Origin of the sequence: Rhodococcus sp. AH-ZY2, from assembly GCF_030916465.1 — a bacterium.
GTDB classification, from domain to species: Bacteria; Actinomycetota; Actinomycetes; order Mycobacteriales; family Mycobacteriaceae; genus Rhodococcus; species Rhodococcus ruber.
The window spans coordinates 2,685,314-2,742,984 of sequence record NZ_CP126458.1; the positions used below are offsets into that span (position 1 = coordinate 2,685,314).

General features: G+C 70.2%; 52 protein-coding genes, 1 tRNA gene and 1 other RNA gene (1 of these 54 cut by a window edge). 27 read left to right on the forward strand and 27 right to left on the reverse strand.

The genetic code is table 11. The features are described from left to right. Nucleotides 1-88 precede the first annotated feature (88 nt). The 4 genes from QNA09_RS13320 (at nt 89) to QNA09_RS13335 (ending at nt 3,682) form a co-directional block, all read left to right on the forward strand. Entirely contained in the window at nt 89-979 is an 891-nt protein-coding gene (locus QNA09_RS13320) for a TIGR01777 family oxidoreductase (protein WP_017680362.1), read from the forward strand. 46 nt (nt 980-1,025) lie between these two features. After that, nucleotides 1,026-1,808: a lipoyl(octanoyl) transferase LipB gene (gene lipB / locus QNA09_RS13325; RefSeq protein ID WP_017680361.1), complete on the forward strand. Its 783-nt coding sequence runs from the start codon at nt 1,026-1,028 to the stop codon at nt 1,806-1,808. Between the two features lie 66 nt (nt 1,809-1,874). Continuing rightward, nucleotides 1,875-2,885, forward strand: a complete 1,011-nt coding sequence (lipA, locus tag QNA09_RS13330; protein ID WP_026137664.1) for a lipoyl synthase — start codon at nt 1,875-1,877, stop codon at nt 2,883-2,885. Nucleotides 2,886-2,941: 56 nt separating this feature from the next. Beyond that, nucleotides 2,942-3,682: a DUF4191 domain-containing protein gene (locus QNA09_RS13335; protein ID WP_010594325.1), complete on the forward strand. Its 741-nt coding sequence runs from the start codon at nt 2,942-2,944 to the stop codon at nt 3,680-3,682. A 72-nt stretch (nt 3,683-3,754) separates the two neighbouring features. On the opposite strand, the gene QNA09_RS13340 is transcribed toward QNA09_RS13335, so the two are convergent. Then, entirely contained in the window at nt 3,755-4,231 is a 477-nt protein-coding gene (locus tag QNA09_RS13340) for an RDD family protein (RefSeq protein ID WP_026137663.1), read from the reverse strand. Nucleotides 4,232-4,443: 212 nt separating this feature from the next. On the opposite strand from QNA09_RS13340, the gene glnA reads away from it, so the two are divergent. Then, the gene (gene glnA / locus QNA09_RS13345; RefSeq protein ID WP_010594323.1) at nt 4,444-5,880 is read left to right on the forward strand and encodes a type I glutamate--ammonia ligase; all 1,437 of its coding nucleotides are present in this window, start codon (nt 4,444-4,446) and stop codon (nt 5,878-5,880) included. A gap of 104 nt (nt 5,881-5,984) precedes the next feature. On the opposite strand, the gene QNA09_RS13350 is transcribed toward glnA, so the two are convergent. Both QNA09_RS13350 and QNA09_RS13355 read right to left on the reverse strand, forming a co-directional pair. Then, on the reverse strand, nt 5,985-7,130 hold the full coding sequence (locus tag QNA09_RS13350) for a hypothetical protein (protein WP_017680359.1): 1,146 nt from the start codon (nt 7,128-7,130) through the stop codon (nt 5,985-5,987). Nucleotides 7,131-7,142: 12 nt separating this feature from the next. Then, complete coding sequence (locus QNA09_RS13355) at nt 7,143-8,069, reverse strand: metal-dependent hydrolase (RefSeq protein ID WP_040275252.1); 927 nt, start codon at nt 8,067-8,069, stop codon at nt 7,143-7,145. Between the two features lie 243 nt (nt 8,070-8,312). On the opposite strand from QNA09_RS13355, the gene QNA09_RS13360 reads away from it, so the two are divergent. After that, nucleotides 8,313-8,927: a TetR/AcrR family transcriptional regulator gene (locus tag QNA09_RS13360; RefSeq protein WP_040275251.1), complete on the forward strand. Its 615-nt coding sequence runs from the start codon at nt 8,313-8,315 to the stop codon at nt 8,925-8,927. A gap of 123 nt (nt 8,928-9,050) precedes the next feature. Here the strand turns inward: QNA09_RS13360 and QNA09_RS13365 are convergent, their stop codons facing one another. Continuing rightward, the gene (locus tag QNA09_RS13365) at nt 9,051-10,592 is read right to left on the reverse strand and encodes an amino acid permease (protein WP_010594319.1); all 1,542 of its coding nucleotides are present in this window, start codon (nt 10,590-10,592) and stop codon (nt 9,051-9,053) included. 216 nt (nt 10,593-10,808) lie between these two features. Here QNA09_RS13365 and QNA09_RS13370 point away from each other — a divergent pair, with 216 nt between their 5' ends. Beyond that, nucleotides 10,809-11,318, forward strand: a complete 510-nt coding sequence (locus QNA09_RS13370) for an Lrp/AsnC family transcriptional regulator (RefSeq protein WP_010594318.1) — start codon at nt 10,809-10,811, stop codon at nt 11,316-11,318. Nucleotides 11,319-11,464: 146 nt separating this feature from the next. Here QNA09_RS13370 and QNA09_RS13375 read toward each other — a convergent pair whose 3' ends face one another. Continuing rightward, complete coding sequence (locus QNA09_RS13375; RefSeq protein WP_010594317.1) at nt 11,465-12,538, reverse strand: Glu/Leu/Phe/Val dehydrogenase dimerization domain-containing protein; 1,074 nt, start codon at nt 12,536-12,538, stop codon at nt 11,465-11,467. Nucleotides 12,539-12,655: 117 nt separating this feature from the next. Then, the gene (locus QNA09_RS13380; RefSeq protein ID WP_119699853.1) at nt 12,656-16,117 is read right to left on the reverse strand and encodes an indolepyruvate ferredoxin oxidoreductase family protein; all 3,462 of its coding nucleotides are present in this window, start codon (nt 16,115-16,117) and stop codon (nt 12,656-12,658) included. A gap of 579 nt (nt 16,118-16,696) precedes the next feature. On the opposite strand from QNA09_RS13380, the gene QNA09_RS13385 reads away from it, so the two are divergent. Then, on the forward strand, nt 16,697-17,017 hold the full coding sequence (locus tag QNA09_RS13385) for a PASTA domain-containing protein (RefSeq protein ID WP_010594315.1): 321 nt from the start codon (nt 16,697-16,699) through the stop codon (nt 17,015-17,017). A 19-nt stretch (nt 17,018-17,036) separates the two neighbouring features. Here QNA09_RS13385 and thiM read toward each other — a convergent pair whose 3' ends face one another. From thiM to QNA09_RS13405, 4 genes are all read right to left on the reverse strand, one after another. Continuing rightward, nucleotides 17,037-17,879, reverse strand: coding sequence for a hydroxyethylthiazole kinase (thiM, locus tag QNA09_RS13390; RefSeq protein ID WP_026137662.1), 843 nt, complete (start codon nt 17,877-17,879; stop codon nt 17,037-17,039). Nucleotides 17,880-17,934: 55 nt separating this feature from the next. Further along, nucleotides 17,935-20,946, reverse strand: coding sequence for a bifunctional [glutamine synthetase] adenylyltransferase/[glutamine synthetase]-adenylyl-L-tyrosine phosphorylase (locus tag QNA09_RS13395; protein WP_040275228.1), 3,012 nt, complete (start codon nt 20,944-20,946; stop codon nt 17,935-17,937). A 118-nt stretch (nt 20,947-21,064) separates the two neighbouring features. Beyond that, entirely contained in the window at nt 21,065-22,402 is a 1,338-nt protein-coding gene (locus QNA09_RS13400; protein WP_010594312.1) for a glutamine synthetase family protein, read from the reverse strand. An 84-nt stretch (nt 22,403-22,486) separates the two neighbouring features. Further along, nucleotides 22,487-24,019 carry an alpha/beta hydrolase gene (locus tag QNA09_RS13405; protein WP_040275225.1) on the reverse strand — a complete coding sequence of 511 codons (1,533 nt, stop codon included), beginning with the start codon at nt 24,017-24,019 and terminating at the stop codon, nt 22,487-22,489. Between the two features lie 284 nt (nt 24,020-24,303). Between QNA09_RS13405 and panB the strand changes: the two genes are divergently transcribed. The 3 genes from panB to pip all read left to right on the forward strand — a co-directional run bounded on the left by panB (nt 24,304) and on the right by pip (nt 26,637). After that, nucleotides 24,304-25,152, forward strand: a complete 849-nt coding sequence (panB, locus tag QNA09_RS13410) for a 3-methyl-2-oxobutanoate hydroxymethyltransferase (RefSeq protein ID WP_010594310.1) — start codon at nt 24,304-24,306, stop codon at nt 25,150-25,152. A 91-nt stretch (nt 25,153-25,243) separates the two neighbouring features. Then, entirely contained in the window at nt 25,244-25,678 is a 435-nt protein-coding gene (locus QNA09_RS13415; protein ID WP_017680353.1) for a hypothetical protein, read from the forward strand. Next, complete coding sequence (gene pip, locus QNA09_RS13420) at nt 25,678-26,637, forward strand: prolyl aminopeptidase (RefSeq protein ID WP_040275210.1); 960 nt, start codon at nt 25,678-25,680, stop codon at nt 26,635-26,637. The genes QNA09_RS13415 and pip overlap by 1 nt, the downstream gene beginning before the upstream one ends. Nucleotides 26,638-26,640: 3 nt before the next feature. Here the strand turns inward: pip and QNA09_RS13425 are convergent, their stop codons facing one another. From QNA09_RS13425 to rnpB, 4 genes are all read right to left on the reverse strand, one after another. Continuing rightward, complete coding sequence (locus QNA09_RS13425) at nt 26,641-27,252, reverse strand: CHAP domain-containing protein (protein ID WP_064066126.1); 612 nt, start codon at nt 27,250-27,252, stop codon at nt 26,641-26,643. Then, on the reverse strand, nt 27,236-28,645 hold the full coding sequence (locus QNA09_RS13430) for an RNB domain-containing ribonuclease (protein WP_040275205.1): 1,410 nt from the start codon (nt 28,643-28,645) through the stop codon (nt 27,236-27,238). Before QNA09_RS13430 ends, QNA09_RS13425 begins: the two co-directional genes overlap by 17 nt. A gap of 16 nt (nt 28,646-28,661) precedes the next feature. After that, a complete protein-coding gene (locus QNA09_RS13435; RefSeq protein WP_006947711.1) occupies nt 28,662-28,841 on the reverse strand; it encodes a hypothetical protein in 180 nt (59 codons plus the stop codon). A gap of 212 nt (nt 28,842-29,053) precedes the next feature. Then, an RNA gene (gene rnpB / locus QNA09_RS13440) (RNase P RNA component class A) lies at nt 29,054-29,466 on the reverse strand. A gap of 56 nt (nt 29,467-29,522) precedes the next feature. On the opposite strand from rnpB, the gene QNA09_RS13445 reads away from it, so the two are divergent. Continuing rightward, the gene (locus QNA09_RS13445) at nt 29,523-30,047 is read left to right on the forward strand and encodes a DUF1697 domain-containing protein (RefSeq protein WP_026137661.1); all 525 of its coding nucleotides are present in this window, start codon (nt 29,523-29,525) and stop codon (nt 30,045-30,047) included. A gap of 43 nt (nt 30,048-30,090) precedes the next feature. Here the strand turns inward: QNA09_RS13445 and QNA09_RS13450 are convergent, their stop codons facing one another. From QNA09_RS13450 to QNA09_RS13465, 4 genes are all read right to left on the reverse strand, one after another. Next, nucleotides 30,091-30,288 (reverse strand): hypothetical protein, encoded by a 198-nt coding sequence (locus QNA09_RS13450; RefSeq protein WP_010594303.1) that lies wholly within the window; start codon nt 30,286-30,288, stop codon nt 30,091-30,093. 196 nt (nt 30,289-30,484) lie between these two features. Beyond that, nucleotides 30,485-31,618 (reverse strand): bifunctional RNase H/acid phosphatase, encoded by a 1,134-nt coding sequence (locus tag QNA09_RS13455; RefSeq protein WP_208643846.1) that lies wholly within the window; start codon nt 31,616-31,618, stop codon nt 30,485-30,487. Continuing rightward, entirely contained in the window at nt 31,576-32,313 is a 738-nt protein-coding gene (locus QNA09_RS13460) for a zinc ribbon domain-containing protein (RefSeq protein WP_010594301.1), read from the reverse strand. The genes QNA09_RS13455 and QNA09_RS13460 overlap by 43 nt, the downstream gene beginning before the upstream one ends. 84 nt (nt 32,314-32,397) lie before the next feature. Then, nucleotides 32,398-33,531: a Nif3-like dinuclear metal center hexameric protein gene (locus QNA09_RS13465; protein WP_010594300.1), complete on the reverse strand. Its 1,134-nt coding sequence runs from the start codon at nt 33,529-33,531 to the stop codon at nt 32,398-32,400. Nucleotides 33,532-33,647: 116 nt separating this feature from the next. On the opposite strand from QNA09_RS13465, the gene QNA09_RS13470 reads away from it, so the two are divergent. From QNA09_RS13470 to QNA09_RS13490, 5 genes are all read left to right on the forward strand, one after another. Then, nucleotides 33,648-34,349, forward strand: a complete 702-nt coding sequence (locus QNA09_RS13470; RefSeq protein ID WP_064066121.1) for an HAD hydrolase-like protein — start codon at nt 33,648-33,650, stop codon at nt 34,347-34,349. Beyond that, entirely contained in the window at nt 34,339-34,806 is a 468-nt protein-coding gene (locus tag QNA09_RS13475) for a low molecular weight protein-tyrosine-phosphatase (protein ID WP_017680349.1), read from the forward strand. Before QNA09_RS13470 ends, QNA09_RS13475 begins: the two co-directional genes overlap by 11 nt. 28 nt (nt 34,807-34,834) lie before the next feature. Beyond that, complete coding sequence (locus QNA09_RS13480) at nt 34,835-35,674, forward strand: SURF1 family protein (RefSeq protein WP_017680348.1); 840 nt, start codon at nt 34,835-34,837, stop codon at nt 35,672-35,674. A 23-nt stretch (nt 35,675-35,697) separates the two neighbouring features. Continuing rightward, nucleotides 35,698-36,057 carry a DUF5655 domain-containing protein gene (locus QNA09_RS13485; protein ID WP_010594297.1) on the forward strand — a complete coding sequence of 120 codons (360 nt, stop codon included), beginning with the start codon at nt 35,698-35,700 and terminating at the stop codon, nt 36,055-36,057. A gap of 92 nt (nt 36,058-36,149) precedes the next feature. Next, nucleotides 36,150-36,290: a hypothetical protein gene (locus tag QNA09_RS13490; RefSeq protein WP_017680347.1), complete on the forward strand. Its 141-nt coding sequence runs from the start codon at nt 36,150-36,152 to the stop codon at nt 36,288-36,290. 183 nt (nt 36,291-36,473) lie between these two features. Here the strand turns inward: QNA09_RS13490 and QNA09_RS13495 are convergent, their stop codons facing one another. Then, entirely contained in the window at nt 36,474-38,312 is a 1,839-nt protein-coding gene (locus tag QNA09_RS13495) for a long-chain fatty acid--CoA ligase (RefSeq protein ID WP_119699855.1), read from the reverse strand. A gap of 60 nt (nt 38,313-38,372) precedes the next feature. Next, on the reverse strand, nt 38,373-39,593 hold the full coding sequence (locus QNA09_RS13500; RefSeq protein ID WP_371851030.1) for a lipase family protein: 1,221 nt from the start codon (nt 39,591-39,593) through the stop codon (nt 38,373-38,375). 176 nt (nt 39,594-39,769) lie between these two features. Between QNA09_RS13500 and QNA09_RS13505 the strand changes: the two genes are divergently transcribed. Further along, nucleotides 39,770-39,982 (forward strand): hypothetical protein, encoded by a 213-nt coding sequence (locus QNA09_RS13505; RefSeq protein ID WP_230831604.1) that lies wholly within the window; start codon nt 39,770-39,772, stop codon nt 39,980-39,982. 185 nt (nt 39,983-40,167) lie between these two features. Next, a complete protein-coding gene (locus tag QNA09_RS13510) occupies nt 40,168-41,601 on the forward strand; it encodes a DUF1254 domain-containing protein (protein ID WP_119699856.1) in 1,434 nt (477 codons plus the stop codon). Nucleotides 41,602-41,655: 54 nt separating this feature from the next. Here QNA09_RS13510 and QNA09_RS13515 read toward each other — a convergent pair whose 3' ends face one another. From QNA09_RS13515 to QNA09_RS13530, 4 genes are all read right to left on the reverse strand, one after another. Next, a complete protein-coding gene (locus QNA09_RS13515; RefSeq protein WP_017680343.1) occupies nt 41,656-43,365 on the reverse strand; it encodes a SulP family inorganic anion transporter in 1,710 nt (569 codons plus the stop codon). A gap of 163 nt (nt 43,366-43,528) precedes the next feature. After that, nucleotides 43,529-43,603 (reverse strand) — tRNA-Val (locus tag QNA09_RS13520). Nucleotides 43,604-43,637: 34 nt separating this feature from the next. Continuing rightward, nucleotides 43,638-44,102 (reverse strand): peroxiredoxin, encoded by a 465-nt coding sequence (locus QNA09_RS13525; RefSeq protein ID WP_010594292.1) that lies wholly within the window; start codon nt 44,100-44,102, stop codon nt 43,638-43,640. 47 nt (nt 44,103-44,149) lie between these two features. Continuing rightward, nucleotides 44,150-44,572, reverse strand: coding sequence for a DUF3052 domain-containing protein (locus QNA09_RS13530; protein WP_003937077.1), 423 nt, complete (start codon nt 44,570-44,572; stop codon nt 44,150-44,152). Nucleotides 44,573-44,928: 356 nt separating this feature from the next. Here QNA09_RS13530 and aceE point away from each other — a divergent pair, with 356 nt between their 5' ends. From aceE to QNA09_RS13560, 6 genes are all read left to right on the forward strand, one after another. Continuing rightward, complete coding sequence (gene aceE, locus QNA09_RS13535) at nt 44,929-47,781, forward strand: pyruvate dehydrogenase (acetyl-transferring), homodimeric type (RefSeq protein WP_017680342.1); 2,853 nt, start codon at nt 44,929-44,931, stop codon at nt 47,779-47,781. 49 nt (nt 47,782-47,830) lie between these two features. Then, nucleotides 47,831-49,144, forward strand: coding sequence for a CdaR family transcriptional regulator (locus QNA09_RS13540; RefSeq protein WP_225222858.1), 1,314 nt, complete (start codon nt 47,831-47,833; stop codon nt 49,142-49,144). Between the two features lie 128 nt (nt 49,145-49,272). After that, complete coding sequence (locus tag QNA09_RS13545) at nt 49,273-50,190, forward strand: ACP S-malonyltransferase (protein ID WP_017680341.1); 918 nt, start codon at nt 49,273-49,275, stop codon at nt 50,188-50,190. Between the two features lie 117 nt (nt 50,191-50,307). Continuing rightward, nucleotides 50,308-50,586, forward strand: coding sequence for a meromycolate extension acyl carrier protein AcpM (gene acpM / locus QNA09_RS13550; protein WP_003937073.1), 279 nt, complete (start codon nt 50,308-50,310; stop codon nt 50,584-50,586). Between the two features lie 8 nt (nt 50,587-50,594). Then, nucleotides 50,595-51,842 carry a KasA/KasB family beta-ketoacyl-ACP synthase gene (locus QNA09_RS13555; RefSeq protein ID WP_010594288.1) on the forward strand — a complete coding sequence of 416 codons (1,248 nt, stop codon included), beginning with the start codon at nt 50,595-50,597 and terminating at the stop codon, nt 51,840-51,842. A 99-nt stretch (nt 51,843-51,941) separates the two neighbouring features. Further along, nucleotides 51,942-53,375 carry an acyl-CoA carboxylase subunit beta gene (locus QNA09_RS13560; RefSeq protein WP_010594287.1) on the forward strand — a complete coding sequence of 478 codons (1,434 nt, stop codon included), beginning with the start codon at nt 51,942-51,944 and terminating at the stop codon, nt 53,373-53,375. A 70-nt stretch (nt 53,376-53,445) separates the two neighbouring features. On the opposite strand, the gene QNA09_RS13565 is transcribed toward QNA09_RS13560, so the two are convergent. The 3 genes from QNA09_RS13565 to QNA09_RS13575 all read right to left on the reverse strand — a co-directional run bounded on the left by QNA09_RS13565 (nt 53,446) and on the right by QNA09_RS13575 (nt 56,054). Continuing rightward, complete coding sequence (locus tag QNA09_RS13565; RefSeq protein WP_003937070.1) at nt 53,446-53,955, reverse strand: DUF3145 domain-containing protein; 510 nt, start codon at nt 53,953-53,955, stop codon at nt 53,446-53,448. Nucleotides 53,956-54,058: 103 nt separating this feature from the next. After that, nucleotides 54,059-54,889: a serine hydrolase gene (locus QNA09_RS13570; RefSeq protein ID WP_010594286.1), complete on the reverse strand. Its 831-nt coding sequence runs from the start codon at nt 54,887-54,889 to the stop codon at nt 54,059-54,061. Nucleotides 54,890-54,926: 37 nt separating this feature from the next. Continuing rightward, the gene (locus tag QNA09_RS13575; RefSeq protein ID WP_010594285.1) at nt 54,927-56,054 is read right to left on the reverse strand and encodes an NDMA-dependent alcohol dehydrogenase; all 1,128 of its coding nucleotides are present in this window, start codon (nt 56,052-56,054) and stop codon (nt 54,927-54,929) included. A 255-nt stretch (nt 56,055-56,309) separates the two neighbouring features. Between QNA09_RS13575 and QNA09_RS13580 the strand changes: the two genes are divergently transcribed. Both QNA09_RS13580 and QNA09_RS13585 read left to right on the forward strand, forming a co-directional pair. Then, nucleotides 56,310-56,513, forward strand: coding sequence for a hypothetical protein (locus tag QNA09_RS13580; protein WP_010594284.1), 204 nt, complete (start codon nt 56,310-56,312; stop codon nt 56,511-56,513). 275 nt (nt 56,514-56,788) lie between these two features. Further along, on the forward strand, nt 56,789-57,671 hold the 5' portion of the coding sequence (locus QNA09_RS13585) for an MBL fold metallo-hydrolase (RefSeq protein WP_010594283.1). The gene runs 722 nt beyond the window's last position; only the first 883 of its 1,605 coding nucleotides appear in the window; the start codon lies at nt 56,789-56,791; its stop codon lies off the right edge, out of view.

Sequence of the window (57,671 nt, forward strand, 5' to 3'; positions counted from 1 at the left end):
CACCGGACCGGGAAGCGGGGGCATCGTCACACCGACGAGGCCCCCGCTTCCGCGTCCCGGCCTCTGCGAATGCGGGACAATCACCGGCATGCGCATCCTCGTGGCGGGCTCGTCGGGGCTGATCGGAACGGCCTCGGTGGCATGGTTGCGAGCGCACGAGCACGAGGTGCGTCGCCTCGTCCGCCGTCCGCCGGCAGCGCCGGACGAATGGTTCTGGGACCCGCCGACGGGCCGGGTCGATCCCGCGGCGCTCGACCGCGTCGACGCCGTGGTGAATCTGTGCGGCTCGAGAATGGACGAGCGTCGCTGGTCCGGCGCGGTCAAGCAGGAACTGCGCGACAGCCGGATCGTCCCGACCGACGTCCTCGCCACCGCCGCCGCCTCCGCCGGGGTGCCGACGCTGGTCAATGCGGGCGCCGTCGGCGTCTACGGGAACACCGGCGAGGACGTGGTGGACGAACGCAGCCCCGCCGGGCGGGGGTTCGTCGCGGACCTGTGCCGCGACTGGGAGGCCGCCACCGCGCCCGCACGCGCCGCCGGGGTGCGCACGATCGTCCTCCGCATCGGGATCGTTCTCAGCCCGCACGGCGGCATCCTGCGCCGCCTCCATCCGCTCTTCCGGCTCGGCCTCGGTTCCCGGCTCGGTGACGGCCGGCAGTACATGTCGTGGGTGGCGCTCGAGGACGTGGTGGCGGCGCTGGGCTTCGTCCTCGGCCGCGGCGATATCGCCGGTCCGGTCGACGTCACCGGCCCCGCTCCCGTGACCAACGCCCGGTTCACGGAAGCGCTGGCGCATTCGGTGCACCGCCCGGCGCCGTGGACGACGCCCGGATTCGTGGTCGGCGCGGTCGTCGGGGAGATGGCGCACGCCCTGGTGCTCACCGGGCAGCGCGCGTTGCCGGCGGTCCTCGAGTCGGCGGGCTTCGAGTTCCGGTATCCGACGATCGGAGCCGCCCTGGCACACACGCTCGGAACCTGAAGCCACCTCTTCGCGACGGCTCTCCGACGGCGTAGGGTCGAGGACTATGAGCAGCGCATCTTCCTCCGCCCGTTTCGATTCCGAACCCGTCGCGGTGGCGCATCTGGGGCTGATCGGTTATCTGGAAGCGTGGGAGCGGCAACGGGAGATCGCCGCCGACCGGGCCGAGGGCCGCGGTGTCGACACCCTGCTGCTGCTCGAGCATCCGCCCGTGTACACCGCCGGCAAGCGCACCGACCCGGAGGACCGCCCCACGGACGGCACGCCGGTGATCGACGTCGACCGCGGCGGCAAGATCACCTGGCACGGACCCGGACAGCTGGTGGGCTACCCGATCATCCGGCTCGGCGAACCCATCGACGTCGTCGGCTACGTGCGACGTCTCGAGCAGGCACTGATCGAGGTCTGTACCGACCTCGGGCTCACGTGCGGCCGCGTGGAGGGCCGCTCGGGGGTGTGGCTGCCGGCCGAGCTGCGCGACGGGCACTGGCTGCCCGAGCGCAAGGTCGCCGCGATCGGGGTGCGGGTGCAGCGCGGGGTGACGATGCACGGGTTCTCCCTCAACTGCGACGCCACCCTGGACGCGTTCGACTCGATCGTGCCGTGCGGCATCCGCGACGCGGGCGTCACCTCGCTCACCGGTGAGCTCGGCCGGGACGTCACCGTCGCCGAGGTGATGCCGGCGGTGACGGCGGCGGTGATCGACGCGCTCGACGGCCGCCTGCCGGTGACGGACCACGACATCGAACGGGTGACGTTCGAACAGGCTGTCGGTGCCGAGCCGCCGCAGACCCCGCGCCCGGAGTTCACCACGGTGCGGTACGGCTGAGCGGCGCCTCCGGGGGCCCGCCCCGGGGTGAGCCCGGTCCGTACCGTCGGGCGTAGGATCGGGTCCGTGACTGTGGCCCCAGAAGGACGCAAGCTGCTGCGGATCGAGACCCGAAACGCACAGACGCCGATCGAACGTAAGCCGAACTGGATCAGGACCCGGGCGAAGATGGGCCCGGAGTACTCCGAGCTGAAGGGACTGGTGCGGCGCGAAGGCCTGCACACGGTCTGCGAGGAGGCCGGTTGTCCCAACATCTACGAATGCTGGGAGGATCGGGAGGCGACGTTCCTCATCGGTGGCGAGCAGTGCACCCGTCGATGCGATTTCTGTCAGATCGACACCGGTAAGCCCGCCGAGCTCGACCGCGACGAGCCGCGCCGGGTCGCCGAGTCCGTGCAGGCCATGGGCCTGCGGTACTCCACGATCACCGGTGTCGCCCGCGACGACCTGCCCGACGGCGGTGCGTGGCTCTACGCCGAGACCGTGCGGCAGATCCACGAGCTCAACCCGGGCACCGGCGTCGAGAATCTCATCCCCGACTTCAACGGCAAGCCGGAGCTGCTCACCGAGGTCTTCGAATCGCGTCCCGAGGTGCTCGCGCACAATGTCGAGACCGTGCCCCGGATCTTCAAGCGCATCCGCCCGGCGTTCCGCTACCAGCGGTCGCTGGACGTGATCACCGCGGCCCGCGAGTTCGGGCTGGTGACCAAGTCCAATCTGATCCTCGGCATGGGCGAGACGCCGGAGGAGGTCACCGAGGCGCTGCACGACCTGCACGCCGCCGGCTGCGACATCGTCACCATCACCCAGTACCTGCGCCCGTCGCCGCGGCACCATCCCGTCGAGCGCTGGGTCAAGCCCGAGGAGTTCGTGGCGCACTCGAAGACCGCCGAGGAGATCGGATTCGCCGGCGTGATGGCCGGGCCGCTGGTCCGGTCGTCGTACCGCGCGGGGCGCCTGTACGCGCAGGCGATGGCACACCACGGCCGCGAGCTGCCCGCCGCACAGGCGCACCTGGCCGAGGGGGGCACGGCGGCCCAGGAAGCCAGCTCCGTGCTGGCGCGTCTGACCTCGTAGCCGCACCGGACCCGCGGTGGCGAGAAGGACACCGCGGGGAAAGTATCCTGGGTGCTATGGCGAGAGGCAGCAAACCCGACAAGGAAGCGAAGGCCGCAGCGAAGGCCGCGCGCAAGCAGGCGTCGAAGGAGCGGCGAACCCAGCTCTGGCAGGCGTTCCAGCTGCAGCGCAAGGAAGACAAGCTGCTGCTGCCGTGGATGATCGGTGCGATCGTCGTCTCCACCCTGGTGTTCTTCCTGATCGGGCTGATCTTCGGTATCGAGTGGTTCCTTCTGCCGGTCGGCCTGCTCGTGGGCGTGCTGCTCGCGTTCGTCATCTTCGGTCGCCGGGTGCAGAAGACGGTGTACGGCAAGGCCGAGGGCCAGGCCGGTGCGGCGGCGTGGGCGCTGGACAACCTGCAGGGCTCCTGGCGCGTCACGCATGCGGTGGCCGGCACCACGCAACTCGACGCCGTGCACCGCGTCATCGGCCGCCCGGGCGTGATCCTGGTGGCCGAGGGAGCCCCGCAGCGCGTGAAAGCCCTTCTCGCACAGGAGAAGAAGCGAGTCGCGCGCCTCGTGGGCGACACGCCGATCTACGACATCGTGGTCGGCAACGACGAGGGTCAGGTCCCGCTGTCACAGCTGCAGAAGCACCTGTCGAAACTGCCGCGCAACATCGACACCAAGCGGATGGACGCGATCGAGGGCCGGCTGGCCGCCCTGAGCACGAAGAAGTCCGGCGCCGCGCTCCCGAAGGGTCCGATGCCCGCCGGTGCGAAGATGCGCAGCGTGCAGCGCACCATGCGCCGGCGCTGAGGTCCGTCCCGACGACGGGAGCCTGCACCTACCCGGTGCAGGCTCCCGTTCGACGTTTCGGGGACGGACGCGTCAGCGGGACCGCACGAGCGCCGTGCCGGTCGCCCGGTCCTGCAGGCCGCGGCCGTCGACGTCGGTGACGACGGCCGGCGCGATGAACACGAGCAGCAGCTGCCGCGCCAGGGCGCGAATCAGTCCCACCCGCACCGGCGCGTCGACCCGGGCGACCTGCAGGCCGACCAGATACTGGCCCGGCGTGAACGAGAACAGCGTCACCGTGAGCACCCCGACCACGAACCACACGAGCAGGGTGTAGGTGGACAGCTGGGGATTCTCGAAGGGCCGCTCCCCCACGATCGCGGTTGCGATGCCGACGGAGGTGAGCCAGTCGATCGCCAGCGCGCTCGCGCGCCGGCCGGTACCGGCGAGCGCACCGCGCCCGCTCGCGGGTAGTCCGAGCAGCTGCCCGCGGTAGTCCTGGGCCTTGTCCTGCCCCTTGGGGATCGCCGCAGCGGGTCCGGAGAGCCAGCTGCCGGTCATGCGTGCCATGGTGTCCAGGATAGGGTGCAACGGACGGACCGGCCCGACCCACGTGCCCGCCGGTGACTTCTACCACAAATGCAGTCCTCACGACACCGGAAGACGAGCTGTAACATCGGTGAAACATGGGATTGATGGTCGGGCAACACCAGCTCAATACGGTCTGTATCCGACGCAGACGCCCCATCCCCATGGCGCGCATTGACTGAAGGAGCACAAGCGTGGCGTTCACCTCGGCCGAAGAGGTCATCAAGTACATCGAGGACGAAAACGTCGAGTACGTCGATGTCCGGTTCAGCGACCTCCCCGGCATCCAGCAGCACTTCTCGATCCCCGCGGCTGCGTTCACCAAGGACGTGTTCGAGGACGGCCTGGCGTTCGACGGTTCCTCCGTCCGCGGCTTCCAGTCCATCCACGAGTCGGACATGATGCTGCTGCCGGACGTGACCACCGCGCGCATCGACCCCTTCCGCGCCGCCAAGACGCTCAACGTCAACTTCTTCGTCCACGACCCGTTCACTCGCGAGTCCTACAGCCGCGACCCGCGCAACGTCGCCCGTAAGGCCGAGGAGTACCTGGCCAGCACCGGCATCGCCGACACCGCGTTCTTCGGTGCCGAGGCCGAGTTCTACATCTTCGACTCGATCCGCTACGACTCGCAGATGAACGGCGCGTTCTACGAGATCGACTCGGTCTCCGGCGCGTGGAACACCGGCGTCGAGGCCAACGCCGACGGCTCGCCGAACCTCGGCTACAAGGTCCGCCCCAAGGGCGGCTACTTCCCCGTCGCGCCGTACGACCACTATGTGGACCTGCGCGACGAGATCTCCACCAACCTGCAGAACGCCGGCTTCGAACTCGAGCGCGGCCACCACGAGGTCGGTACCGCCGGTCAGGCCGAGATCAACTACAAGTTCAACACCCTGCTCGGCGCGGCCGACGACCTGCAGCTGTTCAAGTACATCGTCAAGAACACCGCGTGGAAGCACGGCAAGTCGGTGACCTTCATGCCGAAGCCGCTGTTCGGCGACAACGGCTCGGGCATGCACGTGCACCAGTCGCTGTGGAAGGAAGGCAAGCCGCTGTTCCACGACGAGGCCGGTTACGCGGGCCTGTCGGACCTGGCGCGCTGGTACATCGGCGGCATCCTGCACCACGCGCCGTCGCTGCTGGCGTTCACCAACCCCACGATCAACTCGTACCACCGCCTCGTGCCCGGCTACGAGGCCCCGATCAACCTGGTCTACAGCCAGCGCAACCGCTCCGCCGCGGTCCGCATCCCGATCACCGGCAACAACCCGAAGGCCAAGCGCCTCGAGTTCCGCGCGCCGGACGCCTCGGGCAACCCGTACCTGTCGTTCGCGGCGCAGATGCTCGCCGGTCTGGACGGCATCAAGAACAAGATCGAGCCGATGGCGCCGGTCGACAAGGACCTCTACGAGCTCCCGCCGGAGGAGGCCCGGAACATCCCGCAGGCCCCGACCAGCCTCGCGACCGTGATCGACAACCTCGAGCGCGACCACGAGTACCTCACCGAAGGCGGCGTGTTCACCTCCGACCTGATCGAGACCTGGATCTCGCTCAAGCGCGAGCAGGAGATCGCCCCGGTCAACCTGCGGCCGCACCCGTACGAGTTCCAGCTGTACTACGACTGCTGAGTCGATTCCGCACGTCGTTCGTCACGAGTCCACCCGCCTTGCGTTCCGCGAGGCGGGTGGACTCGTGTCTGCGGCCCCTCGTACCTGCGGGGTACGCGGATCCGCTATGCGGCAGGCGCCCGCGCGTGGGCGGGCGTGGTGTCGCTCGTGCCCTGCGGCACGGTCAGCGTGGCGGCCACGCACAGTGCCGCGACGACGAAGCACGCCAGCGCGTACCACAGGTTGCCCACCGGGTCGCCGGTGCTCGTCACGCCGTCGACGGCACGGAAGAACTCAGGCAGCGCGGTGACCCACAGGAACGCCATGACGACGAGATACACCACGCTGTAGACCTGGACGAATCGGTTCGTGTACGCGGGAACCGCCGGCTCGCCCCGTCGCAGGCACACCCAGCGGCGAACGAGCACCACGACCCCGACGACGGTGACGACGGCCAGTTCCACCGCGTAGACCACCGCCCGGACCGTGGTACTGCCCATGCCCAGGACGGTCGCCGGGAGCGGGAGAACGAACGTGCCCAGTGACGCCAGCAGGCCGATCACGACGGTGCGCCACACCAGCTCGAGACCGGAGAAGTGTCGGCCGCGGTCGACGTGGCGACCGACGAAGAACTGCACGCACAGCGCCAGCGACATCGGCCAGAGCGCGGCGAACACCACCACGCTCGGGAGCGGGACCGCATCGAACAGGGGTTGGTTGATCGGATTCGTCACCGCCCAGTGCCACCAGCGCAACTGGGGTCCGAGATGGTCGAAGATCTCGTAGAACGCGTGGTGCACGAATCCCACGCACACGGCCCCGACGAGAACTCCGTGGCGGCGGAACACCCCCAGCATTCTGACGATCTCGAACGCCAGCGTGGCCATCAGCGGGTAGATCGCGACGATGTAGAGCGGGAGCCGGCCCCACAGGAATTCCACGGTGAACACGTTGTGGGCGAACATCGTGTCCACGTGCTCCTCGATGCCGAAGGCAGCCGGGAAGTACAGCGGAGGTTCGATGACGAACAGGTAGGCGGTGGCACCGAACCAGAGCACCAGAGTGGTGGGGTCGCCGTGGCGGCGCAGGCGCACGACGGCGAGCACGAGCGCGAGCACCGCGCCGAGCACGATGGTGACCTCGAGAACGGGAAGGGTCCAGTTCTCCAGGGCCGAGGGGTTGCGGACCTCGACGAGGCCACCGGCCTCCTGGCACGAGAAGCCCAGGGACGCGGCGAGTTCGGCGAAGGTGGGTGAGCACAGGTCGGTCATCGAGGCGGCTCCCTACGAGGCGACCGCGTCGGCGGTGTACCAGCGCGTGACGTCGTAGCCGTCCTCGTAGCGCCGGAACCACACGTCCGCGAGTGCCGGCAACTTCTCGTGGGTCGGATCGTGCTTCGGCAACTGGCTGCGCACCACTCCCGCCAGCGCGACGAGTTGCTCGGCGAGCGGCAGATCGTCGAAGGCGCGTGGCATCGGGCCGTGGTCCTGCGCGCGCAGGAGGGGCAACCACCTGCGCAGGCGCTGGGCGCGCCGGTACGACGCGAACATCGACAGCGCGTCGATCCTGCGATCCTCCAACGGAACATGGTCGTTGAAGCCCTGGCAGGCGAGCCGGATGACGTGCAGCACATGACGGAAGACCGAGGGGGCCACGCGCATCCGGTAGATGTCGGAGCCGACGACGGAGTCGAAGACGACGAGCGCCGAACTCCGGTGTTCGACCTCCTCGACGAAGTGCCAGATGAACAGCGACGCCACCCGGTCGTCGCCGGGCCGGAACAGGGTGGCCTCGTTGTCGAGCATCAACTTGAACACCGGCGTGAAGGTTGCCTCGAGATCTGCGGTGTAGGCGAGCCGGTAGTTCAGCGACGTCTGTGCGGTGAGCCGGTCGAATTCCCCGATGACGGCGTCGAGGGTTTCCCGGAGCCCGGGGTACCGCACGATCAGGGCCTTGACATGCTGCCGGTGTGCCGTCGAGTGCTGGCCTTCCTGACGCATGAACGCGTCCGCCTCCGCGGCGACGTCGGGGTCGGTGATCAGCGGCTTGGCTTGGAGGATCATCTTCACGATCATCTTCTCGAAGCCGATCGCCAGGAACGAGACCGCGTTCGCCATGCTCGAGAAGGCCGGGTTCTCCTCGTTCCACAGGAACGGCACGTCGTCTTCCTCGAACGCGAAGTTCATTCTTCGGATCTGCAGGTCGGTCACGGGCGTTGCACCTCGTCTTGCGGGAATGGGCTGGTCCGGCGGCCCCGCGACGGCTCCGAAGCCCCGGCGCAGCGATCATACATATAACGCAGCCTACGTATGATGAGAACGTGTTACACGGTCGGTGGCGCGGGCGAGGTACCGCCCCCGTGCTACCGTCGGTCGTTCGAGCGGACGGTCGACAGGACCCCACCCGAGGGGGATTCGCCGGTCCCGATGCGGCCCGATCCGAGGAAGCGAGCAGTGGCACGACGACGCGGTTGGGGCGGCAGCCCCCCGGAGAACGACGACGAAGCGTCTCGCCGAATCGTTTCCGCCGCAGTCGATCTGATCGGCCGGACGGGTTCCGTCATCAGCCTGGCCGAGGTCGCGGAATCGCTGGGTGTCATCCGCCAGACGGTCTACCGCTACTTCCCCAGCGCGGATGCGCTGATGCGGGCCGCGGCTATCGCGTCGGTCGACGGATTCCTCGATCGCCTCGCCCGGCACATCGACGGCCTCGCGGACCCCGTGGACGCGATGACGGAAGGCGTCGTCTACACCCTCTCCGAGGTTCGGCGCACGCCACATCTGGGCCTCCTGCTCACCGGCACGTATTCGAACGTCCGTCCCGACGGCCTCACGTCCGACGAGGCGCAGGAATTCGGGATGACGATGATCGAGCGCTTCGACGTCGATTGGGCGCGCTACGGATACGACGAGGCGGCCCTGCGCGAGCTCGTCGAGTACGTGCTGCGCACGATGCAGTCCTTCTTCGTCTCCCCCGACGATCCCCCGCGGAGCGACGACGACCTGCGGCGATACCTCCGACGCTGGATGGGACCCGCGATCCTCGCACAGCGCGACCTCCCCCGCTGACGACCGCGACCAGGTGACGGGATCCGCCCGGCCGGGCGGGCCCCGGGGTGGCCGCCGGGGCGTCGACCCGTCGCACGGTCGCGGCCCCGCAGCGGTCGCCGCGGGGCCGGGTCCGGGGCCGCGCTACACCGGCTGGGGCTCGCGGGCGGCGTGCGAGGCCTCGGCCCGCCGGGCCGCCTCGGCCCGGAGTCGCTGCCCGAGCACCGACGTGCGGCGGCCGTAGACGGCGTAGACCACCACGCCCAGGGCCATCCAGGCCCCGAACCGCAGCCACGTCTCGACGGACAGGTTGAGCATCAGCCAGCCGCACGCGAGGACCGCAAGAATCGGCACCAGGGGCACGAGCGGAACCCGGAACCCACGCGGCAGGTCGGGGCGGGTGCGGCGGAGCACCATCACACCGATGCACACCAGCACGAAGGCGAACAGGGTGCCGATGTTGACCATCTCCTCGAGCACACCCATCGGGAACACCGCGGCGAGGACGGCGACGATGCTGCCGACCAGCAGGGTGATGCGTACCGGGGTGCCCTTGCGGCCCGTCGTGGCCAGCCGCCGCGGCATCAGCCCGTCCCGGGACATCGCGAACAGCACGCGAGTCTGGCCGAGCATCATCACCATCACGACGGTGGTGAGGCCGGCGAGGCCGCCGATGTTGATCGCCGTCTGCGCCCACGTGATGCCGTGAGCCTCGAACGCGGTGGCCAGGGTGGCACTGCCGTCGCCGACGAGTGCGCTGCCCGTCCGCAGGTCGGTGTACTTCACCATGCCGGTCAGCACCAGCGTCACGCCGACGTAGAGGACCGTGACGATGGCGAGCGAGGCGAAGATGCCGCGCGGCAGCGACTTCTGCGGGTTCTTCGTCTCCTCCGCGGTGGTGGCGACCACGTCGAAGCCGATGAAGGCGAAGAACACCAGGCTCGCGGCGGCGAGCAGGCCGTACCACCCGTAACTGCTGCCGTCGGCCCCGGTGAGCGCCGAGAACAGCGACTGGTGCACGCCGCTCGCGGTGCCCTGCGCGCCCTCCGCCGGCGGAATGTAGGGCGAGTAGTTGCTCTTGTCGATGTAGAAGACGCCGACCGCGATGACCAGCACGACGACGGCGACCTTGACGGCGGTGACGACGGCCGACACACGCGAGGACATCTTGGTGCCGACGGCGAGCACGACCGTGATCGCGCCGACGATGAGCAACGCGCCCCAGTCGACCGCGAGCGGCCCGAGGTGCATCGTGGTGTGTGCGGTGCCGCCGAGCATGCCGCCGAGATACAGCGACCAGCCCTTGGCGACGACGGCGGAGGCGAGCGCGAACTCGAGGATGAGGTCCCAGCCGATGATCCAGGCGGCGAACTCACCGAAGGTCGCGTACGAGAAGGTGTAGGCGCTTCCGGCGACGGGGACGGTCGACGCGAACTCCGCGTAGCACAGGGCCGCGAGGCCGCACGTGATCGCGGCGAGCACGAAGGCCAGCGAGATCGACGGGCCCGCGACGTTGCCCGCGGTGCGCGCGGTGAGGGTGAAGATGCCGGCGCCGATCACCACGGCGACGCCGAACACGGTCAGGTCCTTGGCGGTCAGCTGCCGCCGCAACCGCGAACCGGGTTCGTCGGTGTCCGCGATGGACTGTTCGACGGACTTGGTGCGCCAGATGCCGACTCCGGGCATGGTGTGCTCCTCGGGATGGGATGGGGGCCCGCCGGACCTCGTGGGCGACCGGGGGCACGGCCCTCATGGGCGACGCATTGTGGTGCCGCAGAGAGGGATTGCGTGAGCAATTCAGTGCAGCAATCATGGCACTGTCACTTTTCGTGTCAACATCTTCGGCAACAGCTACGCACGATGCTCAAATGTGACGCCCATCACAACTGAAAGGATGTCACCGTGCTCAGTTTCGATCGGCTCGACGCGGCTCTCCTCGCCGAGCTCACCCACAACCCGCGAGCCGGCATAGTCGATCTGGCAGCGAAGCTCGGCGTCGCCCGCAACACCGTCCAGTCGCGGATCCGGAAGCTCGAGGAGTCGGGCGCCGTGACGGGATATCGCCCGGTGGTCGATCTGCCGAAGCTCGGCCTGCCGCTGCAGGCGTTCATCGGCGCGGAACTCGTGCAGGCGCGGATGGGGCACGTCATCGCGGAGCTCGAACGATTCCCCGAAGTACTCGAGGTGCACGCGACGACGGGCCGGGAGGACTTGCTGATCCGGATGGCGGCACAGTCGCAGGAGGACCTGCTCCTGCAACTCGAACGCATCCACGCGATCGAGGGCGTCGCCCACACCACCACCACGCTGGCCCTGACGACGCCCGTGGCGTACCGGACGCAGCCCCTGCTCGAACATCTCACCCGCGACTCCGGGCACGGGCGCTCCGTGCCGACGAGCGACCGTCGCTGAGGGACGTCGCCGTTCGGCCCACCGGCGCTCGGGGACAACCGCTTCCGGGTCGCGCCCGCACCCGGTGCACGAGCGAGAGGGGAGGCACCGTGGTGCCTCCCCTGTTCGCCGTGCGACCGGCCGGGACGGTACGCCGCCCGCGTCCGTCAGGCCGCGTCGATGCGCTGCTCGGCGAGCCGGTTCGCCGCCGCGCCGGGCCCGATGCCCAGGGTTCGCGACATCGCGAAGATCTCGGCGGTGCGGTCGAAGATTGCGTCCACCCTGGACCGGACGACGCTCGGGTCGGAGCCGTCGACCTCACCGGCGACCTGGATCAGGCCGCCGGCGTTGGCGACATAGTCCGGCACCCAGGTGATGCCCCGGTCGCGGAGCAGATCCTCGACCTCGGGGCGGGCGAGCTGATTGTTCGCGGCACCGCACACCAGCCGCGCCCCGAGCGCGCTGCCGGTCGACGTGGTGAGCGTCCCACCGAGCGCACACGGTGCGTACACGTCCACCGGGGCGTCGACCACGCTGCTCGCGATGCGGACGGGGAAGTCGGCGGCCACCCGGGCCACGGCCCCGGGGTTCACGTCGGCGACCATCACGTCGGCCCCGTCGGCGACGAGCAGCCGCACCAGCTCGTAGCCCACCTTCCCGAGCCCCTCGACACCGACGGTGCGTCCGTCCAGAGATGCTGTGCCCCAGACATGTTCGGCGCCGGCCCGCATCGCACGGAACACTCCGAGCGCGGTGAGCGGCGAGCTGTCCCCGGATCCGCCGGCTGCGGTGGTGCGTCCGACCGCGTGCCGGGTGTGCCGGCCGACGACGTCCAGATCACCGGCGGCGGTGCCGACGTCGGCGGCCGTGACGTAGCGACCGCCGAGGGACTCGACGAACCGTCCGTACGCGGCGAGCAGCGCGTCGCTCTTGTCCGTGACCGGGTCACCGAGGATGACGGCCTTGCCGCCGCCGAGGTTCACCCCGGCGACCGCGGCCTTGTAGGTCATGCCCCACGACAGGCGCAGCACGTCCTCGAGCGCGGTGGCCTCGTCGGCGTAGGGGTAGAAACGGGTGCCGCCGAGGGCGGGGCCGAGCGCGGTGGAGTGGATCGCGACGATCGCGCGCAGGCCGGTGGCGGCGTCCTGACAGAAGACGACCTGTTCGTGCGGACGGTCGGACAGGCGACGGGAACGGTCGAAGACTCCGGCCGGCGCGTGGTCGAGAAGGGTGGCGGTCACGAGTGGATTCCTTTCGGACAGAGACGATTCGGTGACGTCAAAAGGCGGTGACGTCAGAAGACGGTGACGTCGGAAGGCGGTGACATCGGAAGACGGTGAAATCGGAAGGCGGTGGCATCAGAAGTCGGTGTCGATGCCCAGGCCGGCGAGGCGTGTGCGGTACTGCTCGACGGAGCGCAGCTTGACGTCCTCGTAGCCGCGGACCGCGTCCGCCAGCTCCGCGACCTGCACCGCACGGTCGTAGTTCTCGATGCCCAATTCGGCAGCGAGACGGTCGATCGTCGCGGTGTAGTGCGCGAGCAGGGCGCGTTCGACCCTGCGGACGTGGGCGTACCCGAACGGATCGAGCCGGGTGCCGCGCAGCCGGCGGCCCTTGGCCAGCACCCGCAGCGCCACGTGCGACTTCGGACCGAACCCGACCTTCTTCGTGCGACCGAGTGCGCGCAGCACGGGCGGGTGCAGCCGATAGGTCAGTTGCGCTCCGCCGGGCACCTGGGACTGCACCTCGTCGAGGAAGGCGGGGTCGACGAGCATCCGCGCGACCTCGTACTCGTCCTTGTAGGCGGTGAACTTGAACAGTCCGCGCGCGACGGCCGCGCTGAAGTCCGTGCGCGCGGTGACGCGGCGTTCGGCCTCCCACACCGCCTGCACCCGCTCGATGTACCGGGCGGCGAGACGGTCACCCTGGAAGTCGATCAGTGACGCGGCGCGCACCCGCACGAGTCGCAGCACCTCGCCGTCGAAGGTGGTGCCGGCCAGCAGGTGTTCCGGTACGACGGTGGCTCTCCGCTCGGGCCGCGCCGGTTCGGTCGCGGCCGCGAACGCGTCCGGGTCGGCGACCGCCACCCGCCCCCACCGGAACGCCGCGATGTTCGCCGCGACCGCCACGCCGTTGATCTCGATCGCTTCCTCGACGGCCGCGGCGGGGATCTGCAGTCCGCCGAGCTGGTGGGCGGCGCCGACGACGAGGAAGTTCGCGGCGGAGGTGTCACCGAAGAGCGCCTGCGCGGCGGCGAGGGCGTCGAACGAGACCAGCCGACGGGTCACCGCGCCCAGCCGCGCGAGCAGCTGCTGCTCGTCCGGGTGCCGGATCGACCTGTCGTACACCATGTCCCCGGTGGGGGTGCGGCTCGTCGAGGCGACCGCGACGGTCGAGTGCGGGTCGGCGTAGGCAAGGTTCTTCGCATCCGCCGCGGTCAGCAGGTCCAGCGCCAACAGGCACGACGCACCGCCGGTGGTCACCCGGTTCCCCGGTGCGAGGCCGTCGGCGGCGAACCGCAGGTGCGAGACCACCGGGCCCGCCTTCTGGCTCATGCCGATCTGGTCCAGGGACTCGACGTCGAAGCCCGCGCGCAGCGCGGCGGTCGCGAGCACCTGGTTGACGGTGACGATGCCGGTGCCGCCGATGCCGGCGAGGAAGACGTTGCGGGTGCCCTCCGGGGTGTCGACGTCGACGTCGGGCACGGCCGGCGGCGTCGGGACGCTGCGGCGCCGAGCCTTCCGGCCGGGCGACGCCTCGACCGTCACGAACGACGGGCAGTCCCCGTCGAGGCACGAGTAGTCGGTGTTGCAGGAGGTCTGGTCGATTCGGGTCTTCGACCCGAACTCGGTGTCGACCGGCTGCACCGACAGGCAGTTGCTCTTGACGCCGCAGTCGCCGCAGCCCTCGCACACCGCCTCGTTGATCACCACCCGGGTGGTGCGGGCGGGCAGGGTCCCGCGCTTGCGTTGCCGGCGCGCGTCGGCCGCGCAGTGCTGGTCGTAGATGAGCACGGTGACGCCGGGGACCTCGCGCAGCACGCGCTGTGCTTCGTCGAGCCGGTCGCGGTGCCAGACCTGCACGCCGCGGGCGAGGGAGCGCTTGCGGTGCCGCTTCGGGTCGTCGGAGCAGACGATGATCCTGCGCACGCCCTCGGTGGCGAGTTTGCGGGTGAGCGCAGGAACGGTCAGTGCGCCCTCGGCGTCCTGCGCGCCGGTCATGGCGACGACGTCGTTGTAGAGCAGCTTGAAGGTGATGTTCACCCCGGCCGCGACGCACGCCTGCACGGCGAGCTGACCGGAGTGGAAGTACGTTCCGTCGCCGAGATTCTGGAACATGTGGCCGATGTCGGTGAACGGTGCCTGCCCGATCCACTGCGCGCCCTCGCCACCCATCTGGGTCAGGCCGGTGACGGCGCTGTCGGCGCGGCCGGACATGGTGACGAGTGCGTGACAGCCGATGCCGCCGCCGCCGATCGAGCCGTCCGGCAGGGCCGTGGAGCGGTTGTGCGGGCAGCCGCTGCAGAAGTACGGGGCGCGCTTGGCAGACAGCACCTCCAGCGGCAACTGGGGCAACGGCGCAGGTCCGAGGTCGACGTGTCCGCGCAGCACCCGGCGCAGCGGACCGCGGATCCGTCCGGCGGTGAGCTCGCCGTCGACGGGCATCAGCGGCCGGCCGTCGGCGTCCTTCTTGCCGACGATGCGCGGCGGATGGTCGGTGCCGTAGAGGATCTCCCGGATCTGGGTTTCGACGAACGCGGTCTTGTCCTCGACGACGACGAGCTGGTCGAGACCGGAAGCGAATTCGCGTACCAGGTCGGGACCGATCGGGTACGGCATTCCGATGCGCAGCAGCCGGATGCCGGCGCGGTGCAGGTCGGCGTCGGTCACCCCGAGATCGAGCAGGGCCTGTCGCAGCGCGTCGAACGTGGTACCGGTGGCGGCGAGTCCGATCCGGGCGTGCGGGGGGTCGACCTCGACGACGTCCAGGCCGTTGGCCTTCCCGTACGCGTGCACCATCGCCCAGCGCGGCCCGTACAGGTCCGCCTCGGCGATCACGCTGTCGCCCGGGGCCGCCATCGGGCGCTGCCGGTACACGAACGGCCTTCCCTCCCATTCGATCTCGGGAACGGTGATGCGCAGGTCCGCAACCGAACCGTCGACGGACCACGCGCCGTCGGCGACGTCTGCGACGACCTTGAGAGCGACGAGGCAGCCGGACGCGCGCGACAGCGCGACTCCGTGCAGGCCCATCGTGACGATCTCGGCGGCGTTGCGCGGAAACAGGACCGGGATCCCGAGGGCGGCGAGGGACCGTTCGCTCACCGCGGGCACGGTCGACGACTTCGACGCCGGGTCGTCGCCGACCATCAGCAGGACACCGCCGTTCGGGTCCACGCCGTACATGTTCGCGTGCCGCAGCGCGTCGGTGGCCCGGTCCAGGCCGGGCCCCTTGCCGTACCAGACGCCGACCACGCCGTCGTGGGTGGGCGTGCCCGCCCCCAGCTGGCCCTGACTGCCCCATACGGAGGTTGCGGCGAGTTCCTCGTTGAATCCGGGCACGAAGGTGATGTCGTGCTCGGCGAGGACCTTCGGCATGCCGTGCAGCAGCTTGTCGAGCCCGCCGAGCGGGCTGCCGGGATACCCGGAGACGAATGTGGCCACGCGGCGGCCGTCGCGGATGTCGCGCACGTGCTGTTCGACGAGTTGGCGGGCGATCGCCTGGACACCGGTGAGGAGCACCGTGCCCGAGCCGGAGCGGTACCGGTCGTCCAGATCGTAGGGAGAACGCTCGATTTCGCGGACCACGGTTTCGGTCATCGCACTGTTCCTTTGCTGCGACAGGTGCTGCGCACGTCGCTCGAGTCACATCAACTGGTTCAGCAATGATCGACACAGCTGATTGAATCAGTCAACAGACAACTTTTCAGCGGATCATTCTGTTCAGTTGTGACGTGCGACACATCGGGCAGATGGTCACGGTGATCAGCCGTCGGCGCCTCGCCCGGCGCGCGCTCCCGCCGACCGATCCGGTACGGGCTCCGCCGTCCGGTTCCGACCGACGGACTGCGGGCCGCACGCAGCGGCCCGTTCCGGCAGGTCCGCCAGTTCTGCCGGATTTGTCAGAAGCCGGGAGTACCCTGAAGTGGCGCCGGCCGGTTCCGGGTCGGGGCGCCTTGGGGAACTGCTGATGAACGTCTGCGCACCCCGCCGTGCCGGGGCACCGTCGTCCACGGCCGGACCACGGTCCGCGCCGCGGGGGCGCTCGCCGCCCGGATCCACCGCCGGATCGCGCCGATAGACCACATCTGACGGACGCCGCCCCCGCCACCACCGGCGGCACGGATGTCCCCCACCGGATTCACTCCATCGCGACATCGTTCCCGAAAGGACGTTGTCATGCGCACCACCCTCCCGGCCGCGCTGTGCGCGGCCGCCGCCACCCTCCTTCTCGGTTCCGGCCTCGCCGCAGCGCAACCCGCGCCCGATGTCGTCGGCCTCAGCGAACAGCAGGCGATCGCCCTCCTGGACGCGGAAGGCATCCCCTACAGGATCACCAACCGCGCCGGGAATCTGTCCGGCGACTGCCGCGTCACCGAACAACGAGATCGCGGCTACCGCACCGAGGTCGACTACGTGTACGACCACGACGACGACGAGTTCGATCGCGTCGAACGACAGGTGTGGCTGGGCGTGGGTCTCGTCGTCGTCTGCCGCTGAGAGATCCGGAGTCGCCGAGCTACCTGCGCGGTTCGAAGATCTCGAGCTGCGCGCGGGCACGGAGCGTGTCGGCGTCCACGGTGTAGAGGGCGTCGAGATAGGCCACGGCGAACGTGCCGGGGCCCGCGGCGGCCGCCTCGGCGATCTCCGCGGCGACGGCGACGTGCACGTGGGCCGCGGCGAGCCCGATCAACGGCGTCGGTGCGACGGCGAGGTATGCGGCGACGAGACCGCCGAGGGCACAACCCGTGGCCGTCACCTGCTGCAGCATCGCACTGCCACCGCCGACCCGCACACCGATCACTGCCCCGCCGGCGTCCCGGCCGACGAGGTGATCGATTGCGCCCGAAGCCGATACGGCCTCGGCACGATCGAGCAGGGCCAGCGCCGCCGGGACCGCCGCCGCCGCGTCGGCGGAACTGTCGACGCCGCGGGTCCCGCCCCGCAGGCCCGCCAGGGCGATGATCTCGGAGGCGTTGCCGCGGATCGCCGTCGGCCGGTGCGCCAGCAGTTCGGCGGCGAGGTCGCTGCGCCACGGCAGACCCCCCACGCCCACCGGGTCGAGGACCCACGGGGTGCCGGCCTCGTGAGCGCTGCGGGCCGCGAGACGGAACGCCTCCGCGGTGGCATCGTCGGGGGTGCCGACGTTGATCAGGACGCCGTCGGCCGCCCGCGCGAATCCGCCGGCCTCGTGCACGTTGTCGATGTGCGCATTGCTCGCGCCCGCCGCCAGAAGCACGTTGGTCACGAAGTTCGCCGAGACCACGTTCGTCAGGGACTGCACCACCGGCGTCCGCGACCGCAGTTCCCCCAGCGCCCCGGCCACGGCGTCGACCGTCGGGACACGGCGCGAAGTCGTCACGAATCTCCCTTTCTCACATACGAATCGCGTGGGTGCGGCAGCTGGATCCGGGATCTCACGTCCCGAACACACGTTCCACGACTGCCCGCGCACGCCGGGTGACCCGCAGATAGTGGTCGAGAAACTCGGAGGCGTCACCCCCCGGCCAGCCGGCGACCTGCGCCACCGCCGAGAGCAGCTTCCCCGGACCGGGCAGCTGATCGGTCCGTTTGCCGCGCACCAGCACGAGCGCGTTGCGTGCGCGGGTGGCGGTGAGCCACGCGTCGCGCAGCAGTGCGACGTCCGCGCTGCTGAGCAGTTCGGCGGCACCGATCGCGTCGAGCGTCTCGAGCGTCGACGTGTTGTGCAGCGACTCGATGTTGTGAGCGTGCTGCAGCTGCAGCAGCTGCACGGTCCATTCGATGTCGGCCAGACCGCCGCGGCCCAGCTTGGTGTGCGTGGCGGGATCGGCGCCGCGCGGCAACCGTTCCGAGTCGACGCGAGCCTTCATCCGGCGGATCTCGCGCACCGCGTCGTCCGACACCCCGCCGGCCGGGTACCGGGTGGCGTCGATCATGTGCAGGAAGCGCAGCCCGAGGTCGGCGTCCCCGGCCACCGCGTCGGCCCGCAACAGTGCCTGCACCTCCCACGTCTGCGCCCACTGCGCGTAGTACGCCTGGTAGGACGCGAGGGTGCGCACCATCGGGCCGCTGCGCCCCTCGGGTCGCAGCCCGGTGTCGACCTCGAGCGGCGGATCCGTGCTCGGCGCACCGAGCAGGGCGCGCACCCGCTCGGCGACCTGGTTCGCCCACTTCACCGCGGCGGTCTCGTCGGCGCCGGCGGTCGGTTCGCACACGAACAGCACGTCGGCGTCGGATCCGTAGCCCAGCTCGCCACCGCCGAGGCGGCCCATGCCGATGACCGCGAGCCGTGCCGGAGCCGGCCCGTCCTCCAGCTCGGACGCCTTGATCACGGCGCTCAGGGCAGCCTCGAGCACGGCCGCCCACACGGCGGACAGCGCGCGGCACACCTGCGGTACGTCCAGCATTCCGAGAATGTCGGCGCTGGCGATACGGGCGAGTTCGGCCCGGCGCAACGACCGGGCCGCGTTGATGGCCTTGTCGGGGGTGCCGTAGCGGGCCGAGGAGGTGACGATGGCCTTGGCAACCTCCTCGGGCTGCGGTTCGAGGAGCCGGGGACCACCGGCGCCGTCCGCATAGAGCCGGACGACGTCCGGGGCCCGAACCAGCAGATTCGACACGTAGGCGGAGGAACCGAGCACGGTCATGAGCCGGTCCGCGACGGACGGCTCGTCGCGCAGCGTCCGCAGGAACCACACCCGGTCGACGAGCGCCTCCGACAGGCGGCGGTAGGCGAGCAGGCCGGCGTCGGGGTCGCTCGTCTCCCCCAGTGCCTCGAGCAGCTGGGGCAGCAGCAGCGCCTGGATGCGGGCCTTGCGCGAGGCGCCACCGGACAGCGCCGTCAGGTGGCCGAGGGCGTTCTCCGGTGCGCTGTAGCCGAGTGCGGCGAGCTGGCGGACCGCGGCGTCGGGCGACAGCCGCAGCGCCTCCTTGTCCACCCGGGCGACCGACTCGAGCAGCGGGCGGTAGAACAGCTTCGCGTGCAGTTTGCGTACCCGGGCCGCGTTGCGCTTGATCTCCGCCTCGAGCACGCCGAGCGCGTCGTGCCGGCCGTCGGGGCGCATGTGCGCGGCGCGAGCGAGCCAGCGCATCGCCTCCCGGTCCTCGGGGGGCGGCAGCGTGTGCGTGCGTTTGAGCCGTTGCAGCTGCAGCCGGTGCTCGAGCAACCGCAGGAACTCGTAGGAGGCCCGCAGGTTCGCGGCGTCGTCGCGCCCGACGTATCCCCCGTCGGCGAGGGCGGACAGCGCCTGCACCGTGTTCGGCACGCGGAGCGACTCGTCGGCGCGGCCGTGCACGAGCTGCAGCAGCTGGACCGCGAACTCGACGTCGCGCAGGCTGCCGCGGCCGAGCTTGAGTTCGCGCTCGCGCAGTTCGGCGGGCACGAGCTCCTCGACGCGCCGGCGCATCGCCTGCACCTCGGGCACGAACGCATCCCGCTCGGACGCCGTCCACACCATCGGACTGAGTGCCTCGACGTAGCGGCGACCGAGATCGAGGTCGCCGGTCATCGGCCGGGCCTTGAGCAGCGCCTGGAACTCCCAGGTCTTGGCCCAGCGCTGGTAGTACGCGACGTGCGAGTCCAGGGTGCGGACCAGTTCGCCGCGTTTGCCCTCGGGACGCAGCGCGGCGTCGACCTCGAAGAACGCCGAGGTGCCGATCCGCATCATCTCCCCGGCGATGCGGCTGGCGCGGGCATCGGACGGCTCGGCGACGAACACGACGTCGACGTCGCTGACATAGTTGAGCTCGCGGGCCCCGCACTTGCCCATCGCGATCACGGCCAGGTCGACGGGGCAGGGACCGTCCGTGACGACGTTGGCGACGGCCACCGCCAGGGCCGCCGTCAGGGCCGCATCGGCGAGATCCGCGAGCCGCTGGCCCACCTCGAGGTACGGCAGGACCGGTTCGTTCTCCACGACGGCGGCGAGATCGGCGGCCGCGAGCAGCGCCAACTGATCGCGGTAGCCGGTGCGCAGAGCCGCCACCGCGGCCGGACCGGTGATCTTCGCCCGGTAGATCAGACGGTTCTCGCCCGTCCCGGCCTCGGGCTCGGCGTCGACACAGCCGAGCATCCGCTCGGTGAGGGTTCGCCGGTCGGGCAGGTGCAGCGCCCCGGCGAGATCACGCCACCGCTCCGGGTGGGCGACGATGTGGTCGCCGAGGGCGGACGAGCCTCCGAACAGGCCGAACAGCCGCCCGCGCAGTCCCTTGTCGGTGCGCAGCGCGGCGACGAGTTCCGCCCAGCCATCCCCGAGCGCGTCGTGCAGGCGGGCCAGGGTCCGCAGCGCGAGGTCCGCGTCGGGTGCGCGCGAGAGCGCCCACAGCAGTTCGGTGCTCTCGGTGCCGGTCCAGCCGAGCTGCCGGAGCTCGTCCGGCGCGGTCGGAGCGAGCAGGCCGAGCCGCCCGGCGCTCGGTATCGCCGAGCGCGCCGCCGGCGGTCTCACCATGGTGGCGTCGTTCCGGCGCGGGACACTGCCGCCCGAGTGGGCACGGACCTCACCTCTTCGTCGTCGTCAACCGGCCGGTCCGCGGCGACTCCCCCGGGCGGCCGCGGCCGGCAAGGGGTTACAAGCCCAGATACTGATCCAGTTCGTACGGGGTGACCTGGCTGCGGTAGTTCTCCCACTCCGTCCACTTGTTGCGGAGGAAGAAGTTGAACACATGCTCCCCGAGTGCCTCGGCCACCAGTTCCGACTTCTCCATCTCCCGCAGGGCGATGTCGAGGTCGGTGGGCAGCTCGCGGTACCCCATCGCACGCCGTTCCGCGGAGGTCAGCGCCCACACGTCGTCCTCGGCCTCGGGCCCGAGCTCGTAGCCCTTCTCGATGCCGCGCAGGCCGGCGGCGAGCAGCACCGCGAACGTCAGGTACGGGTTGCAGGCCGAGTCGGGTGTGCGGATCTCGACCCGGCGCGACGACGCCTTGCTCGGCGTGTACATCGGCACCCGCACCAGGGCGGAACGGTTGGACGGGCCCCAGCACGCTGCGGTGGGCGCCTCGCCGCCGTGCACGATGCGCTTGTACGAGTTGACCCACTGGTTGGTCACGGCACTGATCTCGTTGGCGTGCTCGAGCACCCCGGCGATGAACGCCTTGCCGGTCGCCGAGAGCTGCAACGGATCGTCCGGATCGTGGAACGCGTTGTTCTCGCCCTCGAACAGGCTCATGTGGGTGTGCATGGCCGAGCCCGCGTGCTCGCGGAACGGCTTGGGCATGAACGTCGCGCGCACGCCCTCCGACATCGCGATCTCCTTGACCACGTAGCGGAAGGTCATCACGTTGTCGGCCATGGACAGCGCGTCGGCGTACCGCAGGTCGATCTCCTGCTGACCGGGTGCGGTCTCGTGGTGGCTGAACTCGACGGAGATGCCCATCGACTCGAGCGCGTCGATGGCGTGCCGGCGGAAGTTCGGGGCCGAGCGGTGCACCGACTGGTCGAAGTAGCCGCCGTCGTCGGCGGGCACCGGCAGCGCCCCCGGTTCACCGTTCTCGATGAGGAAGAACTCGATCTCGGGATGCACGTAGCAGCTGAATCCCAGGTCGGACGCCTTGTTGAGCTGGCGACGCAGCACGTGTCGCGGGTCGGCCCAGCTGGGGGTGCCGTCGGGCATGGTGATGTCGCAGAACATGCGGGCCGAGTACTGCTGACCCTTGCCGTCGGCCCACGGCAGCACCTGGAAGGTCGAGGCGTCCGGGCGGGCGACCATGTCGGCCTCGGAGATGCGGGAGAAACCCTCGATGGCCGAGCCGTCGAACCCGATGCCCTCCTCGAAGGCTCCTTCGAGTTCGGCCGGGGCGATCGCCACCGACTTGAGGGTTCCGACGACGTCGGTGAACCACAAGCGCACGAACCGAATGTCGCGCTCTTCGAGGGTGCGGAGCACGAACTCCTTCTGGCGATCCATACGGCCGAGACTAGGCACAGTGCGTTAAATCCGTGTTACATCCGCGGGTTGTGGTTCCGGCGTGTCGCTCACATCGTCGGGTGGTCAGCACCGCAGGTCCGCGGCGGGCGCCTGCCCGGTCACGAAATAGCCGGTCACCGGGCCGTCGACGCAGTCCTCGCCGTCCAGGACGACGGTGTGCTGGGTACCCGTGAAGGTGACGAGCGTGCCACCGAGTTGCCGGGCCAGGTCCACCCCCGCCTGGTACGGCGTCGCGGGGTCCCCGGTGGTGGAGACGACGAGCACGGTCGGCAGGCCCGGCACGTCCGGGGTGTGCGGCGCACCGGTGGGCGGCACCGGCCAGAAGGCACACAGATCCCGCGGCGCGGCGCCGCTCGCCCGCCCGTCGTCGAGGAACGGCGCCGCCTGCCGGTACAGCCGGTCGGCCTCGGCCGCGACGGCCGGGTCCGTCACCGGCGGATCGTCCACGCACCGGATTGCATTGAACGCGTCGGTGGCGTTGGTGTAGGTGCCGTCGTCGCCGCGTCCCTCGTACAGGTCCGCGAGCAGCAACAGCGTGTCGCCCCGGCCGTCGGTCAGCGCCGCGAGGCCCGCCCGCAGCGAACCCCACAGCCGCGGCGAGTACAGGCCCTGCTGCACCCCGGTGACCGCGTCCCGGTGGCTCAGGCCCCGCGGATCCGTGGTGTCCGCGGGCGCCGCGATCAACGGATCCACGAGAGCGCGGAACTTCTCCACCGCCGCAGCCGGGTCGGTGCCGAGCGCACAGTCGTCGTAGCGGGCGCAGTCCGCCGCGAACGCGTCGAATGCGGTCTGGAAGCCGGCCGCCTGCAGCAGGACCTCGTCGAGGGGATCCTGCTCGGGATCGAGCGCACCGTCGAGCACCATCGTCCGCACCCGGTCGGGGAAGGTTTCCGCATAGAGCGTGCCGATCCGGGTGCCGTACGAGAAGCCGAGGTAATTGAGTCTCTCGTCGCCGAGGACGGAACGGAGCACGTCCATGTCGCGCACCACTTCGCGGGTGCCCACGTGGGCGAGCAGGTCGGTGCCGGTGCGTTGCGCGCAGGCCTCGGCGTAGTCGCGGTGCCGCTGCTCCGTGCGCGCGATGCCCTCGGGACTCATGTCGCCGTCGTCGAACGCGCGGTCGGCGTCCGCCTCGGCGTCGGTGCGGCAGCGCACCGCGGGCTCGGAGGCGCCGATGCCGCGGGGATCGAAGCCGATCACGTCGAAACGGTCGGTCAGCTCGGTGCCGTCGGCGACGGTGGCCAGCCCGAGCCCGGACGCACCCGGCCCGCCGGGGTTGACGAGCAGCGAGCCGATCCGCTGCCCCGACGCGGGCGAACGCGAGATCGCCACGGTGATCGTCTCCCCGCCCGGGTCGTCGTAGTCCAGCGGCACCGTGATCCGCGCACACTGCACGCCGCGCGGCAGCGAGCCGGCGTCGGCGCCGTAGTCCCGGCAGGACTCCCACTGCACCTGCTGTCCGTAGAACTGCTCGAGGCCGGCCGGGGCGCCGAGCGGCGCCGTCCGCGGCGGCGCGGTCTCGGTCGTGGTGCTGCATCCGGCGGCGAGCAGCGCCACGGCGGTCACCGCGACGGCGCGGAGTGGAAGGGACGACACCCAGCGATGGTGCCACGGGAGCAACCGCGGCCGGGTCGGTGGTTCGGGACCGGTCCTGCGGCCGGGTCGGCGGTTCGGGACCGGTCCTGCGGCCGGGTCGGCGGTTCGGGACCGGTCCTGCGGCCGGGTCGGCGGTTCGGGACCGGTCCTGCGGCCGCGACCGGCGGATGTGACCAATCGCACCACCGGTGCCGCTACTGCCCGGATGACGCCGGTGGCAGACTGAGACCGTCATCACCCAACCCGGGGACCCGCACGGGCCTCGAGGCAGAAAGGGACCTCTGATGTCCGAATCCACGACTGCCCTCTACGGCGGCTCGACTCCGTCCGACGCTCCTCGCCGCAAGACGCGGGTCCATCACCTGCAGGCCATGAAGGCCGAGGGCCGGCGCTGGGCCGAGCTGACGGCGTACGACTACTCGAGCGCCCGCATCTTCGAGGAGGCCGGCATCCCGGTGCTGCTCGTGGGCGACTCCGCCGCGAACGTCGTCTACGGCTACGACACGACCGTGCCGGTCACGGTCGACGAGATGCTCCCCCTCGTACGCGGCGTGGTGCGCGGCGCCCCGCACGCACTGGTGATCGCCGACCTGCCGTTCGGCACCTACGAGGCATCGCCGGAGCAGGCCCTCGCCACCGCCATCCGCTTCATGAAGGAAGGCGGCGCCCACGCCGTCAAGCTCGAGGGCGGCGAGCGGGTCGCCGCGCAGATCGCCGCGATCACCGCCGCCGGCATCCCCGTCCAGGCGCACGTCGGTTTCACCCCGCAGTCGGTCAACAGCCTCGGCGGTTTCCGGGTGCAGGGCCGCGGCGACGGCGCCGAACAGCTCGTCGCCGACGCCATCGCCGTGCAGGAGGCCGGGGCCTTCTCCGTGGTCATGGAGATGGTGCCCGCCGACATCGCCGGTCAGGTCACCCGCAAGCTGACCATCCCCACGGTCGGGATCGGTGCCGGAAACGAGTGCGACGCCCAGGTCCTCGTGTGGCAGGACATGGCCGGATACACCAGCGGCAGGACCGCGAAGTTCGTCAAGAAGTTCGGCAGCGTGGGCGACGAACTGCGCCGCGCGGCCGCCGAATATGCTGCAGAGGTGGCGGCCGGGACGTTCCCCGGTCCCGAGCATTCCTTCTGATCCGGCAGGGCGAGGGAACCTGCGGCCGGTCCGGCCGCAGGTTCCCTCGCCCGTAGGCCCGGGCCGTACCGACCCACGAGGTGCACCGCAGATGATTCGTCCCCGTCGCACACTGCTCGCCGTTGCCGTCGCCGGTGCGACGATCGCCGGCCTGGCCGGGTGCGCGTCCGGCGGCCAGCCCGCCCCCAGCGGCTCGAGTTCCGTGTCGGCGCAGCCGACGACGGACGCGACATCGGAGCCGAGCACGCTTCCGGGTGGAGTCACGGAGCCCCAGGCCGCCGAGCTGTGCTCGCAGATGGAGGCCCAGCTGCAGAGCTGGCGCACCTACACCCCGTCCATGAGCAAGCCCGGTCTGAACCTGCTGGTCGGCGAGTGGGCCGCCCGCAACGGCATCGACATGCTGGCGCTCGCCCGGGACCGTGACCGGGTCGACGCGATCGCCTCCGCCCAGTGCCCCGAGGTGCGCGGCGAGGCACTCGAGGCGCTGCAGATCCCGACCCTCGCGTCCGCCCTGGTCGGCTTCTGATGCCGTTGCGGCAGCCGTACCCGCCGATCGAGCCGCACGAGCAGGGCATGCTCGATGTCGGTGACGGCCAGCGCGTCTATTGGGAGGTCAGCGGCAATCCGGCCGGCAAGCCGGTGGTGTTCCTGCACGGCGGCCCCGGCGGCGGCACCGTCCCCGCACACCGCCGGTTCTTCGATCCGGAGGCGTACCGGATCGTGCTGTTCGATCAGCGCGGCTGCGGCCGGTCGGTCCCGCACGTCGCCGACGGCGCCGATCTGTCCGCCAACACCACCGAGTACCTGCTCACCGACATCGAAGCCTTGCGGCGGCGGCTGGGGATCGGCCGTTGGCAGGTGTTCGGTGGCTCGTGGGGGTCGACACTGGCGCTGGCGTATGCGCAACGGCATCCGCACCGGGTCACCGAGCTGGTGCTGCGCGGCATCTTCCTGCTGCGCAGCAGCGAGATCGACTGGTACTACAACGGTGGTGCCGGACAGCTCTTCCCCGAACTGTGGGAGCGCTTCCTGGAACCGCTGACCGGCGCGCCGGAGGGCGAGCATCCGGTCGACACGTACCACCGGCTGCTGCATTCGCCCGACCCCGACGTCGCGCTGCGGGCCGCCGTGGCGTGGTCGACGTGGGAGGGTGCGACCAGCGCCCTGCTGCCCGCACCGGAACGGGTGGCGGAGACGTCGGACCCGCGTTTCGCGCTGGCGTTCGCCCGCATCGAGAACCACTACTTCCGCCACCGCGGTTTCCTCGAGGAAGGGCAGCTGCTGCGCGACGCCGGGCGGCTGCACGCCGTTCCCGGGGTGATCGTGCAGGGCCGCTACGACGTGGTCTGCCCCGCGACGAGCGCGTGGGAACTGCACAAGGCATGGCCCGGCTCGGACTTCGTCGTCGTCGACGACGCCGGGCACGCCGCGAACGAACCCGGCATCACCCATCACCTGCTCGAGGCGACCGACCGCTTTCGCTGAACCTCATTCGAGGCGGCCGAACCCGACCACCGCCGAGTCGGACGTGACGTCGACGGTGTGCACGCGGATACGGCCGAGTTCGTTGCCGCCGACGGTCGTCGCGGTGTCGCCGTCGACCGCGACGACGATGTTGGTGTGCTGGCCGACCCACAGCTCGTTCTCGTACAGCACCACATCACCCACCACCGGCCGGTAGCCGCCGCCGGCCGGTTCGAATCGGCCGGCCGAGTCGTAGTACTCCTGCAGGGTGTACACGCCGGGGATCCGCCAGTGCCCGGAATGCGGATTGGCCAGCGGGCGGCCCGCTTCCCGCATGATCCAGCTGACGAAGTTCGCGCACCACGGCTCCTCGGCGCCCTCGGAATAGAAGGTCCCGGGTCGCTGCGTGCGGTGTTCGTCCCCGAGCAACTCCACGATCCGCGCCTGCGGCTGCGTCAGCGACGAGGTGTCCACGTCCGGGAAATCGGCGGTGTCCCAGGGCAGGTATCGGCTCGGTACCGCGCCGAGCACCAGCACCGCGGCGAGGACCACGAGCGCCACCGCGGCGACGATGCCGGCGAACAGGCCCCGCGGCCGCCGCTCGCGGCCGGCAGCGCCGTCACGCCGGGTACGCAAACCGCACCTTCCGCGTCTGCGGGTCGGCGTGTGTGAGCCGGATCCGGATTCGGCTGCCTTCCTTCGGTTCCCCGGTGCACGGGGCGATCACGGTGGCGTCGGGCACGAACACCTCGGCGTCCCGGCGGCCGTTCGTCGCGCGCAGGACCGTCGCATCGAACGTCTCCCCCACGTGCGGGACGAGGACCGTCGCCTCGGTGAGTTCGATGCACGCGCGGGTCACCTTCCCGGCGAGCGCATCGGAACCGGTCATGGTCTCGCGAAGCTCCGGGAGCGCCGCGCGCACGGATGCCGGCACGTCGGTGCCGGCACAGACCGCCAGGCACACCTCCGTCGCGAACCGGTCGGCCAACCGCCGCAGCGGCGCCGTGACGTGTGCGTACGGCGCTCCGATCGCCCCGTGCCCCGGCTGCTCCGGCACCTCGCCGTCGAACGCGACGTACGACGCGCCGCGCAGCAGCGCGGGGGCCTCGCTCATCAGCACCAGCGTGCCGGGCACGGTCATGTCGAGGCCGGCCAGGAAACTACCCACCGGCACATCGGCCGGCCAGGGCACGCCCAGGGCGGAGGCGGTGCGCCGCAGTTGCGTCACGGCTTCGGGAGCGGCCGCCGGCAGGGTTCGCAGCAACCCGATCCGCGCGTCGAGCATCATCTGCGCCGCGCACATTCCGGTCAGCAGCGAGACATGGGAGTTCCAGTCGTCGACCTCCGTGCGCGGCTGGGTGGTCAACCGCCAGCCGTTCCCGTCGGCGATCACGTCCTGTTCGGGCAGCCGCAGTTCGATCGCGCCCCGGGCCCGGGCCGCCGCTTCGCGGAGCCGGCCGAACTCGGGCAGCGCCGCGATCGACGGGTGCACGACACCGGCGTCGACACCGGCCTGCACCCCGGCGTAGTCGAACCGTGCGACGGATCGGACCAGTGCGCGCCGCACCGTCACGTCCACAGGCTCGGCGGCCTCGTCGAGAACGATGCGCCACAGCGCCGCCGGGCGCACGCGGCCGGGCAGCAGACTGGCCGCGTCCTCGGACAACGACCGCGGATGCAGCGGGACCGACCCGTCGGGCAGGTAGTAGGTCTGACCGCGGCGCCTGCTCTCGCGGTCGAGCGCGCCGCCGGGGGCGACGAAGGCCGCGACGTCGGCGATCGCGTAGTGCAGGACGAATCCGTCGACGGTCCGCTCGAGGTGCAGGGCCTGGTCGAGATCCATCGATCCCGGTGGGTCGATGGTCACCAGGGGCAGATCCGTGCGGTCCACCCGCGCGGCGGACCAGCGGTCGGCTGCGGCGTCGGCCTCGGCGACGGCGGGCAGGGGGTAGTCGTCGTCGAGCGCGAATTCGGCGCGGACGGCACCGAAGTCGATCGCGGGCGCGACGACGATGCGGGTGTGCGTCACCGTGCCGGGGAACCGCTCAGCGGTTCCATTCCTCGTCGGCCTCGTCCGCTGCCTTGTTGCGCTCGGCCGCGATCTCGAGTGCCCGTTCGGCGGTGGCGCGGTCCGGGTACGGCCCCATGCGGTTCAGCGCGCTCGGGTCCTTCCCCTGGCTGACCTTTCCGGTGTGTACGTCGTAGTACCAGCCCTCGTCGCTCATGACTCCCAGTCTGCCCCACGCGGCGCCGAGTGTCGGGGTAACCCGCGTGCGACGGCGCGGCTGGTACGGTCGGCCCCTGGTCCCCGCTCGACGACGCGAAAGGAATCGCATGTCGTACCTGCTCTACGACTTCCTGCTCCCCTACCTGGGACACGAGGCCGCCTCCTACTGGGCGCACCTGCTGGTCGTCGCCCCGATCTGAGCCGGGTGGGCGGACGAGCCGGCCTGTAAGCCGGATCCTGTACCCCGCCGAGGCGGGGTGGCGACCATCCATCTGGGCACACCGTCGCCGGGTACCTCGAGCGGTTCACCCGCAGGCTCGGGCGAGCAGCCCTCGGACACCTGCGCAGCCGCACCGACGGGTCGGTGCGGCCTTCAACCTTGCTCCGGGCGGGGTTTACCGAGCCACCCCGGTCACCCGGGGTGCTGGTGCGCTCTTACCGCACCGTTTCACCCTTACCCACCCCGAAGGGTGGGCGGTCTGATTTCTGTGGCACTGTCCCGCGAGTCACCTCGGGTTGCCGTTAGCAACCGCCCTGCTCTGTGGAGTCCGGACTTTCCTCGATCCAGGGCCTGGCACCGCCACGGTGCCGGTTCCCTGTGCCGCGGTCGCCCGGCCAACTCGTCCGCGTCGATCAGCGTACTGCCTCACGTGTCGCAAATGCGAACTACGGTACCGCCATGGCGAGATATGTGGCTCTGCTGCGCGGCATCAACGTCGGCGGCATCACCATCGCGATGGCGGATCTGAAGGACGTGTTCTCCGGACTCGGTTTCGGGAACGTCCGCACCGTGCTCGCGTCGGGCAACGTGCTGTTCGACGCCGGCCCGGCCGACACCGCCGAATCGAAGGCACGGATCGAGGCGGCGCTGCGCGCTCGATTCGGCTACGAGGCGTTCGTGTTCGTCCACGATCAGGCCGCCGTCGCGGCGATCGTCGACGCCTACCCGTTCCAGGAGCGCGACGGCCGGCACGCATACGCGATCTTCGTCGCCGATCCCGCGGTTCTGGACGAACTCGCGGCGACGGCGGCGGGTCTCGACCCGGCGGTCGAGCGCGTCGCCCGGGGCGACGGCGTCCTGTACTGGGACGTCGAGCGCGGGCAGACGGTCCGGAGCGCCTTCGGCCGGAGCCTCGGCAAGCCCCGCTACAAGGCGGTGACCACGACGCGCAACCTGCGCACGCTGCGGAAACTGCAGGTGTGAACGACGGAACGCCGCGTGCGGGGTCGGGCGCCCGCGGGCGGGGTCAGTCCGTCGCCGGAGGTACGCGATCGGGGTCGTAGTCGTCGAGACCGGCGGCGATGCGTTCCTGTTCGGTGCGATATTCGAGATAGTCGTCGTCGAGGCGTTCCGGCGCTTTGCCGTGCTCACGGCGATCGCGGGTGACGTGTTCCGTCGGAGTGATGACGTCGTCGAGATTCGGTTCGTCGTGCGGTTCGGTCATTGTCGGCACCTCCGAATGCTGCCCGGACTGCTGCTCTGGCCACCGTCGGTGTGATCACCGTCGGTGTGATCACTGTCGGTGTAACCACTCTCGCTGTGGCATACCCCACGTGTCGGTCACCGAACCGGGACGCCGCCGTCGGTGTGTCCTTTGGGCGGCTACCGCAGCCCAAAGGACACACCGATGCCGCGGGCGCCTACAGGTGCGAGGTGTCGTTGACCAGGCGCACGGCCGCGCCGCCGTCGGGATAGAACTCGGCGATGCTCAGCGACGCGAGGTCCAGGTGCAGGCGATACAGCAGCGACGGCCCGGCATCGAGCGCCATCTGCAGCAGGGTCTTGATCGGCGTGACGTGGGAGACGACGAGTAGGTTCGCCCCGCCGTACTCCGCGACCAGTTCGTCCCGGACGGCAGCGAGACGGCCGCGGACCTCGTCGAAGCTCTCCCCACCCGGCGGGCGCACCGAGGTGTCGCCCAGCCAGCGACGGTGCAGATCGGGGTCACGCTGTGCCGCCTCGCGGAAGGTCAGTCCCTCCCACTTGCCGAAGTCGGTCTCGAGGAGCCCGTCGTGCACCGTCACGGGCAGACCGAGCACCGCCGCGGCGGCCTCGGCGGTCTCTCGCGCCCGTCCGAGCGGCGACGAGACCACCGCGGCGACATTGCCACGCTCGCCGATCCGACGGGCAGCCGCGCGCGCCTGCGCGCGGCCCAGCTCGGTCAGCGGCGGATTACCGCGCCCGGAGTAGCGGCGCTCCACCGACAGCGGGGTCTGCCCGTGCCGCAGCAGCAGCATCCGCGTGGGTGTCCCGACGGCACCGGTCCAGCCGGGCGATTTCGCCGGCGGCGCCGATGCGGACGACGGCGGTTCGGAACCTGTGGTGGCCGAGGCAGCACCGTCCATCGCCTCGTTGGCGAGCCGGTCGGCGTAGGCGTTCTCCGCGCGCGGCACCCAGGTGAACTCGACCCGCGAGAATCCTCCGGCCAATTCGCGGGCACGCGCGGCGAGCGGAATCATGTCCGGGTGCTTGATCTTCCATCGGCCCGACATCTGCTCGACGACGAGCTTGGAATCCATCCGGACGTCGACCTCGTCGGCCCCGAGTTCGGCGGCGGCGGTCAATCCGGCGATCAGGCCTTGGTATTCGGCCACGTTGTTGGTGGCGCGGCCGATGCTCGCGCTGCGTTCGGCCAGCACGGCCTCGCGGTCGGCATCGAAGACCACCGCACCGTAGCCGGCCGGTCCGGGATTGCCGCGCGAACCGCCGTCGGCCTCGACAACGACCCGGCTCAAATCCCGGATTCCTTGGTACGTACCAGGATCGCGTTGCATTCGGGGCAGCGCACGAGCGCCTCGGGCGGGGCGGCGGCGATGCGAGAGATCTCGCCGCGGTCGAGTTCGAGGCGGCACGCGCCGCACCGTCGCGCCTGCAGCAGGGCCGCGCCGGTGCCGGTCTTCGACCGCTGCGCCTCGTACTGGTCGACGAGCTCGGCGGGAAAGGCCTCCACGAGTGCCGCGCGGTCGCTCAGGCACCGCTGCTCGGCGACCTCGATGTCGGCGAGCGCTTCGTCGCGCAGGCGGACGGCGTCCGCGAGTTCGGCGTCGACGCTCGACAGCCGCGCGCCGGCGTGGTCGTGGTCGGCCTTGGACGCCTCCCGGCGTTCCATGACCTCGAGCAGCTCGTCCTCGAGCAGCGCCTGCCGCCGTTCGAGACTGGTCAGCTCGTGCTGGAGTTCGGACAGCTGCTTGGCGGCCACGCTGCCGCCGGCGAGGAGCTTGCGGTCGCGCTCCTCCCGTTGGCGGACCGCCTCGACCTCCCCTTCGAGCTTGCGGATGTCGCGGTCGAGGTCGTCGAGGATGATCTCGACGGCGACGGCGGCGTCCCGCCGCGCGGTGCGTTCCGCCTCGAGCCGTTCGACCTCCTGCTGTTCGGGCAGGGTGCGGCGCCGGTGCGCCAGGCGGGTCACCTCGGTGTCCACAGCGGCGAGGGCCAGGAGCTTGGACTGCACGGCGGGTTCGACGTTCACTCGGCGGGTTCCTGCTTTCGGCGGCGAGATCTGGGGGTGATAGCTGCCTACCGTACCGCGCGGCCGGTCACGAGGAACCCGGACCTACCGGGCGGCGGTGGTCCAGGGATCGGTGCGTAGCTCGCTGACGCGGGCCGCCCACCCGTCGCGATCGGCGAACGCGGCGTCGAGCACTCCTTTCGCCTGCGCACACCACGGGTACTCGCTGGCCCAGTGCGCGACGTCGACGAGCGCGGGTCCGCCGGCGCGCAGGTGCTCGTCGGCCGGATGGTGCCGCAGATCCGCGGTGACGTACGCATCGACGCCGAGCCGTGCGACGGTGCCGAGAAAGGAGTCGCCGGAGCCGCCGCACACCGCAACGGTGCGGACGATCCGGTCGGGGTCGCCGGCACCGCGCACCCCCCACTCCGTGGCCGGCAGTGCCGCGGCGACGCGTTCGGTGAACTCGCGCAGCGTCTGCGGCACCGGGAGGTCGCCGACGCGGCCCAGTCCCCGCGAGCCGGGCAGCTCGGCCAGTTCGAGCACGTCGAACGCGGGTTCCTCGTAGGGGTGCGCCGCGCGCAGAGCGGCAAGCACCCGGCCGCGCACGGATCGCGGGGCGACGACCTCGACGCGGTCCTCGGCGACGCGCTCGAGTTCGCCGACGGTGCCGATCGCCGGATCCGCGCCGGCCTCGGGACGGAACTGTCCGGTCCCGGAGGTCGTCCAGCAGCATTCGCGGTAGTTGCCGAGCCGGCCCGCGCCGGCGTCGAACAGGGCGGCGCGCACCTGTTCGGCCGAGTCGGCGGGCACGAGGACCACCCACTTGTCGACGGCCGGTTCGGGCTTGGGCTCGATCGGCCTCAGTCCGGTCAGGCCGAGCGCCTGTGCCAGCGCGTCGGACACGCCCGGATCGGCGCGGTCGGCGTTGGTGTGGGCGGTGAACAGCGCGCAGCCGCCCCGGATGAGCCGGTGGATCAGGGCGCCCTTCGGGGTGTGCGCGCCGACGGTGTCGACACCGCGCAGCAGCAGCGGGTGGTGCACGAGGAGCAGTTGTGCGCCCCAGTCGAGGGCTTCGTCGACCACGGCCGCGGTGGCGTCGACCGCGAGCAGCACCCTGTTCACAGGTTCGTCGGGATCGCCGGCGACCAGTCCGACCGAGTCCCACGACTCGGCCAGCGACGGCGGGTAGGCCGTCTCGAGCACGTCGATCACCTCGCGCAGCGTCACCGCCGTCACCGCTCCTCCTCCGTCGTCTCCACCGTTGTCCCCGCAAACCGTCCCCGCAAACCGTCCCCGCAAACCGTCCCCGACCCTACGCGGCGGGCCTCGCCGGCAGCCGGGACAATGGGGGCGTGACGACTCTCGCCGATCTGCATCCTCTGCTGTTGCCGGCACCCGTGGTGCTGTTCGACCTCGACGGCACCCTCACGGACTCGGCGGCGGGCGTGATCGACGGGTTCCGGCATGCGCTCGCCACGGTGGGCGCTCCGGAACCGGCGCACGACGAGCCGCAGCGCGTCCTCGGTCCGCCGATGATCGACACCCTGCGCGGACTCGGTCTCGACGAGCAGCAGGTGCACCGGGCTCTCACCGCGTACATCGAGCGGTACGACGAGCGGGGCTGGGCGGAGAACTCCGTCTTCGACGGGGTGGCGACGATGCTCGGGCGAGTGCGCGACGCCGGCAGCCGCCTCGCCGTCGCGACGTCGAAGAACCAGAACTTCGCGGTCCGCATCCTCGAGCATTTCGAGTTGGCCGGCCATTTCGACTTCATCGGCGGCGCGAGCGACGACGGGACCCGGCGGGCGAAGGCGGACGTGATCGCGCACAGTCTGGTCGCGCTCGGGGTGGACCCGGTCGCCGCCGAGGACGGCGGCACCGGCGGCGTGGTCATGGTCGGTGACCGCGAGCACGACGTGACGGGTGCGGCGCGGTGGGGCATCCCGACGGTGTTCGTCGAGTGGGGGTACGGCGCGGTCGACGAGGCGGCCGCCGCGCACCGGTCCACGTCCAGCGTCGGCGAACTGACGAGGATGCTGACCGGTGACCGCTGAGCGCCTGCACGTGACGTTCGTGTGCACCGGCAACATCTGCCGCTCGCCGATGGCGGAGAAGATCTTCGCCGAGCATCTCCGCAGGGCCGGCCTCGCCGGGCGGGTGCGGGTCACCAGCGCGGGCACCGGCGACTGGCATGCCGGCGAGGACGCGGATCCCCGCACCACGGAGCTGTTGCGGAGGCACGGTTACCCGATCGGGCACTGCGCCCGGCGCGTGACCGACGAACAGCTCGCCGCCGATCTGGTGGTCGCGCTGGACGCCGGCCACGACCGGATGCTCGCGCAGCTCGGGGTGCCGGCCGAGCGCCGGGCGCTGCTGCGCAGCTTCGACCCGGACGCCGAGGGCGAGTCGGTTCCGGATCCGTACTACGGCGACCGGCACGAGTTCGAACTGGTCCGGCGGCAGATCGAGGCGGCGATCCCGGGTCTGCTCGACTGGGTGCGACGGCACTGAGGCCCGCGTCACCGGTTACCGTGGTTACGTGCGACGACTGACGTTCCTGCTCCGCCCGAGCTGGCTGGTGCTGGCCCTGGTGGTGGGCGGCTTCGCCTACGCGTGCTTCACCGTGCTCGCGCCGTGGCAGCTCGGCAAGAACACCACCACCGAGGAGCGCAACGACCGGATCACCGCCTCGCTGGCCACGGACCCCGTGCCGGTCGAGGAGCTGCTCACCGGGCCCGCGCCGGCTCCGGAGGACGAGTGGCGGCGCGTCGTCGCGACCGGCTCGTACCTCCCGGACTCGGATCTGCTGGTGCGGTTGCGCAGCGTCGAGTCCTCCCCCGCCTACGAGGTGCTCACACCGTTTCGGCTCGCCGACGGCCGCACCGTCCTGGTGAACCGCGGATACGTGCGTCCGGAACGGGGCACGGAGATCCCCGGGTTCGCCCCGCCGCCCACCGGCACGGTGACCGTCGAGGCGCGCCTGCGGATGTCCGAGGGAACCGCCGAGGGCAGGGCCCCGTTCCGCGACGCCGGCCACGCCCAGGTCTACTCGATCGATCCCGCGCAGATCGCGGCGTTCACCGGCCTGGAGCTGACGGGCGGATACCTGCAGCTGTCCGAGAACCAGGCCGGGGGGCTGGGCACGATCCCGCTGCCGCAACTCGACGCCGGCCCCTACCTGTCGTACGGGCTGCAGTGGGTGGCATTCGGAATCATGGCGCCGCTGGGGCTGGGGTACTTCGTGTGGGCGGAGCTGCGCGAGCGCCGCAAGCGGAAGGAACCGGCGCCGGCGACCGCACCCGAGGCCGAGCCGACGCCCGCCCCGGTGGAGCGCAGCACCGACGACAAGCTCGCCGACCGTTACGGCCGGTCCCGTTGAGCCACTCAGGCGAGGAGCCCGCGATGCACGCGACGATCGACGACTACCTGGCCGACAAGGACGACGCCGCCGTCGACATGTTCTGCCGGCTCCGCACGCTCGTGCTGGGCCTCGGCGACGACGTCGAGGAGCAGGTCCGTCCCGCCGAGGTGCGATGGGGACGCGGTCGGATCTTCGCGGCGGCGTTCGTCTATTCGTCGCGGCTCGAGATCGCCGTGGACCTGCCGCGGCGGGTCCATCACCCGCAGCTGCGGGAGGCCTTCCCGACCACCGCGAAGGTGACGACCCACCGCTTGAGCATCGCCACCCCGGACCAGCTCGACGACGGCGTCGTCGCGCTGCTGGCGGAGGCGTACGAGACGGCCGGGACAGGCTCCGGGTAGCAGGCTCCGCCGGGCACCGCCCGGAGCGACGACGGGTCGGCAACGGGTCGGCAACGGGTTTAGGACCGGTCCGGCCGGTGCATCCGTCGCCCATGACCGAGAACACCGGAAACCCGCAGCAGTACGACGCATCCCAGGACCCGGACGCCGACCCCGAGCAGTTGCAGTCGAGCGCCCCGACGCAGCCGGATCAGGCCGAGGGCGAGGACGACGACGCCGGACCGGAGGCCTGAACCCGGACGCGGCTCCCGCGGATCGGCAGGCCCGGCTACTCGAACAGCGGACCGTCGAGGCAGCCGGACGTCGCCCGCCGGATCCCAGGTGGGGATGCGCCCGGGAGATCCGCCCGCCACTTCGGAACCCGCGCACGCCGTGACGTGGGCGGATTCCGAACCGGCGCCGGGGATGCTGCCCCGTCAGGCGTAGAGCTGCTCGATCCGATCGGCGAAGTTGTCGACCACCAGTTTGCGGCGCAGCTTCATGCTCGGTGTCAGATCTCCCGCCTCGATGGACAGCTCCCGATCGAGGACGGCGAACCTCTTGATCTGCTCCCAGCGGTTGAGCCGGTCGTTGAGCCGGTCGATGCACTCGCCGATCAGCGCGTGGGTCCGCTCGTCCCGGGCGATCTCGCCGAACTCCCTGCCGGCCATGCCGTTCTTGCCCGCCCATTCGGTGATCGCCTCGGCATCGAGGCCGACGAGGGCGACGCAGTAGGGCCGGCTCTCGCCGTACACGACGATCTCGCCGGCGTACGGGCAGATGCCTTTGAAGGCGGCGGAGATCGCGGACGGCGCGACGTACTTGCCCTGACTGGTCTTGAACAGGTCCTTCTTGCGGTCGGTGATCCGCAGGAAACCCTCGGAATCGAGTTCCCCGATGTCGCCGGTGTGGAACCAGCCGTCCGGTTCGAGCGCCTCCGCGGTGGCCTCGGGCCGCTCGTGGTAGCCGTCCATGACGCCCGGCCCGCGCAGGAGTACCTCGCCGTCCTCGGCGATCTGCACCTCCGTACCGGGGAAGGGCCAGCCCACGGTGCCGAGCCGGTACGCGTACGGGCGGTTGATGAACGACGCGGCGGATGTCTCGGTCAGGCCGTACCCCTCGAGGATGATGATGCCGGCGGCATCGAACCACTGCGCGACGGCACGGTCGAGCGGCGCCGCCGCCGAGACGAAGAACCGCAGGCGACCGCCGAAACGTTCCTTGACGGTGGAGAACACCAGACGGTCGGCGATCCGGTACCGGAGCCGGTCGAGGGCGGACGGGGTGCGGTCCTCCTGCCGGGCCTGCGAGACACGCAGCCCGACGCCGACGGCCCAGTCGAAGATCTTCTTCTTCGCCCCGCCCTCCTCGGCGACCATCGCCTCGATGCGCGCGTGCGCCTTCTCGAAGATGCGCGGCGCGGCGCCCATGAAGGTGGGGCGCACGACAGCGAGGTTCTCGACGATCTTCTCCACGCGGCCGTCGATCACCGTGGTGAAGCCGATCTGCAGCGGCAACGCCAGCATCACCTTGCCGAAGGCGTGCGACAGCGGCAACCAGAGGAAGTTCAGGTCGTCGGGGCCGAGGATGTTCACCGCGTCGACGGCCGCGGCGGTGTACGTCCACCCCGAGTGCGGCAGCAGCACGCCCTTCGGCTTGCCGGTGGTGCCGGAGGTGTACATGATGCTCGCCAACTGCTCGGGACGGATCGCATCCACCCGGTCGGCGACGACGGAGGGCGACTCGGCGAGCAGTGCGCGGCCCCGGCCCTCCAGGTCGGCGAGGGTGACGACCCAGTCCCCGTCGCCTTCGCCGTCGACGACCACCACGGTCCGCACCTCGGGCAGATCGGCGCGGTGGGCGACGAGCTTGTCGACCTGGGTCCAGTCCTCCGCGACCACGACGGCGCTGCCCGAGTTGGCGACGATGAAGGCGACGTCGGGCGCGTTGGTCGTGGGATAGATGGTGGTGGTCGCGGCGCCGGCGCACATGATCGCGAAGTCGGCGAGCACCCACTCGTACCGGGTCGACGAGGCGATCGCCACCGGGTCCTCGGGTTCGACTCCCAGCGCGATCAAGCCCGCGGCGAGTGCGGTGACCCGGTCGCCGACCTGACGCCAGGTCGTGCTTCCCCAGCCGTCGCCCCGGGGGTACCGGAAGGCCTCGGCCTCCGGCGTCGCGGCGACCCGGTCGACGAACAACCGGGCCACCGACGGGGCCTGATCGTCGATCTTCGCGAAGTCGACCGTCTCGTCCACCGCCCGCAGCGCAGCCATGCGCCGAGTGTAGATCCGCAGCAATCGCCGACGTGGGCAGTTGCGCAAACGGCGGAGGCGTCAGCAGGTGCTGGGCGCCGGTTCGCCGCGGAACCGTGCGTCGACCCAGTCCAGGGCCGGGAACAGGCCCAGGGCGGCAGCGGAGAGATGGTCGGGCGTCGGGGTCAGGAGAGTCTGCACCGGCACCCCGGCCGCGCAGTAGCGGCGCATCGTGGCGATCACGGAGTCGACCGGGATGAGCGCATCTGTCGGACTGTGCCATTCGAAGATCGGCGCCTTCGGCACGCCGGCATACAGCTCGAGGCTGTTCTCCTCCATCACCGTCCGCGCTGCCGGATCGTCGAGGAACCGGCGGTTGTCGGTCATCTCGGCCGCGCTGCGACCGACTCCCCAGAACATGATCTCGTTGGTGCAGCCGTTGGCGATCAGCTGCTTGAGCCAGTGTCCCTGGGCGTTGAGCTGCGGGGTGACGTGGATGCGGTCGGGATACTCGCGTTCGAGCCCGAGGGCGGCAGCCATCGCGAGGCCGAACGCCGGATGCGGCGCGGTGCCCAGGCTCTCGGCCATCTTCACCAGGTTCATCGGGACACCGCCCTCGGCGGCTCCCACGATGTTCAGCTCCGGGGCGTATTCCGGGGCCAGCGCCGCGGCCCACGAGGTGGCCATCCCGCCCCCCGAATAGCCGCCCAGCGCGACCTTGCTCTCCGCCACCTGCAGTTCCGGCACGCGTTGCACGGCGCGGATTCCGTCCAGCGTGACCCGGCCGCCGAGCTTGGCGGCGCCGTAGGCCATCCGTGGGCCCAGATGGTCGGGCAGCGCCACCGCCCACCCGCGCGCCAGCGCAAGATTGAGTCCGGCGGCCTCCCGGATCTGGTGCAACGGATGGCTGGTGTAGAGCTGGGAGACGATCTTGCACTTGTGCCCGAGCGCGTTGATGATGTGCTGATACGACAGCAGCGGCCCGTTCGGCACGTGATGCGCCGGCCGCACGAAGGTCGTATTCGCCGCGACGGGTCGATCCTGCGAATCCGTGGTGCGGAACAGCACTTCCCACACCGTGCTGCCCGGAAAGTAGTACGAGGGCGGCAACTGCCGGACCCGCAGCACATCGCCCGGTGCGCGCGCCGGGAGATCGGGCGGCGCGGCGTAGAACGGGTCCGGATCGGGAGCGGGTAGCAGCGGTTCGGCACCGGCACTGCCGGTGCCGGACACGGTCGCAACCAGTGCGAGCGCGATCGCGAACACAGCGCTTCGGACGGATCGGCCAATCACGAAACCCACGGCATACCCCACCACCACCCGGACGTCGGACCGGGATCGACTATGCCAGACACCTGCACTCCCGGTGCGTGAACAATACGATTGCCCGAGAGCCTCGCGCCGGCGACGCGCGCGCCGCTCCGGCCATCGACACCGGCCCGTCGACGGCGCAATTCGAGTCCGGCCAGGAGGTTTTCGTGAAACCCGGCGAAGTGCGGCTCGGTCAAGGTGTCTGGTGGGCCGAGGAGTACTGGCGGGTGATGGGCGTCTACGACGGCGGGAGGCTGCTGCGCTTGGCGAGACCGACCCACTACGAGGACGGCAGCTTCTCGTTCGCCGAGAACGTCGTCGACGACGTACCTGTCGAATTCGTCTCGCCCCACGGCTCGCGTCGTCCCGACGAGAAGTAGACCGCGACGACCACGGCGGCGAGCGAATCGAACCGGCCGAACTGCCGGTGGCGTGCCGGCGCCCCGTCGCGTGTTCTCGTCGATCCGGCAGACCGTGGGGCAGTAACGGTCCACACTGAGTGGGTGGCGCAAGCGGTCGCGTGGGCCGCGGATCCCGGCAGGGGCTGTCGACACAGGAGGACTCCATGACCTCGCATTCGAACAGCACCCCGATTCCGCCTGGTATCGAGGTGCCGGACGAAGTCGGCACCCGGTTGGGCACGCTGCGGTTCTTCGACGGAGTCCCGGACGAAGAGACGACCCGGACGGTGTTCGACAACCTGGATTTCCAGCGGGCGGTACAGGCGTACCTGCTGGCCCTGGCCCCGGTCGAAGTGGCAGCGGTGCGTAAGGCAATGCTGGCGCTGGGTCCGGCCAACTCGACCATGGCGATCTGGGAAGACCTGGTCTACCCGCGCAGCGTGGTCCTCACCGGCAACAACAACACTTCGTACAGCACCATGCTGATGGACCTGCACGACGGCCCGCTTGTTCTCGAAAGCCCTCCGAGCGTGCTGGGCATGATCAACGATGCCTGGCAGCGGTGGGTCGTCGACGTCGGCCTGACCGGGCCGGACAGGGGCCAGGGCGGCAAGTACCTGTTCCTGCCGCCCGGCTACGACCGCAAGGTCCCCGGCGGTTACTTGGTCGTGCGGCCGCGCACCTACGTCCTGTGGCTGCTGTGGCGCAGCTTCCTCGACGAGCACGGCGATCCTCACCCGGGCGTCGAGGCCATCAAGGCCATGGCTCGGGTCTATCCGCTGGCGGAGGCCGACGACCCGCCGCCGCTCCGTTTCGTGAACATCTCACCCGAACCGATCGTCTTCGTTGCGCCCGCCGAGTATCGGGCGTGGGAGCTGCTCGACGAGACCGTGCAGTCCGAGCCAGCCGAGTCGTCCGATCCTCTCACCCTGGGGATGTTCGCCTCGATCGGCATTCGGCAAGGTAAGCCGTTCGACCCCGACGAGCGGATGCGGGCCGTCCTCACCGAAGCTGCCACCGTAGCCGACGCCACTGCCCGTGCCCTCTGTTACCGGTTCCGCCGGCCGGAGGCGTACTACTACCCGGACAGCACCTGGCGGACCGTGCTTCTCGGCGGTTACCGCTTCCAGGAGGACGGCGCCGCCCTGCTGGACTCCGTCGCCCAGTACTACTTTGTGGGAGCACCGATCAGTCCGGCCCTCGAGGTCGAGATGGTCGGCGCCGCATCGCAGTACGCCTTTGCCTTCGTCGACTCCGAGGGCGCGCACTTCGACGGCGGCAGGACCTACCGGCTGCACGTGCCCGCGAATGTTCCGGTCGCCAACTTCTGGTCCGTCATCGCTTACGACACCCAGACCCGCTCGATGCTGCAGACCGGACAGGACTGGCCGTCGATTTCCAGTCAAGACAAGGACCTCGCCCCGAACGACGACGGCTCGGTCGACATCCGCTTCGGTCCCGACCGGCCCGAGGACAGCCGAAACTGGATCCAGACGCTGCCCGGCAAGAGCTGGTTCGTGGCATTCCGGCTCTACGGTCCGCTGGAACCGTGGTTCGACAAGACATGGAGACTGCCCGACATCGAACCGCTCGCGTAGCGGCCGGGATGGTCCACCCGGACGGCCGGTGCTTCTCCACCGCCCGTCCGGAGGTCACGCCGACGTCGGGTCGTCGTCCGGGGGCTGGTCGAGGTTGCGACGGGCCGCGGCGACGGCCGCGTCCACGGTCGGGTGTGCGCCTGTGACGACACTGGCGATGCCGGTCGCGCTGAGCAGGTCGCGCACCTGGCCGATCTCGCCGGCGAAGAGCAGACGGATGCGACGGTGCTCGAGTTCGGCATACAGCCGGTCCAGCATGCCGACGGCGGTGATGTCGATTCCCGGCACAGCTGCGGTGTCGAGGACGACGGCCCGCGTGTCGTCCCGGACATGACCGCGTACGGCGGCCGCCACGTTGTCGGCGTTGGCGTAGATCAGCCCGGCCTCCGGGCGCAGCACCACGATCCCCGGCTCGGTGAGCGCGTCGGGACGGCGCTGCAGGTCGACCCAGCGGCTTCCGTCCGGTGTGCGACCCAGCTCGGCGACGTGCGGCCGCGAGGCCCGGAACAGCAGGAGCAGGACCGACACCGCCACGCCGAGGAAGAGCCCGGGAAGGATGTCGAAGACCAGCACACCCGCCATGGCGCTCGCCGCGGCGAGGAAGTCCGCGTACGCGGTGACGCCGTAGATCCGCCGCAGGCTCGGGGTGGCCAGACGCGCGTACTTGCGCAGCGTCCGGAAGTCGACGAGCTTCGTGACGGCCGCGATCACCACGGCAGCGAGGGTGGCCTCCGGCAGGTTCGCGAACAGGCCGGTCAGGAACAGCAGGGTCAGCACCGTCAGCGCCGCCACGACGATGCCGGAGAGCTGCGACACCGCCCCGGCCGAGACGTTGACCGCGGTCTTCGACAGGGACCCGTTGACGATCATCCCGGAGGACAGCCCCGCGCCGATGTTCGCTGTGCCCACCCCGAGCAGTTCCCGGTTCGGATCGATCTCGTAGTGTTGCTCGGCGGCGTAGTTCTTGGCTGCTCCGACGCCCTCGGCGAACGCGACCAGCAGGATCCCTGCCGCCGACGCGAGCAGCGCGACGTAGTCGGATCCAGGGATGCTGGGGAGGCCGAGCGGAGGTAACCCGCCCTCGATCTGCCCGACGATCTCCACTCCCTTGGCGTCGAGGTCGAGGACCGAGACGGCGACGATGCCCAGGGCGACCGCGACCAGCGGTGCGGGCAGCCGGGGCGACACCCGGTGCAGGACCAGGACGAGCGCAAGGGAGCCGGCGCCGACGGCCAACGTCCAGCCGTTCGTCCCACCCAGCGACGTGACCAGGTGCCAGGTTTTTTCGAAGAAGTCCCCGTCCCCCTTCGGGACTCCGAAGAGCTTCGGGAGCTGACCGACGATGATCGTCAGCGCCAGGCCGACGATGAATCCCTTCAGCACCGGCTCGGAGATGAAGGAAGCCAGAAACCCCAGACGCGCCAGCCCCGCGAGGATCCCGAGCACCCCGACCAGCAGCGCCAGACCGGCCGTCAGCGCTGCCGCATCGGCGTCACCGGCGATGCCGGCGACAGCAGCACCCGACAGCGCAGCGGTGGCCGCCATCGGCCCCACCACCAGGTGCCGGGAGCTGCCGAACAGCGCGTAGAGGAGCAGCGCCGCGGGCGCGGCATACAGGCCGATCACCGGGGACACCCCGGCGATCGTGGCGTACGCGAGGGCCTCGGGCACCAGAACCGCCCACACCGTCAGGCCGGCCAGCAGGTCCCGGCCGATCCGGTCGGCCCGATAGCCCTCGAACGAGGTGAGCAGCGGCACCTTCACCCCACGAGCACAGCAAACCCTGCCCAGCCGCGACAGAGCCCAAAGACCCCCGGGTGCGGCCCCACGAGCCCGGCTGCGTCCGCGGACGTCGACACGTGTGGGCAAAAGTCCCGTCGAGGCATACGCGCCCGGTCCCTGACCAGGTCTTTCACGGCCACATTCCTGGTGGGCGCGGAGGGTTTCGAACCCCCGACCGCTGGTGTGTAAAACCAGAGCTCTACCACTGAGCTACACGCCCGCAGATCCGGCGGCTCACGCCGCCGGACTGTGCCTCAGGACTTTAGCGCGGCCAGCGCTCGCACCCAAGCGCCCTGGTCACGGGGCTCGCCGGGCTGATTCTCCTCGGCGAACCGGACGATGCCGTCCTTGTCGACGACGAAGGTGCCGCGGTTGGCGAAACCGAACTTCTCGTTGAACACACCGTAGGCCTGGGCCACGGCACCGTGCGGCCAGAAATCGGAGAGCAGCGGGAACGTGTAGCCCTGCTCGGCGGCCCAGATCTTGTGCGTGGGCGAGGCCCCCACCGACACGGCGACGATCGCGGTGTCGTCGTTCTCGTAGGTCGGCAGGTCGTCCCGCACGGCGCACAGCTCGCCCTGGCAGACGCCGGTGAACGCGAGCGGGTAGAACACGAGCAGCACGTTCTTCTTCCCGCGGAAGCTCGACAGCGTCACTTCCTGGTTGTTCTGGTCCTTGAGTGTGAAATCGGGCGCCTGGGCACCCACCTCGATCGCCATGTGCGTCGGTAGTCCTTACGTCGATGGAGAGGAACTGAGCGGTGTGCTCAGCGCTTGGTGCGGGCGGCCTTCGGCTGCACCAGCCGGCTGCCCACCCAGTCGCCGAGATTGGCGGTCGAGGTCTGGGTCAGGCCGGCGGTCGTGGCCGATTCGGCGATCTCGCTGGGCTCGACATGATCCGGACGCCCGGTCTTCGGCGTCAGCACCCAGACGACGCCCTCGTCGGCGAGCGGGCCGATCGCATCCATCAGCGCATCGACGAGGTCTCCGTCGCTGTCGCGCCACCAGAGCAGCACCACATCGACGACCTCGTCGGATTCCTCGTCGAGCAGGTCCGATCCGATCGTGTCCTCGACGGCGGCCCGCAGGTCGTCGTCCGTGTCCTCGTCCCAACCGAGTTCCTGAACCACCTGGTCGTGGGAGATACCGAGCTTCTGAACGTAGTTCTGGGCGTCCGCCGCGGCGACCACGGTGGTGTCCTCCTTCGGTTGTGGCCGCGGGCGTGCCGCGTACCGGATGTCATGAGCGATTTTTCAAAGCGAACATCCTCGGGGAGCTCAACGCAAGCCGAATCGCACGGAAACTCACAAGAATCTTCCCGGGACGTTACCGCGAGAAGCGCCACACGCCGACCCGCCGCGCGGACCCGAACCGTGCGGATACCCGGCCTGCAGGCGTTGTACACCCGGGGGGATGCCTCCTACCGCGCGATGGGGGAAGATGAGCAGTGCATCTCGTTCAGATGTCGATGAGTTGGCTCCCACAAGAGCCGGCCCTACGGAGCGGGCGCCACACCTGCGCGCCCCACCACGATGAGGAGCAGACGTTGACAGACCTGATCCACGAGCCCGATTCCTCGACGAGCGCCGCCACACCGGGCGCCTCGGAAGCGGGATCCTCGCCGAACACCACCGGGGCCACCGACGGCCGCGTGCGGGTCATCCGCGAGGGCGTGGCCTCCTACCTGCCGGACATAGACCCGGCCGAGACCACGGAGTGGCTCGAGTCGTTCGACGGGCTGCTCGAGTCCGCCGGTCCTGCGCGTGCCCGTTACCTGATGCTGCGCCTGCTCGAGCGCGCCGGCGAACGCCATGTGTCCATTCCGGCACTGACCTCGACCGACTACGTGAACACCATCCCGACCGAGAACGAGCCGTGGTTCCCCGGCGACGAGGAGGTCGAGCGCCGCTACCGCGCCTTCATCCGGTGGAACGCCGCGATCATGGTGCACCGCGCACAGCGTCCCGGCATCGGCGTCGGCGGCCACATCTCCACCTACGCGTCCTCCGCGGCGCTGTACGAGGTGGGCTTCAACCACTTCTTCCGCGGCAAGGACCACCCGGGCGGCGGTGACCAGATCTTCATCCAGGGGCACGCCTCCCCCGGCATCTATGCCCGCGCCTACCTCGAGGGCCGCATCCCGGCCGAGCAACTCGACGGGTTCCGCCAGGAGGCCAGCCACGCCGACCAGGGCGGCGGCCTGCCGTCCTACCCGCATCCGCGGCTGCTGCCGGACTTCTGGGAGTTCCCGACGGTGTCGATGGGCCTGGGCCCGATGAACGCGATCTACCAGGCGCGGTTCAACCACTACCTGCACGACCGCGGCCTGAAGGACACCTCCGACCAGCACGTGTGGGCGTTCCTCGGCGACGGCGAGATGGACGAACCGGAGTCGCGCGGTCTCGCGCACGTCGCGGCCACCGAGGGTCTGGACAACCTCACGTTCGTGGTCAACTGCAATCTGCAGCGCCTCGACGGTCCGGTTCGCGGCAACGGCAAGATCATCCAGGAGCTGGAGTCGTTCTTCCGCGGGGCCGGCTGGAACGTCATCAAGGTGGTCTGGGGCCGGGAGTGGGACGCCCTGCTGCACGCCGACAAGGACGGTGCGCTCGTCAATCTGATGAACGTGACGCCGGACGGCGACTACCAGACCTACAAGGCCAACGACGGGGCCTTCGTCCGTGAGCACTTCTTCGGCCGCGATCCGCGCACGAAGGAGCTGGTCAAGAACCTCAGCGACCAGGAGATCTGGAACCTCAAGCGCGGCGGCCACGACTACCGCAAGATCTACGCGGCGTACGCCGCGGCCATGGCGCACAAGGGTCAGCCGACGGTGATCCTCGCGCACACGATCAAGGGGTACACCCTCGGCAAGCACTTCGAGGGTCGCAACGCCACGCACCAGATGAAGAAGCTCACGCTCGAGGACCTCAAGTACTTCCGCGATCTGCAGCGCATCCCGATCTCGGACGCCGAACTCGAGGCGAACCCGAAGATGCCGCCGTACTACCACCCGGGCAACGACTCGCCGGAGATCCAGTACATGCTCGAGCGGCGCCGCGCGCTCGGCGGGTTCCTGCCCGAACGCCGCACCGCCGACGCTCCGCTGCCGCTGCCGGGGGACAAGACCTACGAGGTGGTCCGCAAGGGCTCCGGCAAGCAGCAGGTGGCCACCACCATGGCATTGGTGCGCATCATGAAGGAGCTGCTGCGCGACAAGGAGATCGGTCCGCGCATCGTGCCGATCATCCCGGACGAGGCCCGCACGTTCGGCATGGACTCGTGGTTCCCGTCGCTGAAGATCTACAACCGCAACGGCCAGCTGTACACGTCGGTCGACGCGGAGCTGATGCTCGCCTACAAGGAGAGCGTCGCCGGGCAGATCCTGCACGAGGGCATCAACGAGGCCGGGTCCACCGCCTCGTTCACCGCGGTCGGCACCTCGTACGCCACGCACGGGCTGCCGATGATCCCCCTGTACATCTTCTACTCGATGTTCGGCTTCCAGCGCACCGGCGACGGCCTGTGGGCGGCGGCGGACCAGATGGCCCGCGGATTCGTGCTCGGCGCGACAGCCGGCCGCACCACCCTCACCGGTGAGGGGCTGCAGCACGCCGACGGGCATTCGCTGCTGCTGGCGTCGACGAACCCGGCGGTGGTGTCCTACGATCCCGCGTTCTCCTACGAGCTCGCGCACATCGTCAAGGACGGTCTGCGCCGCATGTACGGCGGCACGGAGGGCGTCGACGGGTTCGGTGGCGAGAACGTCTTCTACTACATCACCCTCTACAACGAGCCGTACGTGCAGCCGGCCGAGCCGGAGAACCTCGACGTCGAGGGCCTGCTCAAGGGCATCTACCTGTACCGCCGCGGCGAGGGCGCCGGGCCGAAGGCGCAGATCCTCGCCTCCGGCGTGCTCATGCCCGAGGCGTTGCGGGCCCAGGAGATGCTGGCCGACGAGTGGGACGTGGCCGCAGACGTGTGGTCGGTGACCTCGTGGGGCGAGCTGCGCCGCGACGGTGTCGAATGCGAGCGGCAGGCGCTGCTCGACCCGGGCGCCGACGCTCCGACGCCGTACGTGGCGAAGATCCTGGCCGACGCCGCCGGGCCGTTCGTGGCCGTCTCCGACTGGATGCGTGCGGTACCGGACCAGATCCGGCAGTGGGTGCCGGGCGACTACACCACCCTCGGCGCCGACGGGTTCGGGTTCTCCGACACCCGCCCCGCCGCGCGCCGATTCTTCAACATCGACGCGGAGTCCACGGTGGTCGCGGTGCTCGCCGCCCTCGGCCGGGACGGCGCTGTCGATCGCGCGCGGGCGGTCGAGGCCGCCCAGCGGTACCGGATCGACGACGTGGCGGCCGCACCGGAGCAGACCTCGGATCCCGGCGTGGCCTGATCCGAACCGCTCTGCCGCGGGCGGCGGGCCGCGGGCGTAGTTTCGTCCCATGGTCGTAGAACCCGCAGAGCCGCGTCCGAAGCGCGCACCGGGCGTCCCTACGGGGCGTCCGGTGCCGCCGGCGCGGCCGGAGCGAGATCCCCTGCCCGATGCGCTCCTGCGTCGCGTCAAGCAGTTCTCCGGACGGCTGTCCACCGAGGCCGTGCACTCCATGCAGGAACAGTTGCCGTTCTTCGCCGATCTCGACGCGTCGCAGCGGTCCAACGTGCAGCTGATCATCCAGACGGCTGTCGTCGACTTCCTCGAATGGGTGCGCAATCCCGACAGCGACCTGCGGTTCAGCCTGGACGCGTTCCAGGTGATCCCGCAGGACCTGGCGCGGCGGCTGACGTTGCGCCAGACCGTGGACATGGTCCGCGCTGCCATGGAGTTCTTCGAGCAGTGGCTGCCGGCCCTGGCACGCAACGAGCAGCAACTCGTCGCGCTCACCGAGGCGACGCTGCGCTACGGCCGGGAACTCGGGTTCGCCGCGGCCTCGGTGTACGCGAGCGCCGCGGAGTCCCGCGGCGCGTGGGACACCCGCCTCGAGGCGCTGGTCGTCGACGCGGTGGTCCGTGGCGACACCGGGTCGGACATGCTCTCGCGCGCCGCGACGCTGAACTGGGATGCGACGGCGCCGGCCACCGTGATCATCGGCACTCCCCCGCCGAACGAGGGGGTCTCGGTCGTGACGACCGTGCACTCGATCGCGCAGCAGCACGGCCGGGCGGCGCTGGCGGTGGTGCAGGGCGAGCGGCTCGTGATGGTGGTCAGCGGCGAGCTGCACGGGAGCGTCGAGGCAATGGCGTTCCGGTCCGAGCTGATGCGCAGCTTCTCGGACGATCCGGTGGTGATCGGTCCCACCACGCCCACCCTCGCGTCGGCGCATGCCTCCGCGGTCGAGGCGATGGCCGGGATGGAAGCGGTGGCCGGGTGGCGGGGCGCGCCGCGGCCGGTGCATGCGGCGGAGCTGTTGCCGGAGCGGGCCCTGCTCGGCGACGCGGGAGCGATCGCCGCCCTCGAGGACGATGTGGTGGCTCCGCTCACCGAGGCGGGTGTGGCGCTGGCCGACACCCTCGACGCATACCTCGACTGCGGGGGTGCTGTCGAGACCTGCGCCCGGCAGCTGTTTGTTCATCCAAATACCGTGCGGTACCGACTCAAGCGGATCACAGAAGTCACCGGCCGGGACCCGACGAATCCCCGTGATGCGTACGTGTTGCGGATCGCGGCCACCGTGGGAAGGTTGGCTCGAAGTCATAACGAATTGCGGACTCCAGTCCCACCCGTCTCCCGTTTCACATTGCGCGAACCGGGCGCGTAACAGGGGACGGCACTTCGTCGATGGTGAACGCCGACGTGCAGTTTTGTTGAAACCCTACAAAACTGCACCCGAGAGTTCATCCCTGCCGACATCTCGCAGGACTGTCTCCAGGGTGTTCCCTGATCATCGTGATTTCGCTGCTCGCCCCCGGTCAGGGGTCCCAGAAACCCGGCATGCTCGCCTCCTGGTTGGAGCAGGCCGGCGCCCGCGATCGCGTCCAGCTGTGGTCGAAGGCCTCGGGCCTCGACCTCGAACGCCTCGGCACCACCGCGACGGCCGCGGAGATCACCGACACCGCCGTGACCCAGCCGCTGGTCGTCGCGACGGCACTGCTCGCCTACGAGGAGCTCGAGTCCCGCGGCCTCGTCCCGGACGACACGATCGTCGCCGGGCATTCGGTCGGTGAGCTCGCCGCCGCGGCCATCGCCGGCGTCATCAGCGCGGACGAGGCGGTCATGCTCGCTGCCGTCCGCGGCGCCGAGATGGCCCGGGCGTGCGCGCTCGAGCCGACCGGCATGTCGGCCGTGCTCGGCGGCCGGGAGGACGAGGTGCTCGCCCGGCTGGCCGAGCTGGGCCTGACGCCGGCGAACGTGAATGCCGCCGGCCAGATCGTCGCCGCCGGCCGCCTCACGGCGCTCGAGGAGCTCGCGGCGAACGCTCCGGAGAAGGCCCGGATCCGGCCCCTTCCGGTCGCCGGGGCCTTCCACACCGCATTCATGGCCCCGGCCCAGGAAGCCGTCGCCGAGGCCGCGGCGAAGATCGTGCCCAGCGATCCGACCCGCACGTTGCTGTCCAACTCCGACGGGGCGCCGGTCGCCTCGGGAGCGGACGCACTGACCAAGCTTGCCGCACAGGTCACCCGACCGGTGCGCTGGGACCTGTGCACCGCGACCCTGCGTGCGGCCGAGGTCTCGGCGGTCGTGGAGCTTCCCCCGGCCGGCACCCTGGTCGGCATCGCCAAGCGTGAGATGCGCGGCACGCCGACCACGGCACTCCAGACCCCTGAGGAGATCTCAGCGCTGGCCGAATCGATCAGAGTCGGTTAGTTTGCTGCGCGCGCGTCGCGCAGCACGGGACCTGCCCTCGACGGGCACCCGGAATCCGGGCGGAACCCTCCACCCGGTCCGATCACAGCAAGACGAAACGAAGAAGGGAGCCACGACGTGGCCGCCACCCAGGAAGAAATCATCGCCGGTCTCGCGGAGATCATCGAAGAGGTCACCGGCATCGAGCCCTCCGAGGTGACCGTCGAGAAGTCGTTCGTCGACGATCTCGACATCGACTCCCTGTCCATGGTGGAGATCGCCGTGCAGACCGAGGACAAGTACGGCGTGAAGATCCCCGACGAGGATCTCGCGAGCCTGCGCACCGTCGGTGACGCCGTCGCGTACATCCAGAAGCTCGAGGCCGAGGGCGTCCAGGCCACGAACGACAACGAGTGAGCTCAACCGTGACTTCCGCCTCTCCCCGCACAGGGACATTTCCCAACGTCGTCGTCACCAGCCTCGCGGCCACGACATCGATCGCAGGTGACGTGGATGCCACGTGGAAGGGCCTGCTCGCCGGTGAGAGCGGGATCGACACGCTGACCGGATTCGTCGACGAGTTCGACCTGCCGGTTCGCATCGGCGGCAAGCTCACGACGAGCCCCGACGAAACCCTCTCACGCGTCGAGATCCGCCGGATGAGCTTCGTCGAGCGGCTCGCGCTCCACCTCGGCCGCACCGTGTGGGCGAATGCCGGCAGCCCGGAGGTCGACCGCGAACGCCTCGGCGTCGTCGTCGGCACCGGTCTCGGTGGTGGCGAAGCGCTCATCGACGCGGTCGACAAGCTGCGCGGCGGCGGCTACCGCAAGGTGTCCCCGTTCGCCGTGCAGATGGTCATGCCGAACGGCCCGTCGGCGACCGTGGGTCTCGAGCTCGGCGCGAAGGCCGGCGTGATGACGCCGGTGTCCGCCTGCTCGTCCGGCAACGAGGCCATCGCCCACGCCTACCGGATGATCGCGATGGGCGATGCCGACATCGTCGTCGCCGGTGGTGTCGAGGGCCAGCTCGACGCGGTTGCCACCGCCAGCTTCGCCATGATGCGGGCACTGAGCACCCGCAACGAGGATCCGCGTGGGGCGTCGCGCCCGTTCGACAAGGACCGCGACGGTTTCGTCTTCGGCGAGGCCGGCGCGCTGATGGTGCTCGAGACCGAGGAACACGCCAAGGCTCGCGGCGCCACCATCCACGCCCGTCTGCTCGGCGCCGGCATCACCTCGGACGGATTCCACATCGTGGCCCCCGATCCCGAGGGGACCGGCGCGGCACGCGCCATGACGAAGGCCCTCCACGGCGCCGGCCTGACGCCGTCCGACATCGGCTTCGTCAACGCGCATGCCACCGCCACGCCCATCGGCGACATCGCCGAGGCGAAGGCGATCAATGCCGCGGTGGGCAACCACGCCGCGGTGTACGCACCGAAGGGTGCCCTCGGGCATTCGATCGGTGCGGTCGGTGCGCTGGAAGCGGTCCTGACGGTCCTGAGCCTGCGGGACGGGGTCATCCCGCCCACGCTCAATGTGGACAACCAGGATCCAGAGATCGATCTCGACGTCGTGAAGGGCGAAGCCCGGTACGGCCAGATCGATTTCGCGCTGAACAACTCGTTCGGTTTCGGTGGGCACAACGTTGCGCTCGCGTTCGGCCGGGCCTGACCCGACCGGACTTCGCTCGCCGTCGGGGTGGGGATCTCGTCACGAGATCCCCACCCCCGGCGCCCATCCCCCGCTCTTGCCTTGCCCGAGGAGAACGCGATGACCGTCCTGGAACCTGCTCAGACGCGCGACGCTGCCGTCGATCCCCGCGATCCGCTCCGGCGGCTCGAGCGACTGTTCGACGCGGGCACCCTGAGCCTGCTGCACCCCCGGGACAAGTCCGGCATGCTCGCCGCGATCGGTTCCATCGACGGCGTCCGGACCGTCGCGTACTGCTCCGACGCCACCGTGATGGGTGGCGCCATGGGCGTGGACGGCTGCAAGCACATCGTCGACGCCATCGACACCGCCCTCGAGCAGGACATCCCGATCGTGGGGCTGTGGCATTCGGGCGGTGCCCGGCTCGCAGAGGGCGTCGACTCCCTGCACGCGGTCGGCTTGATCTTCGAGGCAATGGTCCGCGCTTCCGGGCGGATCCCCCAGATCTCCGTCGTCCTCGGGTTCGCGGCGGGTGGCGCCGCCTACGGACCGGCACTCACCGACATCGTCATCATGGCGCCCGAGGCCCGCATCTTCGTCACCGGTCCCGACGTGGTGCGCAGCGTCACCGGTGAGCAGGTCGACATGGAATCGCTCGGCGGTCCGGACACCCACACCAAGAAGTCGGGCGTTGCGCACATCGCCGCCCACGACGAGGACGACGCCCTGCACCGGGCCCGTCGCCTCGTGTCGATGCTTGCCGAACAAGGCGAGTTCGACCTCGACGCCGCCCGTCGCGGCGACACCGACTTGCGGGCGCTGCTGCCCGAATCCCCGCGCCGCGCCTACGATGTCCGCCCGATCGTGCACGAGCTGCTCGACAACGTCGAGGGCGAGTCCAGCTTCGAGGAACTGCAGGCCGGCTGGGCGCGCAGCGTCGTCACCGGTTTCGGTCGTCTCGGCGGCCGCACCGTCGGCGTCATCGCGAACAACCCCTTGCGTCTCGGTGGCTGCCTGGATTCCGTCAGCGCCGAGAAGTCCGCGCGCTTCGTGCGCCTGTGCAATGCGTTCGGTGTCCCTCTCGTCGTCGTCGTCGACGTGCCCGGCTACCTGCCCGGCGTGAGCCAGGAGTGGGAGGGTGTCGTCCGTCGCGGAGCGAAGCTGCTGCATGCCTTCGCCGAGTCCGAGGTGCCCCGCGTGACGCTGGTGACCCGGAAGATCTACGGCGGCGCCTACATCGCGATGAACTCCCGGGCCCTGGGTGCGACCGCCGTGTTCGCCTGGCCCGACGCCGAGGTCGCCGTGATGGGCGCCAAGGCGGCGGTGGGGATCCTGCACAAGCGGGCCCTGGCCGCGGCACCGGAAGAGGAACGCGAGGCGCTGCACGACCGTCTCGCCGCCGAGCACGAAGCCATCGCCGGCGGCGTCGGCCGGGCGATGTCGATCGGTGTCGTCGACGAACTCATCGATCCGGCGACGACCCGCAGCACGCTCGCCCAGGCGCTGGCGTCGGCTCCGGCGCGTCGCGGCCGGCACAAGAACATCCCGCTGTAGGCGGCTGCGCCGCCGGTGCGTCTTTTGGGTTGCCCCAGCAGCCCAAAAGACGCACGGGCCGCGTAGCGGCCTATCCCACGTTCCGGCGCAGCCAGGTCACCTCGGCGCCCTCGCCGCCGCTGCGGTAGGGCTCGAGGGCCTCGTCCCAGGCCGTGCCCAACACCCGGTTCAGCTCCTCGACGATGTTGCTGCCACCGGCGAGCAGTGACCGCAGCCGCATCTCGCCGACCACGACGTCGCCGTTCGCGCTCGTGTTGCCCCGCCACAGTCCCAGTCCGGGCACGTGACTGTAGCGCTCGCCGTCGACGCCGTCGCTGGGGTCCTCGGTGATCTCGAAGCGGATCATCGGCCACACCCGGAGGGCGTCGACGAGGCGTGCGGCGGTCCCCACCGGACCCGCCCAGTTCACAGTGGTGCGCAGTTGTCCGACGTCGACCGGTTGACCGATCCAGGTGAGATCCGGACGGCAATCGAGGGTGGCGGCCAGTGCCCATTCGATATGCGGGCAGACCGCAGCAGGCGACGAGTGGATGTAGACCACCCCGGTCGTCGCATCCGCGAACTGGTTCGACGCACGCACTACACACCTCCACTTCGACGAGGGACGTCTTCCCCAACGGCCTGACATCGAAGCGGTCGCGCATGGCGACAGAGGACAGTCTGCCCGTGTTACTCCTGTTTCGCTAGGGAACGGATGAGGAATTTGAGAATTCGGTGAGGACGTCGTCCGCGAGGGCGGGCCACAGTGGTTTCGCCCACTCGCCGAATGCCCTGTCCGTCAGCACGACACACGCGATCCCCGCGCGGGGATCGACCCACAGGAATGTACCGGACTGACCGAAGTGCCCGTACGTTTCGGGTGAATTGGCCGCACCGGTCCAGTGGGGGTCCTTCCGGCCGCGGATCTCGACACCGAGCCCCCAGTCGTTGGGCTTGTGCATCCCGTACCCGGGCACGATCCCGTCGAGTCCGGGGAACTGCACCCGGGTGGCCTCCGCAAGCGTCTGGGTCGACACCAGACGGGGCGCGAGCAGTTCCGCGGCGAAGTGCGTCAGGTCGGTGAGCGACGACTGCCCACCGTGCCCGGCAGGTCCCGGCAGCGACGACTCCCGCATGCCGAGCGGCTCGAAGACGGCCTGGGTGAGGTATTCGGGGAACGGGATGCCGGTCTCGCCCTCGACGAGCTCCGCGAGAATTTCGAAGCCCGCGCTCGAGTAGATCCGCTTGCGGCCGGGCTCCGCCTGCGACACGCGTTCGTCGAAGGCCAGTCCCGAGGCGTGCGCCAGCAGATGGCGGACGGTCGACCCCGGCGGACCGGCGGGCTGATCGAGTTCGAGCGCGCCCTCCTCCACAGCGACGAGGACCGCGTAGGCGACGAGCGGCTTGGTGACCGATGCGAGACGGTAGAGCCGCAACTGGTCGCCGCGCTCTGCGACGACGCCGCCGGCGCGGGTGAGAACCGCGGCGGCGGCGTGGTCGACAGGCCAGTCGGAGATCGCGTCGAGGCTGTTCACGTACCCAGCCTAGAAGACGGCACCGGTGGCCGCGGAATCACCGATCGGCGTCGGTGTACCGGATGACGCCGCGGATGTTCTTCCCGTCGAGCATGTCCTGGTAGCCGTCGTTGACCTGCTCGAGGGTATACGTGCGGGTGACCATGTCCGCGAGGTTGAGCTGTCCGGCCTTGTACATCGCGAGCAGGTTCGGAATGTCGACCCGCGCATTGCAGCCGCCGAAGATGTTGCCCTGCAGATCCTTCTGCAGCATCGCGAACAGGAACGCGTTCAGCTTCACGTCCATGTCCGTCATGTGCCCCATCGCGGTGACCACGCAGCGGCCGTTCTTCGCGGTCAGCTGCAAGGCCTCCTCGACGTACTCGCCGCGCATCTCGCCCACGGTGATGATCGTCTTGTCCGCCATGCGTCCCCACGTGGTCTCCATGATCGGCATGAGCGCCTCGGCCATCGACGGGTAGGCGTGCGTCGCGCCGAACTTCAGGGCCTGCTCCCGCTTCCACGGCACGGGGTCGATCGCGAAGATCTGTCGCGCTCCGGACGCGACGGCGCCCTGCAGGGCGCTCATCCCCACGCCCCCCACGCCGATCACGGCGACAGCCTCCCCGGGCTTGACGTCGGCGACGTGGGTGGCCGAGCCCCAGCCGGTGGGCACGCCGCAGCCGACGAGGGCGGCCAGCTCGAACGGGACGTCCTTGTCGATCTTGACGACCTGTGTCTGGTTGACCGTCATGTACGGCGAGAAGGTGCCGAGCAGGCACATCGGGATCACGTGCTGTCCGCGCGCCTGGATCCGGTAGGTGCCGTCGGAGATCGCCATCCCGCTGAGCAGGCCCGCGCCGAGATCGCACAGGTTCGAGTGACCGGTGGCGCACGACGGGCAGCGACCGCATGCCGGAATGAAGGACAGGACGACGTGATCGCCGACCTCCAGGCCGACGACGCCGTCGCCGACCTTCGTGATGACGCCGGACCCCTCGTGGCCGCCCATCACCGGGAAGGACGGCATGGGCGTCGCTCCCGTGACGATGTGGTGGTCCGAGTGGCACATCCCCGCCGCCTCCATGCGGATCTGCACCTCGCCCGCGACCGGGTCACCGATCTCGATTTCCTCCACCGACCACGGCTCGTTGAGACCCCACAGGATCGCGCCCTTGGTCTTCATCTGCATCGCCCTCCGTCACAGTGCGTGTGTACGCATGTGACCATAGCCACAAGACGGCGAAATTGGAACAGGTTCTATCGCCGGCGGTCGGCCCGGCCGCAAGCCGGACCGCACCCCCGCCGCACCCGCCGGGCCGGCGGCGCCGGCACGGTGAAACCGGACCGATCACGCGAACGGGACGTCGACCAGGGTGAATCCCAGGGTGAAGATCGAAAACCGCGTAACCCTTCCCCGGGCAGCGGCGGTGTAGACGGCATGAACGTGATCGCCTCGCTGCTCGTCGCGTGGGTCGCCGTCGCTGCGGTGGTGGCCACGATCGTCGGGGCAGCGATCGCCCTCAGAGCCGAGCATCGGTCCCCGCGGCCCGGTCCGATGCAGCCGAAGGGACCACGACGGCGCCCGCACGGTGCGGCCCGCGCCGAGCGGCCGCGCACCGTGTGCGCGGAGCTGCGGGACTGACGCGGCGCCCGGCCCGTCCGGGCGGGGCGCCGGTCCGAGGTGGCGCCGAACGTCGGGGTGCTCGACGCCACCACGATGTCCATCGGGCAGGCGCCGGCGCGTGTGACAGCAGGCGAGGGTGAGACCCGGGGTGATATCCACGGCCGGCGGGTGCGGTCCCGTCGGCGCACTCCGATACGCGACATGCCCAACCGGGTCCGACCGACCCGAGGTTCGGATAGCTTGACTGTGGTACCCGCAATTTCGGCCGCGATTCCATGTCGTAGGAGCTGCGTGTGGCGCACGACCCGACTCTCGTCTTCCACGGCGCCGCGCAGACGGTCACCGGCTCGTGCACGGAGATCGCGCTGGACTCGACGCGGATTCTGGTGGACTGCGGCCTGTTCCAGGGCTCACGCACTCTCGAAGAGCTGAACTACGGTGACTTCGCGTTCGCACCGGACGAGATCGACGCCGTCGTCCTCACCCATGCCCACATCGATCATTGCGGTCTGCTGCCCAAGCTGGTGGCCCAGGGTTTCGAGGGGCCGATCTTCTGCACCGGCCCGACCACCGACCTGCTGGAATTCATGCTCGCCGACGCCGGGCGCATCCAGGAATTCGAAGCCGAGCGGCGGAATCGGCGACGCGACCGCACGCGCGGAAGGAGGTTCGCCCCGCTGTACACGGAGGCAGACGCCCTTGCCGCCTGGGGGCAGGCCCGTCCTGTGGCGCTCGAAGAGTGGTTCGAGCCCGCTGCAGGCTTTCGCGCACGGCTGTGGAACGCGGGGCACATACTGGGGGCCGCGTCGGCGGAGATCGACGCGGAGGGTGTGCGCCTGCTCTTCTCCGGCGACCTCGGTCCCGCCCAGAAGGCGTTCCACCCCGACCCGACCGGCCCCTCGGGGCCGGACCATCTCGTCTGCGAATCCACCTACGGAAACCGGACCCGCGTGCGGATGACGATCGAGCAACGGCGTGACCTGCTCGAAGAGGAGATCGACCGTGCGCTCGGGCACGGCGGCAACCTCGTCGTCCCCGCCTTCGCGCTGGAACGGACGCAGGAACTGCTGCTCGACATCGCACACCTCGTCGACGAGAACCGCATCCCCGCGGTGCCGGTGTTCGTCGACTCACCGCTCGCCAACCGGGCGACCGCGGTGTTCGCCGCGCACGCGA

Bases quoted from the DNA above. Each gene is read 5' to 3' on its own strand.
- QNA09_RS13320 (WP_017680362.1), top strand. From the start codon at position 89: ATGCGCATCCTCGTGGCGGGCTCGTCGGGGCTGATCGGAACGGCCTCG.
- lipB (WP_017680361.1), top strand. From the start codon at position 1,026: ATGAGCAGCGCATCTTCCTCCGCCCGTTTCGATTCCGAACCCGTCGCG.
- QNA09_RS13335 (WP_010594325.1), top strand. From the start codon at position 2,942: ATGGCGAGAGGCAGCAAACCCGACAAGGAAGCGAAGGCCGCAGCGAAG.
- QNA09_RS13340 (WP_026137663.1), bottom strand. From the start codon at position 4,231: ATGGCACGCATGACCGGCAGCTGGCTCTCCGGACCCGCTGCGGCGATC.
- QNA09_RS13350 (WP_017680359.1), bottom strand. From the start codon at position 7,130: ATGACCGACCTGTGCTCACCCACCTTCGCCGAACTCGCCGCGTCCCTG.
- QNA09_RS13365 (WP_010594319.1), bottom strand. From the start codon at position 10,592: ATGCCCGGAGTCGGCATCTGGCGCACCAAGTCCGTCGAACAGTCCATC.
- QNA09_RS13380 (WP_119699853.1), bottom strand. From the start codon at position 16,117: ATGACCGAAACCGTGGTCCGCGAAATCGAGCGTTCTCCCTACGATCTG.
- QNA09_RS13385 (WP_010594315.1), top strand. From the start codon at position 16,697: ATGCGCACCACCCTCCCGGCCGCGCTGTGCGCGGCCGCCGCCACCCTC.
- QNA09_RS13395 (WP_040275228.1), bottom strand. From the start codon at position 20,946: ATGGTGAGACCGCCGGCGGCGCGCTCGGCGATACCGAGCGCCGGGCGG.
- QNA09_RS13400 (WP_010594312.1), bottom strand. From the start codon at position 22,402: ATGGATCGCCAGAAGGAGTTCGTGCTCCGCACCCTCGAAGAGCGCGAC.
- panB (WP_010594310.1), top strand. From the start codon at position 24,304: ATGTCCGAATCCACGACTGCCCTCTACGGCGGCTCGACTCCGTCCGAC.
- QNA09_RS13415 (WP_017680353.1), top strand. From the start codon at position 25,244: ATGATTCGTCCCCGTCGCACACTGCTCGCCGTTGCCGTCGCCGGTGCG.
- pip (WP_040275210.1), top strand. From the start codon at position 25,678: ATGCCGTTGCGGCAGCCGTACCCGCCGATCGAGCCGCACGAGCAGGGC.
- QNA09_RS13435 (WP_006947711.1), bottom strand. From the start codon at position 28,841: ATGAGCGACGAGGGCTGGTACTACGACGTACACACCGGAAAGGTCAGC.
- QNA09_RS13445 (WP_026137661.1), top strand. From the start codon at position 29,523: ATGGCGAGATATGTGGCTCTGCTGCGCGGCATCAACGTCGGCGGCATC.
- QNA09_RS13450 (WP_010594303.1), bottom strand. From the start codon at position 30,288: ATGACCGAACCGCACGACGAACCGAATCTCGACGACGTCATCACTCCG.
- QNA09_RS13455 (WP_208643846.1), bottom strand. From the start codon at position 31,618: ATGCAACGCGATCCTGGTACGTACCAAGGAATCCGGGATTTGAGCCGG.
- QNA09_RS13485 (WP_010594297.1), top strand. From the start codon at position 35,698: ATGCACGCGACGATCGACGACTACCTGGCCGACAAGGACGACGCCGCC.
- QNA09_RS13490 (WP_017680347.1), top strand. From the start codon at position 36,150: ATGACCGAGAACACCGGAAACCCGCAGCAGTACGACGCATCCCAGGAC.
- QNA09_RS13495 (WP_119699855.1), bottom strand. From the start codon at position 38,312: ATGGCTGCGCTGCGGGCGGTGGACGAGACGGTCGACTTCGCGAAGATC.
- QNA09_RS13510 (WP_119699856.1), top strand. From the start codon at position 40,168: ATGACCTCGCATTCGAACAGCACCCCGATTCCGCCTGGTATCGAGGTG.
- QNA09_RS13525 (WP_010594292.1), bottom strand. From the start codon at position 44,102: ATGGCGATCGAGGTGGGTGCCCAGGCGCCCGATTTCACACTCAAGGAC.
- QNA09_RS13540 (WP_225222858.1), top strand. From the start codon at position 47,831: ATGGTCGTAGAACCCGCAGAGCCGCGTCCGAAGCGCGCACCGGGCGTC.
- QNA09_RS13560 (WP_010594287.1), top strand. From the start codon at position 51,942: ATGACCGTCCTGGAACCTGCTCAGACGCGCGACGCTGCCGTCGATCCC.
- QNA09_RS13575 (WP_010594285.1), bottom strand. From the start codon at position 56,054: ATGAAGACCAAGGGCGCGATCCTGTGGGGTCTCAACGAGCCGTGGTCG.
- QNA09_RS13580 (WP_010594284.1), top strand. From the start codon at position 56,310: ATGAACGTGATCGCCTCGCTGCTCGTCGCGTGGGTCGCCGTCGCTGCG.